58 protein-coding genes (1 of these 58 running past the window's edge) are annotated in these 54,748 nt (G+C 63.3%); 28 read left to right on the top strand and 30 right to left on the bottom strand.

The window, feature by feature from the left end; genetic code table 11:
* Window positions 1-10 precede the first annotated feature (10 nt).
* From M2267_RS08800 to M2267_RS08815, 4 genes are all read right to left on the bottom strand, one after another.
* Complete coding sequence (locus tag M2267_RS08800; RefSeq protein WP_082006202.1) at window positions 11-247, bottom strand: DUF982 domain-containing protein; 237 nt, start codon at window positions 245-247, stop codon at window positions 11-13.
* A gap of 196 nt (window positions 248-443) precedes the next feature.
* The gene (locus tag M2267_RS08805; RefSeq protein ID WP_246765000.1) at window positions 444-680 is read right to left on the bottom strand and encodes a hypothetical protein; all 237 of its coding nucleotides are present in this window, start codon (window positions 678-680) and stop codon (window positions 444-446) included.
* A 104-nt stretch (window positions 681-784) separates the two neighbouring features.
* Entirely contained in the window at window positions 785-1,177 is a 393-nt protein-coding gene (locus tag M2267_RS08810; protein WP_429114039.1) for a hypothetical protein, read from the bottom strand.
* Window positions 1,178-1,363: 186 nt separating this feature from the next.
* On the bottom strand, window positions 1,364-1,486 hold the full coding sequence (locus M2267_RS08815; RefSeq protein WP_402317887.1) for a hypothetical protein: 123 nt from the start codon (window positions 1,484-1,486) through the stop codon (window positions 1,364-1,366).
* On the opposite strand from M2267_RS08815, the gene M2267_RS08820 reads away from it, so the two are divergent.
* Window positions 1,485-1,721 carry a hypothetical protein gene (locus M2267_RS08820; protein WP_429114041.1) on the top strand — a complete coding sequence of 79 codons (237 nt, stop codon included), beginning with the start codon at window positions 1,485-1,487 and terminating at the stop codon, window positions 1,719-1,721. The genes M2267_RS08815 and M2267_RS08820 overlap by 2 nt on opposite strands.
* Before the next feature lie 162 nt (window positions 1,722-1,883).
* The gene (locus M2267_RS08825; RefSeq protein ID WP_429114043.1) at window positions 1,884-2,678 is read left to right on the top strand and encodes a glycosyltransferase family 25 protein; all 795 of its coding nucleotides are present in this window, start codon (window positions 1,884-1,886) and stop codon (window positions 2,676-2,678) included.
* 114 nt (window positions 2,679-2,792) lie between these two features.
* Here M2267_RS08825 and M2267_RS08830 read toward each other — a convergent pair whose 3' ends face one another.
* The gene (locus M2267_RS08830) at window positions 2,793-3,548 is read right to left on the bottom strand and encodes a hypothetical protein (RefSeq protein ID WP_429114045.1); all 756 of its coding nucleotides are present in this window, start codon (window positions 3,546-3,548) and stop codon (window positions 2,793-2,795) included.
* A gap of 383 nt (window positions 3,549-3,931) precedes the next feature.
* On the opposite strand from M2267_RS08830, the gene dusA reads away from it, so the two are divergent.
* Window positions 3,932-5,029: a tRNA dihydrouridine(20/20a) synthase DusA gene (gene dusA / locus M2267_RS08835; RefSeq protein WP_429114047.1), complete on the top strand. Its 1,098-nt coding sequence runs from the start codon at window positions 3,932-3,934 to the stop codon at window positions 5,027-5,029.
* A gap of 408 nt (window positions 5,030-5,437) precedes the next feature.
* Here the strand turns inward: dusA and M2267_RS08840 are convergent, their stop codons facing one another.
* A complete protein-coding gene (locus M2267_RS08840; protein ID WP_034788487.1) occupies window positions 5,438-5,650 on the bottom strand; it encodes a cold-shock protein in 213 nt (70 codons plus the stop codon).
* 622 nt (window positions 5,651-6,272) lie between these two features.
* Here M2267_RS08840 and M2267_RS08845 point away from each other — a divergent pair.
* Window positions 6,273-6,860: a J domain-containing protein gene (locus M2267_RS08845; RefSeq protein WP_043625202.1), complete on the top strand. Its 588-nt coding sequence runs from the start codon at window positions 6,273-6,275 to the stop codon at window positions 6,858-6,860.
* Window positions 6,861-7,078: 218 nt separating this feature from the next.
* Window positions 7,079-7,813 (top strand): LssY C-terminal domain-containing protein, encoded by a 735-nt coding sequence (locus M2267_RS08850; RefSeq protein WP_429114049.1) that lies wholly within the window; start codon window positions 7,079-7,081, stop codon window positions 7,811-7,813.
* A gap of 137 nt (window positions 7,814-7,950) precedes the next feature.
* On the opposite strand, the gene M2267_RS08855 is transcribed toward M2267_RS08850, so the two are convergent.
* Entirely contained in the window at window positions 7,951-8,832 is an 882-nt protein-coding gene (locus tag M2267_RS08855) for an NAD(P)-dependent oxidoreductase (RefSeq protein WP_429114050.1), read from the bottom strand.
* 162 nt (window positions 8,833-8,994) lie between these two features.
* Between M2267_RS08855 and M2267_RS08860 the strand changes: the two genes are divergently transcribed.
* Window positions 8,995-9,345 (top strand): winged helix-turn-helix transcriptional regulator, encoded by a 351-nt coding sequence (locus M2267_RS08860; RefSeq protein WP_429114051.1) that lies wholly within the window; start codon window positions 8,995-8,997, stop codon window positions 9,343-9,345.
* A 717-nt stretch (window positions 9,346-10,062) separates the two neighbouring features.
* Here M2267_RS08860 and tyrS read toward each other — a convergent pair.
* From tyrS to uvrB, 3 genes are all read right to left on the bottom strand, one after another.
* Window positions 10,063-11,325 (bottom strand): tyrosine--tRNA ligase, encoded by a 1,263-nt coding sequence (tyrS, locus tag M2267_RS08865; protein WP_429114052.1) that lies wholly within the window; start codon window positions 11,323-11,325, stop codon window positions 10,063-10,065.
* A 274-nt stretch (window positions 11,326-11,599) separates the two neighbouring features.
* Window positions 11,600-13,357, bottom strand: a complete 1,758-nt coding sequence (locus M2267_RS08870) for a hypothetical protein (protein WP_429114053.1) — start codon at window positions 13,355-13,357, stop codon at window positions 11,600-11,602.
* Between the two features lie 21 nt (window positions 13,358-13,378).
* Window positions 13,379-16,381, bottom strand: coding sequence for an excinuclease ABC subunit UvrB (gene uvrB, locus M2267_RS08875; protein ID WP_429114055.1), 3,003 nt, complete (start codon window positions 16,379-16,381; stop codon window positions 13,379-13,381).
* 251 nt (window positions 16,382-16,632) lie between these two features.
* Here uvrB and M2267_RS08880 point away from each other — a divergent pair, with 251 nt between their 5' ends.
* The gene (locus M2267_RS08880) at window positions 16,633-17,646 is read left to right on the top strand and encodes a FecR domain-containing protein (protein ID WP_429114057.1); all 1,014 of its coding nucleotides are present in this window, start codon (window positions 16,633-16,635) and stop codon (window positions 17,644-17,646) included.
* A 44-nt stretch (window positions 17,647-17,690) separates the two neighbouring features.
* On the opposite strand, the gene M2267_RS08885 is transcribed toward M2267_RS08880, so the two are convergent.
* The 3 genes from M2267_RS08885 to M2267_RS08895 all read right to left on the bottom strand — a co-directional run bounded on the left by M2267_RS08885 (window position 17,691) and on the right by M2267_RS08895 (window position 21,834).
* A complete protein-coding gene (locus M2267_RS08885; RefSeq protein WP_429114059.1) occupies window positions 17,691-17,828 on the bottom strand; it encodes a hypothetical protein in 138 nt (45 codons plus the stop codon).
* 73 nt (window positions 17,829-17,901) lie between these two features.
* Window positions 17,902-20,073: a CHASE2 domain-containing protein gene (locus M2267_RS08890; RefSeq protein ID WP_429114061.1), complete on the bottom strand. Its 2,172-nt coding sequence runs from the start codon at window positions 20,071-20,073 to the stop codon at window positions 17,902-17,904.
* A 6-nt stretch (window positions 20,074-20,079) separates the two neighbouring features.
* Window positions 20,080-21,834 carry an adenylate/guanylate cyclase domain-containing protein gene (locus tag M2267_RS08895; RefSeq protein ID WP_429114063.1) on the bottom strand — a complete coding sequence of 585 codons (1,755 nt, stop codon included), beginning with the start codon at window positions 21,832-21,834 and terminating at the stop codon, window positions 20,080-20,082.
* A gap of 254 nt (window positions 21,835-22,088) precedes the next feature.
* Between M2267_RS08895 and M2267_RS08900 the strand changes: the two genes are divergently transcribed.
* A complete protein-coding gene (locus M2267_RS08900; protein ID WP_429114065.1) occupies window positions 22,089-22,586 on the top strand; it encodes an N-acetyltransferase family protein in 498 nt (165 codons plus the stop codon).
* A 72-nt stretch (window positions 22,587-22,658) separates the two neighbouring features.
* Entirely contained in the window at window positions 22,659-23,174 is a 516-nt protein-coding gene (locus tag M2267_RS08905; protein ID WP_429114067.1) for a GNAT family N-acetyltransferase, read from the top strand.
* Window positions 23,175-23,240: 66 nt separating this feature from the next.
* Here the strand turns inward: M2267_RS08905 and M2267_RS08910 are convergent, their stop codons facing one another.
* Window positions 23,241-23,684, bottom strand: a complete 444-nt coding sequence (locus tag M2267_RS08910; protein WP_429114068.1) for a TIGR02594 family protein — start codon at window positions 23,682-23,684, stop codon at window positions 23,241-23,243.
* A 484-nt stretch (window positions 23,685-24,168) separates the two neighbouring features.
* On the opposite strand from M2267_RS08910, the gene M2267_RS08915 reads away from it, so the two are divergent.
* The gene (locus M2267_RS08915) at window positions 24,169-24,522 is read left to right on the top strand and encodes a DMT family protein (RefSeq protein WP_043626004.1); all 354 of its coding nucleotides are present in this window, start codon (window positions 24,169-24,171) and stop codon (window positions 24,520-24,522) included.
* A gap of 102 nt (window positions 24,523-24,624) precedes the next feature.
* On the opposite strand, the gene M2267_RS08920 is transcribed toward M2267_RS08915, so the two are convergent.
* The 3 genes from M2267_RS08920 to M2267_RS08930 form a co-directional block, all read right to left on the bottom strand.
* The gene (locus M2267_RS08920; protein ID WP_429114070.1) at window positions 24,625-25,260 is read right to left on the bottom strand and encodes a TerC family protein; all 636 of its coding nucleotides are present in this window, start codon (window positions 25,258-25,260) and stop codon (window positions 24,625-24,627) included.
* Between the two features lie 120 nt (window positions 25,261-25,380).
* On the bottom strand, window positions 25,381-25,971 hold the full coding sequence (locus tag M2267_RS08925) for a hypothetical protein (RefSeq protein ID WP_192446308.1): 591 nt from the start codon (window positions 25,969-25,971) through the stop codon (window positions 25,381-25,383).
* Window positions 25,972-25,982: 11 nt separating this feature from the next.
* The gene (locus tag M2267_RS08930; protein WP_043626011.1) at window positions 25,983-26,372 is read right to left on the bottom strand and encodes an acyl-CoA thioesterase; all 390 of its coding nucleotides are present in this window, start codon (window positions 26,370-26,372) and stop codon (window positions 25,983-25,985) included.
* Window positions 26,373-26,644: 272 nt separating this feature from the next.
* Here M2267_RS08930 and M2267_RS08935 point away from each other — a divergent pair, with 272 nt between their 5' ends.
* The 8 genes from M2267_RS08935 (at window position 26,645) to M2267_RS08970 (ending at window position 34,435) form a co-directional block, all read left to right on the top strand.
* Window positions 26,645-28,459, top strand: a complete 1,815-nt coding sequence (locus M2267_RS08935; protein WP_429114073.1) for a methyl-accepting chemotaxis protein — start codon at window positions 26,645-26,647, stop codon at window positions 28,457-28,459.
* Window positions 28,460-28,696: 237 nt separating this feature from the next.
* Entirely contained in the window at window positions 28,697-29,248 is a 552-nt protein-coding gene (locus tag M2267_RS08940; protein ID WP_429114076.1) for a Kazal-type serine protease inhibitor family protein, read from the top strand.
* Window positions 29,249-29,570: 322 nt separating this feature from the next.
* A complete protein-coding gene (locus M2267_RS08945; protein ID WP_429114521.1) occupies window positions 29,571-30,809 on the top strand; it encodes an extensin family protein in 1,239 nt (412 codons plus the stop codon).
* A 616-nt stretch (window positions 30,810-31,425) separates the two neighbouring features.
* A complete protein-coding gene (locus tag M2267_RS08950) occupies window positions 31,426-31,758 on the top strand; it encodes an ArsR/SmtB family transcription factor (RefSeq protein ID WP_043626019.1) in 333 nt (110 codons plus the stop codon).
* On the top strand, window positions 31,755-32,162 hold the full coding sequence (locus M2267_RS08955; protein ID WP_043626022.1) for a YeeE/YedE family protein: 408 nt from the start codon (window positions 31,755-31,757) through the stop codon (window positions 32,160-32,162). Before M2267_RS08950 ends, M2267_RS08955 begins: the two co-directional genes overlap by 4 nt.
* Window positions 32,159-32,644, top strand: coding sequence for a DUF6691 family protein (locus tag M2267_RS08960; protein WP_429114078.1), 486 nt, complete (start codon window positions 32,159-32,161; stop codon window positions 32,642-32,644). Before M2267_RS08955 ends, M2267_RS08960 begins: the two co-directional genes overlap by 4 nt.
* Window positions 32,645-32,750: 106 nt before the next feature.
* Window positions 32,751-33,677, top strand: a complete 927-nt coding sequence (locus M2267_RS08965; protein ID WP_429114080.1) for an ABC transporter ATP-binding protein — start codon at window positions 32,751-32,753, stop codon at window positions 33,675-33,677.
* Window positions 33,674-34,435 carry an ABC transporter permease gene (locus tag M2267_RS08970; protein ID WP_429114082.1) on the top strand — a complete coding sequence of 254 codons (762 nt, stop codon included), beginning with the start codon at window positions 33,674-33,676 and terminating at the stop codon, window positions 34,433-34,435. Before M2267_RS08965 ends, M2267_RS08970 begins: the two co-directional genes overlap by 4 nt.
* Window positions 34,436-34,441: 6 nt before the next feature.
* Here M2267_RS08970 and M2267_RS08975 read toward each other — a convergent pair whose 3' ends face one another.
* From M2267_RS08975 to M2267_RS08990, 4 genes are read right to left on the bottom strand one after another with little or no spacing between them, the layout of a single operon-like run.
* Window positions 34,442-35,131, bottom strand: coding sequence for a permease (locus tag M2267_RS08975; RefSeq protein ID WP_429114084.1), 690 nt, complete (start codon window positions 35,129-35,131; stop codon window positions 34,442-34,444).
* 57 nt (window positions 35,132-35,188) lie between these two features.
* Complete coding sequence (locus M2267_RS08980; protein WP_402317809.1) at window positions 35,189-35,890, bottom strand: TIGR02281 family clan AA aspartic protease; 702 nt, start codon at window positions 35,888-35,890, stop codon at window positions 35,189-35,191.
* Entirely contained in the window at window positions 35,887-36,108 is a 222-nt protein-coding gene (locus tag M2267_RS08985) for a DUF1289 domain-containing protein (protein ID WP_043626030.1), read from the bottom strand. The genes M2267_RS08980 and M2267_RS08985 overlap by 4 nt, the downstream gene beginning before the upstream one ends.
* 35 nt (window positions 36,109-36,143) lie before the next feature.
* Window positions 36,144-36,932 (bottom strand): adenosylcobinamide-GDP ribazoletransferase, encoded by a 789-nt coding sequence (locus tag M2267_RS08990; RefSeq protein ID WP_429114086.1) that lies wholly within the window; start codon window positions 36,930-36,932, stop codon window positions 36,144-36,146.
* 246 nt (window positions 36,933-37,178) lie between these two features.
* Here M2267_RS08990 and cobT point away from each other — a divergent pair, with 246 nt between their 5' ends.
* Window positions 37,179-38,195, top strand: a complete 1,017-nt coding sequence (gene cobT, locus M2267_RS08995) for a nicotinate-nucleotide--dimethylbenzimidazole phosphoribosyltransferase (RefSeq protein ID WP_043625456.1) — start codon at window positions 37,179-37,181, stop codon at window positions 38,193-38,195.
* 229 nt (window positions 38,196-38,424) lie between these two features.
* Window positions 38,425-38,838 (top strand): diacylglycerol kinase, encoded by a 414-nt coding sequence (locus M2267_RS09000; protein WP_043625459.1) that lies wholly within the window; start codon window positions 38,425-38,427, stop codon window positions 38,836-38,838.
* Here the strand turns inward: M2267_RS09000 and M2267_RS09005 are convergent.
* Together M2267_RS09005 and M2267_RS09010 are read right to left on the bottom strand one after the other, a co-directional pair.
* Window positions 38,828-39,385: a GNAT family N-acetyltransferase gene (locus M2267_RS09005; RefSeq protein ID WP_429114089.1), complete on the bottom strand. Its 558-nt coding sequence runs from the start codon at window positions 39,383-39,385 to the stop codon at window positions 38,828-38,830. The genes M2267_RS09000 and M2267_RS09005 overlap by 11 nt on opposite strands.
* Window positions 39,386-39,388: 3 nt before the next feature.
* The gene (locus M2267_RS09010; protein ID WP_429114091.1) at window positions 39,389-40,924 is read right to left on the bottom strand and encodes a sensor histidine kinase; all 1,536 of its coding nucleotides are present in this window, start codon (window positions 40,922-40,924) and stop codon (window positions 39,389-39,391) included.
* A gap of 306 nt (window positions 40,925-41,230) precedes the next feature.
* On the opposite strand from M2267_RS09010, the gene M2267_RS09015 reads away from it, so the two are divergent.
* The 3 genes from M2267_RS09015 (at window position 41,231) to M2267_RS09025 (ending at window position 43,003) form a co-directional block, all read left to right on the top strand.
* Window positions 41,231-41,818, top strand: a complete 588-nt coding sequence (locus M2267_RS09015; RefSeq protein WP_429114092.1) for a thermonuclease family protein — start codon at window positions 41,231-41,233, stop codon at window positions 41,816-41,818.
* A complete protein-coding gene (locus M2267_RS09020; RefSeq protein ID WP_429114093.1) occupies window positions 41,811-42,449 on the top strand; it encodes a uracil-DNA glycosylase family protein in 639 nt (212 codons plus the stop codon). The genes M2267_RS09015 and M2267_RS09020 overlap by 8 nt, the downstream gene beginning before the upstream one ends.
* Window positions 42,450-42,514: 65 nt before the next feature.
* Window positions 42,515-43,003, top strand: a complete 489-nt coding sequence (locus M2267_RS09025) for an Lrp/AsnC family transcriptional regulator (RefSeq protein ID WP_034795162.1) — start codon at window positions 42,515-42,517, stop codon at window positions 43,001-43,003.
* Window positions 43,004-43,018: 15 nt separating this feature from the next.
* Here M2267_RS09025 and M2267_RS09030 read toward each other — a convergent pair whose 3' ends face one another.
* The 3 genes from M2267_RS09030 to M2267_RS09040 all read right to left on the bottom strand — a co-directional run bounded on the left by M2267_RS09030 (window position 43,019) and on the right by M2267_RS09040 (window position 45,520).
* A complete protein-coding gene (locus M2267_RS09030) occupies window positions 43,019-43,714 on the bottom strand; it encodes a DNA alkylation repair protein (RefSeq protein ID WP_429114095.1) in 696 nt (231 codons plus the stop codon).
* Window positions 43,711-44,580 carry an NAD(P)-dependent oxidoreductase gene (locus tag M2267_RS09035; protein ID WP_429114098.1) on the bottom strand — a complete coding sequence of 290 codons (870 nt, stop codon included), beginning with the start codon at window positions 44,578-44,580 and terminating at the stop codon, window positions 43,711-43,713. Before M2267_RS09035 ends, M2267_RS09030 begins: the two co-directional genes overlap by 4 nt.
* Window positions 44,581-44,692: 112 nt before the next feature.
* A complete protein-coding gene (locus tag M2267_RS09040; protein ID WP_043625471.1) occupies window positions 44,693-45,520 on the bottom strand; it encodes a class I SAM-dependent DNA methyltransferase in 828 nt (275 codons plus the stop codon).
* A gap of 204 nt (window positions 45,521-45,724) precedes the next feature.
* On the opposite strand from M2267_RS09040, the gene M2267_RS09045 reads away from it, so the two are divergent.
* Entirely contained in the window at window positions 45,725-46,450 is a 726-nt protein-coding gene (locus tag M2267_RS09045; protein ID WP_043625474.1) for a DUF2270 domain-containing protein, read from the top strand.
* Window positions 46,451-46,510: 60 nt separating this feature from the next.
* On the opposite strand, the gene M2267_RS09050 is transcribed toward M2267_RS09045, so the two are convergent.
* The 4 genes from M2267_RS09050 to M2267_RS09065 form a co-directional block, all read right to left on the bottom strand.
* On the bottom strand, window positions 46,511-46,777 hold the full coding sequence (locus tag M2267_RS09050; protein WP_043625476.1) for an usg protein: 267 nt from the start codon (window positions 46,775-46,777) through the stop codon (window positions 46,511-46,513).
* A gap of 165 nt (window positions 46,778-46,942) precedes the next feature.
* Complete coding sequence (locus M2267_RS09055; protein ID WP_043624134.1) at window positions 46,943-47,773, bottom strand: ABC transporter permease; 831 nt, start codon at window positions 47,771-47,773, stop codon at window positions 46,943-46,945.
* Window positions 47,770-48,573, bottom strand: a complete 804-nt coding sequence (locus M2267_RS09060) for an ABC transporter permease (RefSeq protein WP_043624130.1) — start codon at window positions 48,571-48,573, stop codon at window positions 47,770-47,772. The genes M2267_RS09055 and M2267_RS09060 overlap by 4 nt, the downstream gene beginning before the upstream one ends.
* 169 nt (window positions 48,574-48,742) lie before the next feature.
* Window positions 48,743-49,525 carry an ABC transporter substrate-binding protein gene (locus M2267_RS09065; protein WP_034795139.1) on the bottom strand — a complete coding sequence of 261 codons (783 nt, stop codon included), beginning with the start codon at window positions 49,523-49,525 and terminating at the stop codon, window positions 48,743-48,745.
* Between the two features lie 418 nt (window positions 49,526-49,943).
* Here M2267_RS09065 and M2267_RS09070 point away from each other — a divergent pair, with 418 nt between their 5' ends.
* From M2267_RS09070 to M2267_RS09085, 4 genes are all read left to right on the top strand, one after another.
* Window positions 49,944-52,280, top strand: coding sequence for an OmpA family protein (locus M2267_RS09070; RefSeq protein WP_429114103.1), 2,337 nt, complete (start codon window positions 49,944-49,946; stop codon window positions 52,278-52,280).
* A gap of 114 nt (window positions 52,281-52,394) precedes the next feature.
* Window positions 52,395-53,138, top strand: coding sequence for a polysaccharide deacetylase family protein (locus M2267_RS09075; RefSeq protein ID WP_043616458.1), 744 nt, complete (start codon window positions 52,395-52,397; stop codon window positions 53,136-53,138).
* 161 nt (window positions 53,139-53,299) lie between these two features.
* Window positions 53,300-54,436 (top strand): tetratricopeptide repeat protein, encoded by a 1,137-nt coding sequence (locus M2267_RS09080; protein ID WP_429114105.1) that lies wholly within the window; start codon window positions 53,300-53,302, stop codon window positions 54,434-54,436.
* Between the two features lie 145 nt (window positions 54,437-54,581).
* Window positions 54,582-54,748 carry the 5' end (the start) of a tetratricopeptide repeat protein gene (locus tag M2267_RS09085; RefSeq protein WP_429114107.1) on the top strand. The gene runs 1,435 nt beyond the window's last position, so 167 of the gene's 1,602 nt are visible here — the first part of the coding sequence; it begins with the start codon at window positions 54,582-54,584; the stop codon falls past the right edge of the window.

Here is a 54,748-nt window from a genome sequence, read left to right on the forward strand (position 1 = left end):
GGCTGGCGCGTCAGTGCGTATGCAGCTCGGCTTCTTCGGCGGCCGAGATGAACAGCGATCGGGCTTCCTCGGCGGTGCGACGGCCGTCGATGGCGGCACGGCAGGCACTGCGGGCGGCGACATAGAATGGTCCGCGGCGAGGCCAGTGGTCTGCAAGGCAGGCGAGGGCGTCTGAGGGGCCTTTGACGGTGCGGCAGTCGCCGCTAACGAAGTCGAGTTCGATCGGCTGTTTCCAGACTAATTGCATGCGTCTCCTCCTCGAGATCATCTCAATGAACATCGGCATTTGCGACCGCCGGCGTCTGGCTCCTCTCGAGAGCGCCGACAGTCGATCTTGCTAATGTAGCGCAGGAGTTTGTTTTTGTAAGCAGCTTTTCGGCTATGGCAGGGCCGGCTGCCAGCGGCGGTGGCGAAGCCATGTCGTGCGAACGTCGCTGGTGGCGTTATCGGGGCATATCGCGCTGCAATCTTTCGGCAAATGCGCGACCGGCAATGAGCAGTCGCCCCTCGCTCGTATTGCCCGCGAGATAGTCGTCGATCAGCATCCTGGCATGGCGCCGCGCCGGCTCCCCGTCGCGTGCCCAGCCCTGCTCGATGCAAAGCGCGTCGAAGACACGCTGCAGCCTCGCCATGTCGACCTTCGACAGCGCCAGGCATTGTGTCGCTCGCAATGGGGCCACCCGTCCCTCCCACAAGGTCGCATTCCCGCGCGCACTATGGCAGAAGGCCGGAGAATTGAACCCCTCGGGAATGAGGGGTTACACAGGCGCCCGTTGTCCTCGAGTCAGGCTGCCGGGACGACGCGGTCGACCTTGGTGCGGCGGCCGCCTTCCTCGATCCGGTAATAATCGGAACCGATCTGCGCATACTGGTCGCAGCGACGGCCGCCATCCTCGAAAGTGATGCAGACCTCGTCGCCTGATATCGTGTAGCTGCCGCCGTCGCGCACCTCGTAGTCGCGATAGCCGTAGCGGCCGTCGGGGAAGAAGGTCGAGTTGACGCCGTTGAGATTGTAGCGGAGCGTCTTGCCGACGAGAAAGGCCTGGAGCGCGTCGCCCGACAGCGTCGGGACGGAAGGGGCGGCCGGTCGGGGCTTTGCGATTTCGGGCGCCTCCAACTCCATCGATTGGCATCCGGCCAAGAGAAGCGTGAGAAGTGCCGCGATCGCGCGTTTCATGCCGTCCGTCCTTATTCCTGTGACCGGTAACGATACAGGAACGCTGCCCTAGTCCTGTCCGCGGGCGCCGTCAAGCCCGTGGGGGTGGAACGGAGAGGGCGAGGCGAGCCGATCTCTGCCTTCCTTCCGTTGGCAATCACGCGCCCGTCCTCTGTCGTTCAAAGCCGCAAAAAAAGTGCCTGTCGCTCAGAAAAGGTTCGTGCCAACCGATGCTGCCACCGTGGCCGCCAGTGCCAGCAGCAGAAATGCGGCGCCGATGACGGTCGCTATTGTCCGCCGGCGCCGTGCGCCGCTCCAATCGTAGCTCATGTTTCGCTCCGATGACGATCCAGTCGATGCGGCACAATCGGTGATTTTGCTTAACAAAATGGAAACCATGCCCCTATGGGCGCGCGCCGGCGCGGCGCTCCCCCTTTGGGGGCACTTTGACGGAACCCAGCTGGTAATCCCGTCAGCCCCGTATTGCGAGGAGCTCGCAAACGTCGTTGTCGCGCAGCAGCTTGTCGCCGCAGGGCTGATCGTTGTGACGCTGCGCGATCCGTGATAGCTCGTCGCGCAGTTGTACGAATCCCGATGATGCGTTCGGTCACCCTGCCGTTGATTTCGGAGCGTTTTTTCGGAGTTCCGGTGTTCGAGCGCGTGCGGCACGCCATGCGGCATGCGCCTTCGACCCACACACGCCAAGATGGAAGGAAGCAGGGTATCCATGCGCTGCCTGGTGATCAATCTCGACCGTTCCCCTGAGCGCCTGGTCCACATCGGTAGCCAGTTTTCCACCCTCGGCCTGAATTTCGAGCGCGTCGCTGCCGTTGATGGGCGAAAGCTCGATGACGCCGTTCTGGCGATGCAGCCGGCGTCGAAGCAGTGGAAGAGGATGAACAAGGCCGAGATCGCCTGCTTCATGAGCCATCGGACGTGCTGGGCCATCATTGCGGAAGGGAACGATGCCTATGGCGCGGTGATCGAGGACGATGTCTTCTTTTCGCCGAGCGCCACCCATGTGCTGTCGTCATCGGATTGGATACCGGCCGAGGTGGGGCTGCTGAAGATCGAGACCTTCCGGCAGAAGGTGTTTCTCAGCCGCGCCCGTGTCCTCGCCGATGCCGGGCGCTCGATCCACGCGTTGCGGGGATGCCATGTCGGCACGGGCGGCTATGTCATCTCTCGGGACTATGCAAAGAGACTGCTCGAGCTCTCGGAGGCGTCGTTTCCATGCCCCGTCGATCATTTCATGTTCGACGACGAGGTGCCGCGGCCCGAGGACTGCCGCATCCATCAGCTCTATCCGGCCGTCTGCATCCAGGGCATGCTGCTCGACAGCGCCGACCCCGCGCACGGAAGCACGATCCGCAAGCCGGCCGCCGCGACGGTTCGCGTGAAGCTCGGGATACACCAGAAGCTCTGGCGCGAGTGCAAGCGCCTGTCCTTGCAGCTAGCGGCCCTGCCGCCGTTCCTTTTCCGCAGCATTCGCTACCGCTGGACGGCCGTGCCGTTCGGTTAAGCCTGACGCTGTCCACGTGGGCGGCATTATCACTCTTTTGCGCTGCGCGTTTTGCGGCCGAAAGGCGGGCAGGCGATCTTCATCGAGGCCCGCTCTTTCTGACGTCATCCAACGTCACGCATTCAGAATTTCATGCATCGGACTGCCGGCCGGAACGCCACTTGGCTTCAGGCGGGAGTTGCAGAGATGAAGAAAGGACGAGCGGTTGGTCGCCAGGTCGCGAACGGAAAGCCCAGGTTCGTACAGCAGGCCCGTGCATTCGAAATGCAGATTGTAGAAGGCATCTATGCTGGACGCGTGGTTCGTCAGGTTCATCTCACGCACGTGGTGCGTCAAGAGTTGCGGACCGATGACGCCCCAAGCCTGGTCTGCGACATGCACCGGAAAACCGAGCTTTTTCCGCAGCCCCATCTTGTTTCTCTTGCGGCGAGGCAGCCATGGCGGAATGAAATGAAGGTCCTCGGCTGCCTCCAGAAGCTCTTGTAGCAAGTGGCTTTGAGGCGGAATCTTCAGAACGGCGCTGCCGATCAACTTGGAGCTTTCCCATCCGAAAATGTAATCATCTTCGTCCAGGGGCTTCAGGCAATACACATCGCAGTCGGCATAGAGCCCCATACCCTCGCGTTGAATGCGATAGCGATAGATGTCCGACGCAAGAGCCAACATCTTGGCTTTTCGAAAAACGTCGACCTCCTGCAAAGCCATCAGCTTGCTTGCATCAAATAATCTTACGCCTAGAGGTGCATCTTCTGGCATTCCAAACGAATGCAGCACCACATCATAACCATTGCGTAAAAAGGATCGCAAACAAGCGGCATGAACAGGGCCGAGCTGCTTGCCGATCCAAACTGTGTTGACAATATTCGACATCAATCCCTCATTGCGACGGTCAGCTCTAACTAAACAAAAATTGTGGTTTGTAAACGAGTTAGAGACGTTCGAGCCTGCCGTCATTCTTGCGTCTGCGCCATCGTGCGCCCGACAAGACCGCTCGGCCTCAGATGTCGGTCGAGCACGCCGGTGAGAGCGGTCGGGGCCTTCAACTCTGTCCGGTCTGCCACGTCTTCTAACCTTGGACTGTTTGCCCTCTCGCATTCTGCGGATCCACGCGGTATATGACGCCGACCCATTGGGGCGCATTGGCCTGACGATGCTGCCCATGGATTTACGACAAGCCCCGGACCACTTGCTACAATTTAGCAATCGCCCAACGACGGCGGTCAGAGCAGGGCTCAAGCAAGAGCTGACAAGAGATGATGAAGACAGCGCAAACGGTTGAGAGCGTGGGTGGGTGCAGGTACTTCAGGGGACCTGTCTTTGCCGTTGCGCCCATGATCGACTGGACGGACAGGCATTATCGCTTTTTCGCGCGGCAACTGTCGCGTCATGCGCTGCTCTATACGGAGATGATCGTCGCTGAGGCGATCCTGCGGGGGGACCGGCAGAGGCTGCTCGGCTTTGACGGATCGGAGCATCCCGTCGCGCTGCAGCTCGGCGGCAATGATCCGGCGAAGATGGCGGAGGCCGCACGGATCGCCGAAGCCTTCGGCTATGACGAGATCAACATGAATGTCGGCTGCCCGTCGGACCGGGTGCAATCCGGCACGTTTGGCGCCTGCCTGATGCAGGAGCCGGAGACGGTGGCTGCCTGCGTTGCAGCGATGAAGGCGGCGGTAAAAATCCCGGTCACGGTCAAGTGCCGGATCGGCGTCGACGATCAGGATCCGGAAGTGGCGCTGCGCACGCTCGTCGCGCACGTGGTCGATGCCGGCACGGATGCTGTCTGGGTGCATGCCCGCAAGGCCTGGCTGCAGGGCCTGAGCCCCAGGGAGAACCGCGAGATCCCGCCACTCGATTATGGTCTCGTGCATCGGTTGAAGCAGGAAAACCCCAATATTTTCGTCGGCATCAACGGTGGTCTTCAGACCCTTGATCAGGCGCTTGAACAGCTTCAGCATCTGGACGGCGTCATGCTTGGCCGCGCCGCCTATCACGACAGTGCCATGCTGACCGCGGCGGATCGCCATTTCCCGCATCCGCTAACGGGGGTCGAGCCCATCGTCGAAGACGGCGCCACCTTCTCCGCGCGCGGCCATCGTCTCGATCTCGATTTCTGGGCCAGTGTCCGTGACGCCATGGCGGACTACGCCGCTGCGCATATCGCCAGCGGCGGGCGCCTGATCCATGTGACGCGGCATATGGTCGGCCTCTTCCAGGCCTGGCCGGGTGCGCGACGCTACCGCCAGATCCTGTCTTCCGATGCGACCCGCCAGGGCGCGGGTCCGGACGTGATCCACGCGGCCTTCGATGCGGTGTTCGAGGCGGCGGCGGCAAAGCAGGCGGCGGAGTAGGCGACGAGCACAAGCGTGGCTGGCGCGATGCGCGGCGACCCGTAGGGCCGTCGAGGGGGGCGCCGGGCTTTTCACCCGTCATCCTCGGGCTCGACCCGAGGATCCGCCGGGCGGTTCTGTCCCGGGTGGAAATTGCGCTACCAAGGGAAGATGGCGAGTATGGTTCTGGATCCTCTGGTTCGGCCCGGGCATCACGGGGCGCGGTCTGCGTGCGTTTCGACTTTTCCCAGAGGATCTTCAACAACTCCGAACAAGTGGGGCGTGCCCGGTTCTGGATGCTCGAGTCAAGCCCGAGCATGACGCTGGGCGTGAAGGCGTGGGGCGCTGCGCTCTAGCGATCCCCCAAACGAAAACGGCGCCCCTTGCGGAGCGCCGTTCCCAAATGAATGTCCGACTGGACGATCCGGCTTAGGCAGCCTGGATGTTGACGGCCTTCGGGCCCTTGCCCATGCGATCCGGCTCGGTGTCGAAGGTGACCTGCTGGCCATCCTTGAGGGTAGCGAGGCCAGCGGCCTGAACGGCGGAGATGTGTACGAACACGTCCTTTGCGCCGCCATCCGGCGTGATGAAGCCGAAGCCCTTGTCCTGGTTGAAGAATTTTACGATGCCCTTGGTGGCCATGGAAGAAGTCCTTTTCCTTCAGTCAATTTGCGTTGCCCGCGCCCCCTGGGGGATGTGGGCATCTCGTCTTCCGCTTGCAAGCGGAAAGGCGTCGAGTGGTCACGATATCGGGGAAAAGACGTCTACGGTGCCGCTGCCGGCGGTCCCGACACAAGGCCGGGCGCAGTTGAAAGTCCAGTCTCCGGGATAGAAATCGCCCGAACGGCGGAAGAAGTGACAGGATTTGCAGAAAAAGGCAAGCGCCTTGTGCGCCGCGGCAAGCCGTCCGGCCTCTGTCTTTGCAGGGCTTTGGCCGGTTCTCGATCGTCGCTTTCCGGGCCGGGAGAAAAATCGGGGACGGCCGGTTTGCGGACACAATTTCGTCCCGACCGCGACCGAACGTGCGCGCCGCCAACGGGTGTTCGCGTCTTGAGGTGGACTGCCGTTGGTGGGCTTGCGCCTCGCTATAAGACTTGCGCATCCCCAGGATAACGCGCAGGTTTTACCGAAGGTTGGTTCCGTCTTGGCCGGCAATGGCTTAGCGATGCCCTGCCGGCCGCGCAAAGCGGGACGGCGTGACGTGCCTGAAGAATGCGCCGACGGCTTTGGCCTGCGGCGGGAGTGACATACGGAGAGGGACAGCGTGATCGACCCTTACGAACTGCTTGGACTGGAACGCGACGCCGACAATCAGGCAATCCGCAACGCCTATCGCAAGGCGGCGAAATCCGCGCATCCGGATTCCGGCGGCGATCCCGAACAGTTTGCCCGGCTGCAGGTGGCCTATGAGCTGCTCAAGGATCCGGTCCGTCGCAAGGTCTATGACGACACCGGCTACGATCCGCAACTGGCCGACGCGCGTGATCTCAAGGGCCTGATGATGCTGGAAACGCTGGTCAACGAGTTCATCCTCGACGAGCGCGAGCCCGGCAGCTTCGATCCCGTCGCCGCCATGCGTCGCAAGCTTTCGGACGATATCGTCAAGAGCCGCTTCCATATTCTCGAGCTGGAGCGTCACCGCGCCCGCGTGCGCAAGCACCTCGACCGCCTCGGCCGCCGGCCGGAGACCGACGTGCTTGGCTCGATGCTGCGCGCCCGCTCGCGCTCGATCGCCGAGGCGATCAAGAACACCGACGAGCAGATCAAGACGATCGAGCAGGCCTATGAAATGCTGGAAGGTTACTCTTATGAACTTGAGGCGCTGGAGGTGAAGGCGCACGCGGCGGAGTAGGCGGCGCCGTCTCGACTTTGCCTGTGGTAAGTACGCCGGGACGACGACGACACCCGTGATCCGGAGACCTGGCTATCGGCCGGCGCGATCGCCGGTCTTGATGTCGCCAGCGTTCGCCTTTTTGGCACCGCTGTGCAGTCGCCTCTATCGGTGCCATAGTCTCCGCCGGTTCCCGATAGCCGGGACCTCTGCCATCGTCTGGAGTGAAGGAGAGTGGCATGAGCCGCCGCTCACACATGCGTGCAGCCGTTCTCCTTCTGGCGACCATGCTCGCCGCCTATCTCGCGGTCAGCTATTTTCTCGTTCCGGAACTCTGGGTCTTCCATGACTCCAGGCGCAGGGTTCCGCTCAATCCGATGGTCACGTCCACGGAGCAGGGCATTCCAGGCGACCCGATCAATGTCGGGCTGGTCGGCTCCAAGGAGCAGATTATCCGCGCCTTCGTCGCGGCCGGATGGGACGCTGCCGACAAGGTGACGCTCAGGTCCTCGGTCGATATCGGCCTCAGCGTCGTGCTCGACCGACCAGATCTCGACGCGCCCGTCAGCCCGCTGTTTTATGAGGGGCGCAAGCAGGACCTGGCCTTCGAGAAGCCGGTCGGCCACAGCGCCGACCAGCGCAACCATGTGCGCTTCTGGCAGACGACCAGGCCTGTGGAGGGCAACGGCCCACTTTGGCTCGGTTCGGCCAGCTTCGACCGCGGTGTCGGCCTCAGCCACGATACCGGCCAGATTACCCACCACATCGGCCCCGATCTCGATGCCGAACGCAATCTGGTCATCGGCGACCTCGACAAGGCCGGGCAGGTAGCGTCGACCTATGAGATCCCCGGTATCGGCGCCACCACATCGGGCCGCAACGGCGGCGGCGATCCTTACTTCACCGACGGCAAGACCTTGGTCGGAGTGCTCAAGCCGGCAGGCGAAGGGGGCGGTGCGGAGGCCGCGAAATGAGTGCCCACCGCCGCACGTGGCGCAAGGGGGCGGCGGGCGCGAAACGCGGCGATGGACCAACGGCTTAAAGCGCAAATCTGAAAGATTGTGGCGCGGGGCGGCACAGCTGACGGCGCGCGCGCCCCGTCACCTACGCCTTACGGACGCCCCATGAACAGCGACAGCGATGCAAAATCGTCGTGCAGGTGGCCGGCGTCGATGGCGCGGCGGAAGATCGCCTCGTAGCCGTCGCTGATGGTGCGGTCGATGCCGCGGGCGGCCATCAGCTCGACCAGATGGTGGAAGGCGCCATAGTGCGGCGAGACCGAGGAAAGCGTCTCGCCGTCGGCGGCATAGCGCCCGGCGGCGCTGCGCTTGATCAGGTCGGCGACGAGGCCATCGATGACAGGCGCGGTCGCCGACCATTGCTTGCCGAGCGTTTCGAGATCGATTGCCTCGGCGCGCGAAACCGCGATCGCCTGCAGTCCGCCGAACAGCGCGCCCCACATCAGCGCGAGCACGGCGCTGTCGAGTGCGTTGGCAAGGCCCGGATCGGCGCCGATATGCTGGACATTGCCGCCGAGCGCGCCGAGCACCGCCCGGCTTTCCTCAAACGCTGCGGCCGGGCCGGAGACGAGCAGGGTGCCCGCCTCGGTGCCGATGAAATCCGGCGTCGCCAGGATTGCGCCGTCGAGGTGGCGGATGCCATGTCGCCCGGCCCAATCCTGCACCTCGCGGGCGCCGTCGGGCGTGCCGGAGGTCAGCTCGATGATCAGCTTGCCCTTGAGGGTGCCAGTGACGTCAGGGGCGCGCAGCAGGCTTTGCGTCGCCTGGTAGTCGCTGACATTGACGATGACGATGTCGGACGCGGCAGCGGCGTTGCGCACACTGGCCGCCACCTCGGCTCCGGCAGCGGCAAGCGGCGCCGCCTTTGCCGGCGTGCGGTTCCATACCGTCGTCGGGTATCCCGCCTTCAGCAGCGCATGCGCCAGTGCCGATCCCATTCGCCCCATTCCCAAAACACTGATTGCAGGTTGCATGTCCAGTCTCCATATCCATGGCGCGGGTCGGCGCTGCTGCGCATCCCGCTTCGATTGTTCGACGCGACGGGATTGTCGTCGCGGCTGAGACGTAAGGTGGGGCAACCGGGTCGCAATACGCACCCGCGGGTAAGTGCTTACCCCGGCGTAAGGGAGGAAGACGTGACGGACGCGATGGAGAACTGCGGTTTCATGACCGCGCTGCGGGCGATCGAGGGCAAGTGGAAGGTTGATATACTCTGCGAACTCGGCAAGGCGGCGCGCCGCTTCGGGCGCCTGCGCCAGGCGATGCCCGCCATCAGCGAGAAGATGCTGGCGCAGCAGCTGCGCGAACTGGAGGCCGATGGCCTCGTCAGCCGCACCATCTATGCCGAAACGCCGCCAAAAGTGGTCTATTCGCTGACCAAGCGCGGCGCCGCGCTGAACGTGGCGGCGGATGCGCTCTGCAAGTGGGGCGAAGAGTTTGGCGACGATGCAGGGCAGGTCGAGGCGAGGGCGGTTGCGGCGGGCTGACCGCCGCGACGTCAGCCTGGCCATGGAGCGCATCACACTCTCTCTCGGCGTTGAAGCCACGATGCAGGCCGCTGCAGCCTTTTAGTCAGCATTTCGCACCATTGCAGCCACGATCTTGGCAGCCGCAGCCCGTCGCTACTCATCCCTGCTTCCAGCGGCGCATTCGCGTGGCGGATAAATGCGCGACTGCGCTCGTGCGCCTGCGCTTGAGTGCAGATCTCCTTTGCGCCGCAGACGCGGCGCGGCTGGATTCCTGTGACAAGCACAGGAATGAGGGTGGTGGTGTCGTTGTGGTGTTTGCGGAGACCATTGTACGCGCCGACCCAGGGGACGTTGTCCGACCTCTCGCAGCTGCAATCTCGCCGCCGCTCTGTCTCAGGTCCCAGCCCCGCGGATGAGGGTGGTGGTGTCGTTGTGGAGAGCATTGGACGCGGCGACCCAGGGACGTTATTCGACGTTCTCGGAGTTGCCATCTCGCCGCCGCTCCGTCTCAAGTTCCAGCCCCGCGGATGAGGGAGCCCGGTTCTGGCCGGATACAGCCCCTCTGCAGCCTCATCCCTGTGCTTGTCACAGGGATCCAGCAGCCGTGCGTCCGCACGGCGGAAAACGGCACCAGCAAGGCTGGCCGCAACCGCCTTCGCGCCGAAGGCGCGGCTGAAATCCTGTGACGGGCCCCTGAACGGGGCGGCGGCGGCGCGGCCGCCGCCGCCGGCTAGCCTACTTCACCACCACATGGCGCTTCCTGCCGAGCGAGAGCCGGAGCGGCTGTCCGCCGATGGTCACCAGCCCGTCCGCATCCTCGACCACCTCACCGTCGATGCGCACGCCGCGGCCGGCGATCGCGCGCCGCGCCTCGCTCTTCGATGCCGCCAGGCCGGCCCGGACGAGCAGATCGACGAGCGCCACACCGGCGGCGCGCTCGGCGCCGTTGAGTTCGACCGTCGGCAAGCCCGCGGCGGCTTCGCCTTGCCCGAAAGCCTCTCGCGCCGTCTGCTGCGCCCGTTCGGCCGCGTGCGACCCATGCACCAGCGCCGTCGCCTCGTTGGCGAGGCGTTCCTTCACCGCGTTGAGGTCGGCGCCTTCGGCGCGGCCGAGCCTTTCGATCTCGTCGAGCGGCAGGTCGGTGAAGAGTTTGAGGAAGCGCACCACGTCGGCATCCTCGACGTTGCGCCAGAACTGCCAGTAGTCGTAGGGCGACAGGCGATCCGCGTTGACCCAGACGGCGCCGGCCGCCGTCTTGCCCATCTTGACGCCCGAGGCGGTGGTCAGAAGCGGCGTCGTCATGCCGAAGACCTCCGCGCCCTCGATCCGGCGCAACAGATCGACGCCGCCGACGATGTTGCCCCACTGGTCGCCGCCGCCAAGCTGCAGCCGGCAACCGGTGCGGCGAAACAGCTCGAGGAAATCGACCGCCTGCAGGATCATGTAGTTGAATTCGAGGAAACTCAGGTTCTCCTGCTGCTCCAGCCGCGATTTCACGCTGTCGAAGGAGAGCATGCGGTTGACGGAAAAATGTTTGCCGACGTCCCGGAGCATGTCGATCCAGGCCATCCTGTCCAGCCAGTCGGCATTGTTGACCATGACCGCATCGCTCGCCCCGTCGCCGAAGGTCAGCAGCCGCTCGAAGACCGTGCGGATGCCGGAGACATTGGCCGCAATCTCGTCCTCCGACAGCATCGGCCGTGCCGCCGAGCGAAAACTCGGATCGCCGATCCGCGTTGTGCCGCCGCCGATCAGCACGATCGGCTTGTGGCCCGCCTGCTGCAGCCGTCGCAGGGCCATGATCGGCATGAGATGCCCGACATGCAGACTGTCCGCCGTTGCATCGAAGCCGGCATAGACCGGCACGATCCCGGTCGCAAAGGCGTGATCGACGCCCTCAAGATCGGTCACCTGGTTGACATAACCGCGCTCGACCAGCGTCCGGGCGATCGCCGAGCGCGGCTCAAAGGCATCGGTGGAATTGTCGGTATGGGTCATCGGTACTCTCCATGGCACTGCCGCCAGGGAGCACTGAACAAAACAAAGCCGCCTGACGGCGGCTTGTTTCAAGACATGATCGAAACGCGCCGCTCCCTATGGGGACGTCGCATAATAGGTGGCAGCGATGAGCGCGGTGTTGATCATGCGGTGGTTGTAGCGGGGAATGGGGGAGGCGGCAAGGGTGTGGGGCCTGCTGGCGAATGTGTCGTCAGGCATAATATGCGGCAGCCGCAACAGATACTTCGCCACGGCGACAGTACAGGCCTGTAGTTCACCGCTCAGCGAGTACTCTTATGGTCCGCCAAATGGAATACCCATACCTGTCTATCAGTTGCTCGGCCTGACGTAGATATGACAACGTTCTATCAACGCCAACCAACTGAAAACTCTCTTCTATCTTACTACTCGTCGGGTGAGCATCCCCCGTACGAAGATCGTATACTCCGACCAAGATGCCGCAGATTTCGCGAGCCTTTTCTGAACCGACTTTACTCGCGAGTATTCGCTCAATCAGCTTTATCGATCCGAGTTTTTCCGCCTTTGATACTCCTGCTATCTCTCTTAGTACATCAATATTGAGCCTATCGGAAAAAGCTCTCGTCATTTCTTTCGCGAGCCTTAACAGCGATCTCTCGTCCTCACCATGAAATCGCGAGATTGTTTTTTGAAATAGAGTTGTATCCAAAGGTACAATTACAACAGATACGCCGAACTCATCAGAGAAAAACTGTGAGAAAGCTTCAATTATATGCTCCAGCTTTGTTTCTGCCGCATAGGTCTTAGCTGGCATCGTATGCACTTGGGCGGCGGCAAGCTCTTTGGATATGCCGCCTTGAGGCGTCACATTGTAGGAACTCCATAGTCGTTGTTCCCAAATATCTTGGCGGGCAATATCGTGGGCATATACAGTTACTAGATCATCTTTGTTAATGCCAAAGTGTACGGAAAGGCCGGCAGCGGTCCTCACAGAGCCAGTTTCTGCCGTGTGCCATTTGAGACTGGCCCCTCTCTTCTCGATTATATCTTTCAGAATGCGGGGCCTAAACCAAAGCCACAGGCCTACATCTTCGTCATTAAGCTTCTCAGAGCTAACTCTGCTTCCATCCGGCTTTGTGATGAATTCTGGATAGCTTACTGGGTTGTCCCTGCGCACACGTTCGCTGACGCCCTGATGTTCAATCCACTCTTCACCCCAAAACTCAGCTTCGATCCGTATTCCACTAAATTGCTCCCCCTCCACGACCCGCGATTCATGGGCAGTGTTACTGTCTGACAACTCGTCCAAGATTGGAGCATCAACGTCGTTGTCGAATTCCGTTCGCCAAACTCTGAAAAGATGCGTTTTCCCTCCAAAAACTGCGTCAATACTATTTATGCGCAGGCTAAATCGCCCCCCGTCGCGCTGAAGATCACTACACTCGAAATCGTCAAACGGGGTTTCTGACAGGGCCGAAAAATTCATGGCGCGTTGTCGGTAGTGTGAAATGCGTAGATCCAAGTCTCGCGCAGCGAGATAGTCGATCAAGAACTCTCTCTTTATTTCGATAGAGACCGGTGAATTGTTTTCATCCAACTCGACACGAATTACGTCGCAGAAGTCCTCCGATGGCCTGATCCATTTGTTGCCTTCTTGGACCAAGTCCAGCGCCATTATTAAATCTGGATTGATAATCCAATCGGTCCTGTGGATGCCTGTCGGCGAATGCGAAAAGATCAAATTGACGCCAACGGGTTCCTTGTCGTTGTATTGATATTCATCGCACCGCTTATATCCTCCATCAGAATAAGCGTAGGGTGTTCCTTGGTTGCCGATGCCGATGTCTGACCAACCTAGGGATTCAGCAAACTTTCTATTTCCGCGCGGAAACGCTACCGAACCACAGAAAAACTCATCGTTCGAATAACCGATATCTGTAATCGCTCGTGTCGTTACCATTGACCGGGCGGCTCGAAGCGGAATCCACGTGGCGTCTGAAAGCTTTCTTTTGGTCTCTTTGGTGAGCAACAGCCAATCTTTGTCGGTCGTCATGCAAGTACCCTATGCAAAAATTTACCGCCCCGGCCGCCCCGTCTTCCCCTTGGTCCGTCCCTTCTGTCGCTTCTGGTCCGCCGGGTCCTCATAGGACCCCACACCCGGTTTCGCTCGCGTCAGGATCGGTTTCTCCGGAACGTGACCGATGACCGGCTTTTCCGTTCGGCCGACGGTCATTTCGTCCAGGGTGTTGCGGCGGAACAGGGATTTGTCCGCGCCGGCGGGGGTGGCGACGTCGCGGCCCATTTCGTCGAGGTCGGGCTTGCGGAACAGCGGGGTTTCCGTGTCGGTGCCCGGGCCCATGTCGTCGAGGGACGGTTTTTGGAAGAGGGACTTGTCGCTCGTGGGTTTGGATCCTCGGGTTGAACCCGAGGACGAGGATGACGGAGAGGATGGGGACGCCGGGGAGGAGGCACCCTTGCGGCTCTCCAGTGATTTCGCCTCTTCCCGTGCCATCGGGTCGTCCATCGCTGCCAGTTCGGCGGCCTTGAGGCGTTTGATTTCGTCGCGGAGGCGCGCGGCCTTTTCGAAGTCGAGGTCGGCGGCGGCGTCGCGCATCTGTTTTTCGAGCGCGTTGAGGTGCGCCTGCAGGTTGTTGCCGACGAGGTGGCCGCCGTCTGCAAAACCTTTGCCGGCGACGCCGGAGATGTCGGCGCGGACGTGGTCCTTCTCGTAGACGCTGTCGAGAATGTCGGAGATTTTTGCCTTCACCGATTCCGGGGTGATGCCGTTGGCCTCGTTGTAGGCCATCTGCTTCTCGCGGCGGCGGCTGGTTTCGTCCATGGCGCGCTGCATCGAGCCGGTGATCTGGTCGGCATAGAGGATGACCTTGCCGTCGACGTTACGCGCCGCGCGGCCGATGGTCTGGACCAGCGAGGTTTCGGAGCGCAGAAACCCTTCCTTGTCGGCGTCGAGAATGGCGACGAAGCCGCATTCCGGAATGTCGAGACCTTCACGCAAGAGGTTGATGCCGACGAGCACGTCGAAGGCGCCGAGACGCAGGTCGCGGATGATCTCGATGCGCTCCAGCGTGTCGATGTCGGAGTGCATGTAGCGCACGCGAATGCCCTGTTCGTGCAGGTATTCGGTCAAATCTTCGGCCATGCGCTTGGTGAGCACGGTGACGAGCGTGCGATAGCCGGCCGCCGCCGTCTCGCGGATTTCGCCGAGCACGTCGTCGACCTGGGTTTTTGCCGAGCGCACTTCGACCGGCGGGTCGATGAGGCCGGTCGGGCGGATGACCTGTTCGGCAAAGACGCCGCCGGACTGTTCCAGTTCCCATGAGCCGGGCGTCGCCGAAACGGCGATGGTATCCGGGCGCATGGCGTCCCATTCCTCGAAGCGCAGCGGGCGGTTGTCCATGCAGGAGGGCAGGCGGAAACCGTATTCGGCCAGCGTCGCCTTGCGGCGGAAGTCGCCGCGATACATGCCGCCGATCTGGCTGACGGAGACGTGGCTCTCGTCGATGAACAGCAGCGCGTTGTCGGGAATGTATTCGAACAGCGTCGGCGGCGGCTCGCCCGGATTGCGGCCGGTGAGGTAGCGCGAATAGTTCTCGATGCCGGCGCAGGAGCCGGTCGCCTCCAGCATCTCGATGTCGTAGCGGGTGCGCTGCTCCAGCCGCTGGGCTTCGAGCAGGCGGCCGCCTTTTTCCAGCTCGGCGAGCCGGTGCACCAGCTCTTCCTTGATCGCCTTGATGGCGCCGTTCAGCGTCGGGCGCGGGGTCACATAGTGAGAATTGGCGTAGATCTTGACCGACTTCAGGTCGCCGGTCTTCTGCCCGGTGAGCGGATCGAACTCGGTGATGGCGTCGATCTCGTCGCCGAACATGGAGATGCGCCAGGCCGCGTCTTCCAAGTGAGCCGGGAAGATCTCGATGGTATCCCCGCGTACGCGGAACGAGCCGCGCTGGAAATCCATGTCGCGGCGCTTGTACTGCTGCGCCACCAGGTCGGCGAGCAATTGCCGCTGGTCGAGTCGGTCGCCGACGCTCATCTGGAAGGTCATGGCGGTATAGGTCTCGACCGAGCCGATACCGTAGATGCAGGAGACCGAGGCGACGATGATGCAGTCGTCGCGCTCCAGCAGCGAGCGGGTCGCCGAGTGACGCATGCGGTCGATCTGCTCGTTGATCGAGCTTTCCTTCTCGATGAAGGTGTCCGAGCGCGGCACATAGGCTTCCGGCTGGTAATAGTCGTAGTAGGAGACGAAGTACTCGACCGCGTTATCCGGGAAGAAATTCTTGAACTCGGAATAGAGCTGCGCGGCCAGCGTCTTGTTCGGCGCGAGGATGACGGCCGGGCGCTGCGTCGCCTCGATCACCTTGGCCATGGTGAAGGTCTTGCCCGAGCCGGTGACGCCGAGCAGCACCTGGCTGCGCTCGCCCGAATTCAGGCCCTCGACCAGATCGGCGATCGCTGTCGGCTGGTCGCCGGCCGGCTGGTACTCCGACGCCATGCGGATCTCGACGCCGCCTTCCGATTTCGGCGGCCGGGCCGGCCGGTGCGGGGTCCAGAGCTTGCCGTCCTTGAACAGCGGATTGCCGCTCTCGATCAGCGCCGACAGCGCCTCGACGGTGGCGGTGACGCCCGACGTGGAGGTCAGCTTGGCGGCGTCTTCCAGAGACACGTCGAGACCGGCGACCGGATTGAGGCCGGCGGCGGCGCGGGTCTTCGGGTCGGTCGAGCCGCCCATCGAGGTGCCGCGGGCCGATTTGCTGCCGACGATCTCGACCTTGCCCTTCTTGCCGGCCTTCTTCGGCGCCGCGTCGTCATCGGCGCCCGCGGCCTTGCGCGCCGCCTTGGAGGCGGCGATCTCCACCGTCTTGCGGTGCTTGCCGGCCTTGGAGGCGATCTCGCGCTGGGTCTCGAATGCAGACGATTCCGCTTCCTCCTCGAGCTGCTTCACCCAGTCGGAGACATTGCCGGAAAGCGGCGTGCCTGACAAAGGCGCCTGGGGCGCTTCTTCGAAACCGGACGGGGAGGAGGGCTTCTGCGGGGCATTCTTCGGAGCTTTGGTCATGGCGGGGAATATGGAGAGAGTCCGGCGGAAAGTGAAGGGGCGAGGGAGTACAAAAAGGCAACATTTCAAGTCGCCGAGGGCTGTTTCCTCGGCGCCGTTCGCGGGGTGAATCTGGGCTCTTCAACCGAGGCGCGCCGAAAACCATGGCGCAGCCTAACCCTTGCGGTTGTGGCCTGACGCTGGGTTACCTCGATTGGGCGAGAAGACATCAAAGCCCGCCGCGTGATAATTATAGTTCTTTGGAGTGCGCCATGTTCTGCTTGCGTGGTGCCGCGCTCGCGCTTTGTGCCGTGGCCTTTGGTCCAGCATCGCTTTTTGCCGCAGAACCGGTCGGCAAGGCGGTGGAAATCCGGACGGCCGTCAACGGTGCGCGCGGTGCGATTGCGGTCAGGGACCCCGTCTACAAGGACGAACGGATATCGACATCGAAATCCGGGCTCGGACAGTTCGTCTTCGAGGACGGCACCAAGCTTGCCGTCGGCTGGGGCTCGTCCGTGGTCATCGACAAGTTCGTCTATGACGACAAGAAGTCGGTGAAGAAACTCACCATCATGGCGGCCAAGGGCACGTTCCGCTGGATCAGCGGCAAGTCCGGCCATTCGGCCTATGAGATCGTCACGCCGGCCGGGACCATCGGCGTGCGTGGCACTGCCTTTGATTTCTTCGTCGGCCCCGATGGCACCACCGCCGTCGTGCTGCTGAGCGGCGCTGCGGATTTCTGCGGCCCTGGCGGCTGCCGGCAGCTGACGCAGCGTTGCGACTGCGTCGTCGCCAAGCCCGGTCGTCGCGCCAGCGAGCCGACACGGGTCAGCCGCACGACGCTGAAGACGCTGGGCAATGCCCAGGCGCTGCCGTTCCTGTCCGGCGGACAACGCCTGTCCGGAGCGATCGGCTGGGTGGGCGGCGGTTGCGGCCTGCGCGCGGCCCAGTTCGAGGGCACCACCCGTACGGTGCCCGAGCGTCCGGCTCCCGTCGAAAGGAAACCCCGCGAGGAGAAGCCGCCACCGAAGGTCGAGGAAAAGCCCCGGGATCCGGGGCCGCAGCCAGAGAACCCCGGCGATCCCGGACCGCAGCCTCAGACCCCCGGTGATCCGGGTCCGCAGCCGCAAAACCCTGGTGATCCGGGCCCGCAGCCGGATAACCCCGGCGATCCCGGTCCACGCAACGACACCCCCGGCGACCCGGGACCGCAAAGCGGCGGTAGCGGCGATCAACCGAGCGGGGATCAGGGAACGCAACAGCATCAAGGCGAAAGCCACGATTGAAGCGGCGTAGGCTTGCCTCGGGAGATCCTGAGCGAGTAGCCAAATCACTGCGCCTCGCTGCCATCCTGAACGGGGCCGCGAGCTTCCCGATGCTCGGTATGCTCCAGGATATCAGTTTCGGGATGCGGTAAGCGCAAACCGCGCTGCGACTGGTGCATGATCGCTCCACGAAAGTATTTCATGGTCAGCGTCCTGCGGATATTTCCTCATGTATCCTGTGAGGTATATGCGAAGGCGCACCCTGCGCCGGAAAACTCATTCGGCCGGACGCTTGGTGTTCTCGTCGGTCGCCTGGGAAAAGTGGTCGGCGCGGCGGCCGATCCGGGCGTAGAAGCCGGCGAGTGCCGGTATCAGCGCCGCTGCCTTCAGCTTGGCGGCGTTGATAATGCTGCGGCTGGTCTGCGTGCGGGCGCCGAGCGCGGCGACCAGCCGATCGTGCAGGCCGCGCAGATCCGCAAAGGCGGGCGAGGCCGCGAGGTTTTCGTCGCCGGCGACGGCATAGACGCGCGTTCTCGTCGTCTTGCCCTTGAGCCCGAGGGCGCCGGCGTCGAGCATGGCGTGGTCCGGCAGCGCCTGGGCGGTCGCCTCGGATACGAGAATGTCGATGTTGACGTCCTTGCAGGCCGCTTCGATGCGCGCGGCGATGTTCACCGTGTCGCCGACGGCGGAATAGTTGAACCGCGTCTCGGCGCCCATATTGCCGACGCAGGCAAGCCCGGTGTGGATGCCGATGCCGATGCGCACTTCCTGATCGGCGCCGAAGCCGAAGGCATTGTCGGCGTTGAGCCGCGCCAGCGTCTCGCGCATGCCGAGCGCCGCGCGCACTGCCTTTTGCGGATGGTTGGCGACGTCGACCGGCGCATTCCAGAAGGCCATGATCGAATCGCCGATGAACTTGTCGAGCGTGCCCTCGTTGGCCAGCACGTGCCGGCTCAGCGCATCGAGCAGTGTGTTGAGAAAGGCGACGACCTCGGTCGGCGTCATGCGCTCGCTCATTTCGGTGAAGCTGCGCACATCGACGAACATCACGGTGAGCTCGCGATCGTCGCCGCCGAGGCTGAGCGCATTGCGCGTATGCTCGATGCGGTAAAGCAGCGAAGGCGAGAGATAGCGGCCGAAGGCCTGCCGCACCTCGCGGCGTTCGCGATCGGTCACCAGGAAGCGATAGGCTGTGGCCGCGAAATGGGTGATCGAGGCGGCGAGGATCGGCGCCAGCGGATCGAAGAGCCGTCCGCCATAATAGAAGGCGATCCAGGAAGCGACGAGCGCAAGCACCGTCACCGCCAGGCCGCAGACGAGCGCGACCACCGGGCTGACGAAGGTGGTGAGCAGCACCAGCAGCGTTCCGGCAAGCGCGATCGAGAGAATTTCGAGGCCGCTCGCCCAATCCGGGCGCGAAAGATAGCGGCCCGAGAGGATCTGCTCGACGATCTGCGCATGGATCGAAACACCAGGCACGTTCTGGCCGAGCGCGGTGGTGCGCACATCCTGCAGTCCGGCCGCCGAGGTGCCGATGAAGACGATGCTGCCTTCGATGCCGGCGCGGATATCCGGCGATGGCTCGCCGTCGGCCAGAATGCGGCGGGCGGAGATATAGCGCTCCGTCGTGTCCGGCGTCACATAGAGCCAGACCTCGCCGGTCGACATCAGCGGCACGACGAAGTCGCCGATCTTGACCGCCGTCAGCGTGTTGGCGACGTCGGGTGCGGCGGCCAGCACATAGGTCGAAGCGCCCTGGGCCACCCGCAGGGCCTCCATGGCGAGGCTCGGGTAGAACTGCTGGCCGTCGCTCAGGAACAGCGGGGCGGTGCGCACCACCGCCGAGGACGAGCCGGGATTGAGGCTGATATGGCCGAGGCCAGCGGCGTTGGCCTCGAGCTGGGGTCTCAGCGGTGTGGCGGCCCGCAGGCGCGGCGGCGCTTCGTTGGCGCTTTCGCCGGTCAGGGCAAAGCCGGCCTTGACCGGCGGCAGGTAGCTGCCTTCGTTGGTCAGCCCGAAGCCGAGCACCACGGGCTTGTCGCGGATCGCTTCGGCGAAGATCTCGTCATTGTCGGGCAGGGCGGCAAGGAAGGACGGATCGACGCCGCCGACATCGCGCACGACGGTGCGGGGCGACAGGCGGTCCGGCTCGGCAAAGAGCACGTCGAAGGCGATTGCGGCGGCCCCCATCTCGCTCAGGCGGTTGGTCAGCTTCGCCAGTCGGTCGCGCGGCCAGGGCCATTGGCCGAGCTCGCGCAGCGATGCCTCGTCGATATCGACGATCTTGACCGGCATGGGCTCGAATTGGCGCGGCGCTATGCGCTGGTATTCGTCGAAGGTGACGTCGCGCGCCTGGCGCAGCAGTTGCGGGTCCTGGGCCCGCAGGATGGTGAAGAACGCCACCACCGTCATGCCGATCAGAACCCCGAACAGTTGCGATCGTGTCATGGCGGCCTACGGAACCATGGGCAGGCCCGCCTTGACGAGCCCGTCGTTGAAATGCGCGTGGTCGGCGGGATCGACATAGGCGGTAAAGAAGCGCCAGTAGCGCGGCACGTCGCTCGGTGCGTTGGCGATCGCTTCCGGAAGGAGCTTGCGCGCCTCGTCGATGCGGTCGAGCTGACCGAGACAGGTAATCAGCATGACCAGGTTGAAATAGGTGCGGCGCAAGAGCAGCGCCCGTTCGGCACAGCGCAGGGCTTCGTCGTAATTGCCGAGATGGTAGTGGGCGAGCGCCATACGGTTGAGGAAGAGATAGGTGAGCGGATCGTGCGGGCTCAGCCTCAGCGCCTTGTGCAGCGGGTCCAGCGCCTCGGCGAAGCGGCCGATATAGATGCGCGCCCAGCCGAGCGCCATGTGGGCGAGCGCGAAGTTGGAGTTGATGTCGATCGCGTGCTGCGCCTCTTCGACCGCTGCATGCGGCCGCTGGGCCGCGAAGTTGGCGAGACACATGACATAGTGGCAATAGGGGTCGTGGTCGTCGATCACCACGGCGTGCGCGGCCTCCGCCTGCAGCTCGGCGCTGTCGCGGTCGATGTCCTTGCTGAAACCGAAGAAGCAGCGGGCAAAGAGCGAGCGGGCGAGCATCATGTGCGCGCGGCCGAATTCCGGGTCGAGAGCGATGGCGCGCCGCTGCCACTCGATCGCTTCGTCGAAATGGGCGGCGGAATCCTGCGCGTTGTGCAGCAGCGTGCCGCGCATGTGGCATTCATAGGCGCCGAGATTGTCGGTGCCCCGCAGCTGCGCGCGGCGGTTTTCACCGATCAGGATCTCCGGCTCGATCGCAGCGACCACATGCTGGGTGATTTCGTCCTGAATGGCGAAGAGGTCTGCGAATTCACGCTCGTAGCGCTGTGCCCAGAGGTGGTTGCCAGTCTCCGCCTCGATCAGCTGGCCGGTAACGCGCACCCGCGAGCCGGACCGGCGCACGCTGCCTTCGACGATGTAGCGCACGCCGAGATCCCGGCCGATCTGTTTGACGTCAACGGCGCGGCCCTTGTAGGCGAAGGAGGAATTGCGGGCGATGACGAAGAACCAGCGGTAGAGCGACAGCGCAGTGATGATGTCCTCGGTCAGGCCGTCGGCGAAGAAATCCTGCTCGGGATCGCCGGACATGTTGACGAAGGGCAGCACGGCGATCGACGGCTTGTCGGGTAGCGACAGCGGCATACCGGGAAGGTCTCCGCCCACCGGATCCTCGCGCCAGTCGACACGGTGGACCAGGACCGGGCGCGGAATGTTCTTGAGCGCACGCTCGCCGAGCCGCTGCATCGGAAACTCGAGCTTGCCTTCGATCTGGTCGTGCAGCGCGCCGGAAATGCAGATGTCGTTCGGCTGTGCAACCTGTTGCAGCCGGGCGGCGACGTTGACCCCGTCGCCGAGCAGATTGCCGCCGTCGACAACCACGTCGCCGAGATTGAGGCCGATGCGGAACTCCATGCGCCTTTCTGGCGGTAGGTCGGCATTGCGGCGCTGAAGGGTTCGCTGGATGGCGACCGCCGCCCGTACGGCCTGTACGGCGCTCTGGAACTCCGCGACCAGGCTGTCTCCGGCCGCGCCGAAGACGCGCCCCCCGTGCTCCGCAGCCAGGCCGGAAATCGTCTCGCAGTAGGTGGCCAGGGTCGCAAGCGTGCCTTCCTCGTCGATCGCGACGAGGCGACTGTAGCCAGCGACATCGGCAGCAAGGATCACGGCGAGCTTCCGTTCCAAGGCGGCGGGCCCCTCCTGCGGCATCTGGTCAGAAGGAAATTAAGCGTAACTTAAATTAGAAAGTCCGAGAAGCGTAAATCGCCCTGATCGGGCCTGAAGACGCTGCACAATGCGCAAAAATGCTCCGCGCTGCTTCTACGACAGATTGTACTCGCGGGTGCTTCCCCGGGGCGGCCGACTGTGCAAGGTTCGCAGCCTTCCCGCCGCCGCGCCTCGTTCGGCCGGCACCTCTTTCGCACATGGGACCAACAGTGATGGCGCCTTTTTCCGTTCGCCGGCTCAACTCCAGTGATGCCGAGGCCTATCGGGCCGTTCGGCTGGACGGGCTGCTGAAGCATCCGGAAGCCTTCGGTGCGTCCTATGAGGACGAGGCCGGCCGGCCGATCGCGGTCACAGCGGAACGCCTTGATAGCGGCTTTGTCCTCGGCGCCTTCGATGGCGATGAAAGGCTCATGGGTGTTGCTGGCCTCGCGATCCCGACGGCTGCAAAGGCAAGGCACAAGGGCACGCTCTGGGGCATGTATGTCTTGCCGGAGGCGCGGGGCACCGGGCTTTCGCAGCTGCTGGTCGACGGGATCGTCGCGGAGGCGCGAGGCGAGGTGGAGCGGCTGTTGCTGACGGTCGTCTCGTCGAACGCTGCTGCCCTCAACCTCTACCGGAAAGCGGGATTTGTCGAATACGGCCTGGAACAGCGCGCGCTGCTGGTCGACGATGCCTATTTCGACGAGATGTTGATGGTCTTGCCGCTTTAAGCGTCTGACGATCCGCCAGGGAACGCGAAGCGGGGTCGACCTCGCGCCGCGCGGCGGTAGGATGGCGCCATCATGCCCCTGATTCGACCGACACGCGAAAGCGACCTTTCCCTTCTGCCCGATATCGAGCGCTCCTCCGGTGAGGCGTTCCGCACGATCCCTGAGCTTGCCTGGATTGCCGACGACGACGTGCAATCGGCGGAAGCTCATGGCGCGTTCCTGCGCACCGGGCTGTCGGTGGTGATCGTCGATGCCTCCGATCGGCCGATCGGTTTTCTTTGCGCCACTATTGCCGACGACGCCATGCACATCTGGCAGCTTGCTGTCGAGGCGGAGCGTCAGGGGCAGGGGCTCGGGCGCATGCTGATGCTGGCGGCAATCGCGCATGCGCGCGTGACTTCGCTTGCCGCCGTCACGCTGACGACGTTCCGCGATCTTGCCTGGAACGAGCACTTCTATCGCAAGCTCGGCTTCGTGACGCTCGATGCGGGCGAACTCGATCCGCGTCTTGCCGAAATCCTTGCCAACGAGGCGGCGCACGGGCTGCCACCGGAGCGACGCTGCGCCATGCGGCTAAAGCTCGCCTGAAGGCGCGCGTTCGCATTCCGGAAAGCCGGCGCTGAAAGATGCTCGTTCGGGCGCGGTGTGGCCGCGCTACCGCCTGATGGCGACCACCTGGCCGCGTGCGAACTGCGAGACCCTGACGCCGCCGGACTGGTTGCCGCCGATCAGCTGGGCCGTCGACTTCGACAGCATGGACAGGATGCCGACGTGATAGCCGCGGCCCGTGCGCACGACGACGACGTCGCCGGGGCGGGCATAGGCGAGCTTCACGGGTGCGCCGAAACGCAGCCAGGAGCGGGCGATGCCGAAGCTTTGTGGCGGGCTGCGCCCGGCCTTGCGGGCGACCATGCCCATAAAATGGCCGCACCAGGGTGTGCGGGCCGGGTTGATGCCGAGCGCTGCACGAAGGGTCTTGTTGTTCTTGACCTCGTGCAGGCCCTTGTATTGCTGCGCCTGGGCAAGCATGCCCGCATTGGCGAATTCAGGTGTCAGTAGCGCGACATAGGCAGCCGCAAGAAACGCCAGGACCTTCATGGTCAGGTCTCCTTGACAAGGTGCTTGGTGCGAACGGTTGGGGCGGCCTGGCAATCGCCGGCATGGCACCCGGTTGCTCAACGGTTTCCAATGTTGGGCGGGGAGATATCAGCGGGCGCACGCGTGCAGGCGTCGAGAAGACACCGCATCGGGCACGTCGGCGAACCGCGGTAAACGCGGAGCCAGCTTCACGGCAACTGCCGTATCGAAGTGTGGTATTCCCCTGTCTGCCCCGTCGGGCAGCAAAGCTTCATTCACCATGCGCCGGTGCAAAATTGTGGCAAAACCCGTAAAAAACTAGGGCAGGGATTGCAAACGCGCGGAATTGCTGCGCGATTCGCGCCGGCTCGCCACCGTAAGTACTAGAAAAATAGCGGGCGCGCGCGCTCCGGTAGCGGTGCGGGCGTCGAGAAACAGTCGGCACTTGCGCCCATGGGGAGCGCCGGCGCATCGTCTGAAGGTGATTCGCGCGCCGAGGTTCTTCATGTCGTTCACCCTCACTCCGGCCTATCTCTGGCCGATCCTTTTGCTCCTTGTCTCCAACGTGTTCATGACCTTCGCCTGGTACGGTCACCTGAAGTACACGTCATCGCCGCTCTACATGGCGATCGTCGCCAGCTGGGGCATCGCGTTCTTCGAGTATTGCCTGGCGGTGCCTGCCAACCGCATCGGCCATCAGGTCTATTCGGCGGCGCAATTGAAGACGATGCAGGAAGTCATCACGCTTCTGGTGTTTGCCGCGTTCTCGGTCTTCTGGCTGAAGGAATCGATCGGATGGAACCACCTCGTCGGGTTCTCCCTGATTGCCATCGGCGCCTCCTTCATCTTCAAGGGGTGAAGGACGTCCGGCAATTGACGCTAGACATCGCTGCAAACGCAAAAGGCAGGGCGAAAGCCCTGCCTTTTGCGTTGCTTGCGATTTGCGGTCGCCGACCCGGCGTCAGACCACGGCTGCCACGGCCGGCGCGACATGTGGCCAGACCTCGACCCAGCCGCGATAGATCATGTCAAGCGCGACATAGAGGATGATTGCGAGACCGATATAGGCGATCCAGTGATAGCGGTTGAGCAGCCGAGCGATAAAGCCGGCGGCGATGCCCATCATGGCGATCGAAAGCGCAAGGCCGATCACCAGGATCGTCGGATGTTCGCGGGCGGCACCCGCAACGGCCAGCACGTTGTCGAGCGACATCGAGACGTCGGCGACGACGATCTGGATGGCCGCCTGCATGAAGGTTTTCCTGGGCGCCTCGGAGCCTTGTCCGCTTTCGCCTGCAGCATTTGCTGCCTGCTGCTCGCGAATTTCACGCCACATCTTCCAGCAGACCCAGAGCAGCAGAATGCCGCCGGCGAGCAGCAGGCCGATGATTTCGAGCAGTTGCACCGTGACGCTGGCGAGCGCGATGCGCAGTACGGTGGCGGCGATGATGCCGACGAGAATGACCTTCTTGCGTTGGTCCGTCGGCAGGCCGGCGGCAGCGAGACCGATCACGACGGCGTTGTCGCCGGCGAGAACGAGGTCAATGACGATGACTTGAAGGAGCGCCGCCAAGCCGGCAGCGGTAAAGATTTCCATGATGCAACAGTCCCCCGACCTGCATATGCGAGATATAGATATGACTAACGGATAAAGCACTGCCGTGCCGCTGGATCAAGACCGCCGGGCGGAAATCCTCAACGACGGCCTTGCCGGGCCTCAATCGAGAAGATCGAAAGCGCGGTACATCCACACGAGCTGGTAGGCGACGGCCGCGACGACGAAGACCGCGTGAAAGCGCCGGTTCGGGGTCCAGGCGGCGGCAATGCAGAGCAGGATGTAGACGGCGTTGCGTGCCGGATACTCAAGGCCGTAGGAGGCGAAATAGGCCTTTCCCTTCAGCGCGGTGTCGACGAGATCGACGGCAAAGGCAAGCGCCAGGGCGCCGAAGAACCAGGCCCGGCGCGACATGAAATAGTGTTCGTAGTCGCTGTAGTCGTCGAGCGTCGTTGGAAACAGCATGACGCAGAGAAAGAAGAAGACGCAGCAATAGAGAACGACGAAGAGGTAGACGCTGACATCGATCACCGCCAGCGAATGCAGGTGGAACTCCCACCACCAGAAGTGCACGAGGAAGACGAACATGAACAAGACCCAGCCGAGGTGGATCCAGTAGACGCGCGTCTTGCCGGGATGCTGGACGAAGAGTGCAATGCCGCTCAACAGCCGGGCGAGGCTGAGGCTGACGATCATGCCCATGACGACGCGGATATGCGAGAAGATCTCCGGGTCTGTGTGGGCAGGCTCCATGCGCCGCGCTCCTATTCTTCGGCCGGCACCGGCTTCGGTTTGCCGTTCTCGTCGAGCGCGACCATGACGAAGATCGCGTCCGTCACCTTTTCCATCAGATGCGAGAGATAACGCTGCGCCCAGGCCTCGACCTTGAGCGTCATCGAGGTACGGCCGACCTTGACCACGTCCGTATAGATGCAGAGCGTGTCGCCGATCTTGACCGGCAGCGCGAAGGCCATTTCCTTGACCGCCGCCGTGACGACGCGGCCGCGCGCCCGTTCCGCGGCGCGAATGCCGCAGGACAGGTCCATCTGCGCCATTACCCAGCCGCCGAAGATATCGCCCGCCGCATTGGCATCGCCCGGCATGGCGAGCGTGCGCAAGGTGAGTTCGCCGGTCGGTCTCGTCTGTTCGGTCATGCAGCCTGTCTCCCTGTTGGAGACAAGATGTAACCCGAGCGCGCTTCGAGAGGGAAGACCCGGCGCCGCACAAATGCCGGCGAAGTCCTTGAACTGCCGGCTCGTTAGACTTTCGCATAAGCTGATTGAGAATTGTCAAATTTAGGGGGTGCTCGTTAGGAGCTTTGCAAAGACCTGACCCTAACCTGCAGGCTCTGGGAGTGCCTGCCGGCTATGCCGCGGCGGCCAGATTTGGGGCGGCGCGGGGAGCGCCGAGGGGCAGGGGATTGGCAATGAAGAAATTCAGGATTTCGGCGCGTCTCTACGCGCTGGTGGCATTCGCGCTTTTGACCATGGCGGCGGCGCTGACCTTCGGTCTGTTCCAGGCGCAGGAAAAGCTCGTCGGCGAACGCAAGGCGATGCTGGCCGCGATGGACGAGAACGCGATCGCCGTGTTCGACGCCTATCACAAGCTGGAAGTGGCCGGCACGCTTTCGCGCGAGGAAGCGCAAAAGCGCGCGCTCGAAGCGATCAAGGCGATGCGCTACCAGGGCAGCGGCTATTTCTGGGTCAACGACATGCATCCGACCATGGTGATGCATCCGATCAAGCCGGAGCTCGACGGCAAGGACCTGACCGAAAACAAGGATCCCAACGGCAAGCAGCTCTTCGTCGAGTTCGTCAAGACCGTCGAAAAGAGCGGCCAGGGTTTCGTCGACTACTATTGGCCGAAGCCCGGTGCCGACGCGCCGGTGCTGAAGTATTCGCACGTCGCCGGCTTCAAGCCCTGGGGCTGGGTGGTCGGGACCGGCGTTTATGCGGACGATCTGGCGGCGATGTTCCGGGAGCGCGCCTGGCAGGTTGCCGGCATTCTTGCCGCTGCCGCGCTCGCCATCCTGATGGCGGCGCTGGCGATCGTGCGCAGCGTCGTCAAGCCGGTCGAGAAGCTGAAGGCCTCGATGCGGGCGATCGCCGACGAGGATCTTTCCTCTGAGGTGCCGGAAACCGACCGTGGCGACGAGATCGGCCAGATGGCCAAGGTCCTCGTGGTGCTGCGCGACTCGGTGCGCGAACGGCTGGAGCTGCGCTCGCGCGAGGCAGAGCAGCAGGAGCGACTGAGTTCCGAGCGGCGCGGCAACGAACAGCGCCAGCGGGCGACGGCCGAGGCGCAGGCCGAGACGATGGAAACCGTCGGCGCGGCGCTCGAACTCCTGGCGAGCGGCGACCTCACCGCCGAGATCGGCCACATCGCGCCGGAATACGGCAAGCTGCGGGACGACTTCAACACCGCCGTCGCGGCGCTTCGCGATGTCATCGGCTCGATCTCGCATTCGACCGAGATCGTCACCGCCAGCGCCGGCGACATTTCCGAGGCCGCCAACAATCTGTCCCGCCGCACCGAGCAGCAGGCAGCCGCCCTTGAGGAGACGGCCGCGGCGCTCGACGAAATCACCTCGACGGTTCGCCACGCCTCCGAGCGGGCAAACGAGGCGCGTGCGATGGTCGACCAGACCAAGACCAGCGCCGCAAAGTCCGGCGGCATCGTTCGCAATGCCATCGACGCCATGGGGCGGATCGAGAGCTCCTCCGGCCGTATCGGCCAGATCATCGGTGTCATCGACGAGATCGCCTTCCAGACCAACCTGCTGGCGCTCAATGCCGGTGTCGAGGCGGCGCGTGCCGGCGAGGCGGGCCGCGGCTTTGCCGTCGTCGCCCAGGAAGTGCGCGAGTTGGCGCAGCGTTCGGCCGGTGCCGCCAAGGAGATCAAGGAACTGATCAGCGCCTCGGTGCGCGAGGTTGGCGCCGGCGTCGACCTGGTCCGTTCCACCGGCGAGGCGCTCTCGGAGATCGAGGCGCAGGTCAACCGAGTCAACGAGCAGGTGGCCTCGATCGCGACGGCCGCCCGCGAGCAGGCGACCGGGCTGCAAGAGGTCAATGTCGCCGTCAACAGCATGGACCAGATGACCCAGCAGAACGCCGCGATGGTGGAGGAGACCACGGCAGCGAGCCAGACGTTGGCGTCCGAAAGCCGCGAGCTGAAGTCGCTGCTGACGAAGTTCCGGCTGCAACCTTCAGGCTCGCACGCAGGTTACGGCCGCGCCGCCTGATCCATAGGTTTGTCGATTGCGACCCGCGCGGCACGCCGCGCGGGTTTTTCATGCGGGTCTGACCGCAATGCTGTCGCAAGGATCGCTGTTTAGGTGCCGCCGTCGTCACGCCGGTTGTCGTGTACGGAGACATTCTCCGTCTTGACCTCAGCACCGCCGGGGATAGATACGCGAGAAGCGGGAGGTGTTCGACGGGGCGTCGCTCCGGTTGCCGGCCGCTGCACCAGAGGGGACACCATGGCACTTCTCAAACTACTTCTGACCCGGCCGATCGCCTTGCTGATGCTGGCGCTCGGTTTTCTTTCCGCCTGTACCGTGGTCGTCGATGAGCCGCGGCCGGGGCCGAGGCCCACGCGCCCGCAGGCCTGCACGATGGAATATGCGCCGGTTTGCGGCGAGCGCGGCAATCGCACGCGCAGTTTCCCGAATTCCTGCCAGGCGCGCGCCGATGGCTTCAACGTCATCCACCGCGGCGAGTGCCGTCCGGACTATCGCCCGCCGGATCGCGAGCCGCAGGCCTGCACGATGGAGTACAATCCTGTGTGCGGCCAGCGCGGCCGCCGCACGCAGACCTTCTCGAACGCCTGCCAGGCGCGCTCCGAGGGCTTCCAGGTGATCGGTCGCGGCGAATGCCGCAGGGAGGACGACCGTCCGTCCGAGGGTCAGTTCTGCACCCGCGAATACGCCCCGGTCTGCGGCCAGCGTGGCGGCCGCATCGAAACCTTCTCCAACGCCTGCGAAGCGGGTGGTGCCGGTTTCCAGGTCATCCATCGCGGCGAGTGCCGCTAACCCCTGCGTGAGCCAGTCTTGAGCATGCGAGCCCGCGTCCGATGAGGACGCGGGCTCTTTTTTCATCATATCGCGGCCGGCTCTCGCCCGGCGCACCCGATTTCCTGCAGGTGATGCGCAAGCCTTCGTTTACCGTATTTGAATAAAATCCCAGACAAATCAGCCTTTTTGACCGCTGTGCCCGGTTTGCGACACAGGCAAAAGGCAGCAATTGCAGGTGCTGCGGCAACCATTGCGTGCCAATCGAGCGCAAGGCGGCTGCAGGGGCAGCGGGGCGATGACGGTGGTCTTTCTGGCCATCTGGAGGAAGGCGCAGTTCGGTATGGCCTATGTTACTCGTCTCCATCGCCCGCTGACGGTGCTCGTTCTCTCGTTTTCGCTCGTCACCTGCTCGACCGATGACGCGTTGTCGCCGCCCGGCCGCATCGATGGCGGGGCGCGGGTCGGGTCGATCGGGCCGGTTCCTGTCGATGCCGTGCCGGCAGAGGAGGTGGCCGCTTATCCCGCCGCCACGCAACCCTCGACCCTCCAGGCCAATCCGCAGCATGCAGCGCCCCAGCAGACGCGCCGCGCGCTTCCGATGCTCGATAGCGACGAGGCGGTGGCGACGGGCGCGCAACCGGCAGGCGCCGGCTCGAGCCCCATTCCACAAGAGGGCGTCAACATGGATGCGATGCTCGGCGTCGAGCAGCCCGTGGTGGGGCTCGCGGAAGAGCAGAGCAACGACATCGCCGAGGGTAATGCCAGCCAGCCGGTGGTCGGCGGCATTGGTGACGAGAATGTGCGTCAGCTCGGCGGCGCAAACAACGCAGCACCGGCCGAGGCGAACCTTGGCTACGATCCGGATCTGCCGCCGCTGTCGCCGGACAAGATGGCCGCCGAAGAGGCGCAGCGCGCCCGCGCCATGGAACGGCAGCGCGCCCTTCAGCGCACGCAGGAGCCACAGCAGGTCGCCTTTCTGCCGCGCGCCAACAATCCGATGTCGACGCCCGACGATACCGGCGCGATGCCCGGTTCCGAAATCGCCTGCCGCCAGCGCCTGAAAAAGCTCGGCGTCACCTTTCGCGACATTCCACGCATCAGCAACGGTCCGTCCTGCGGCATCGACTATCCGATCGAACTCAGTGGCCTCTCCGGCGGCATCGGCGTGAAGCCGGCGGTGAAGCTCAATTGCGAGGTGACCGAGGCTTTTGCGAAGTGGGTGAAGTACGAACTCGCGCCGTCGTCGCGCTACCGCTACTGGTCCGGCATCAAGACGATCAAGCCGCTCGGCGGCTATTCCTGCCGCACCATGAACTCGCGTCGCGGAAATCCGATGTCTGAACATGCGCGCGGTAACGCCATCGATGTCGGCAAGTTCGTGCTGAAGAACGGCAAGGAAATCGACGTGCGCAAGCCGGGATTTTTCGCCTTCCGCGAGAAGGCGCTGCTGAAGGCCGTGCGTTCCGACAGCTGCAAGTACTTCAACACCGTGCTCGGCCCGGGCAGCGATCCGTTCCACAAGGACCACTTCCACTTCGACCTGAGAACCCGCAAGACCGGCTATCGGCACTGCGATTAGTGGTTCGGTCGGTCAGCAGCTGTGCTTTCGAGCCGCCGGCTACCGAAGCTCGGAAGCCGGCGAAAAAAAGAGGCCGGCGGGGAGGCCGGCCCAACGACCGGAGCAAAAGGGGGAGGCTCCGGCGTGCAAATCACGAGCGCAAATCAAAGGGCGATGTCGCGGCCCGCGCGTTGCAAACTGATCGAAGAGCGTCACGGTTTCGTGACAGCCGGACGCAATTGCTGCGGTCGGCTGGGGAAATCTTGCGCCGGCTTTCGTTTGAATGCTTCGCTGGCCGGCTGTCGGCGAAGGTCTGCGGACCGCGCCGATTCTCTAAATAAGTAGTATTATACTTTAGGTTTTAGTCCAACTGGATCGTGTTCCGAACGGTTGCCCCAAATATGGCGATTCGCGACTTTTTCGAATCTTATTATAACTGTCTGAATTTTCTACCTATTTTTCTGCGCGCAACAAAACCCCGGAATGCCGGGGCCGTGCTGATCTTTCCCTTTCGTCTGGTTTTGTAATAAGTAATACGATATTATATTAGTTCATATAACAATCTTGGATAGTGTCTGGTTGGCCGCTACAAGCATTGGGGGCCCTACTCACTCCTTGACGCCACAGGAGGGACGAAATGGGAACGGTCATGCAATTTCCGGGAATGCGCAGCGATATGGCTGTGCACGCCGCCGAAGTCTCAAAAATCCTCAGGACACTTGCCAACCGCAACAGGTTGCTGATCGTGAGCGCCTTGCTCGAAGGCGAGCATTCAGTCGCAGCGCTCGAGGAAATGCTGGGCATTCGCCAGCCCACGCTTTCGCAGCAATTGACGGTGTTGCGGGATGCCGGCATTGTCTCGACCCGTCGGCAGGCCAAGCAGGTTTTCTATCGGCTTAGTCACGACAAGGTGGCGCGTCTCGTTGGCGCGCTCTATCAGATCTTCTGTCGGGATGGTTCTAAAGCATGAATGAATACGGGAATGCGCTGGCGGGCGGGCTGTTGATTGGCCTGTCGGCGGCGATCCTGATGGTGGCCAACGGCCGGGTGGCCGGCATCAGTGGCATCGCAGGGCGCCTGCTGCAGGGCGTACAGGCTTCGTCGGGCGCATTGTTCGTACTGGGGCTGATTGCCGGACCGGTGCTGTACCGTCTCATTTTCGATGCCTGGCCGTCGGTAACCGTGACGGCCTCCTGGCCGCTTCTCGTGGCTGGCGGCCTGCTGGTGGGCTTCGGCTCGCGCATGGGCTCGGGCTGCACCAGCGGTCATGGCGTCGTCGGGCTTGCAAGGCTGTCGCGTCGCTCGATGGCAGCGGTTGCCACTTTCATGGCAGCGGCGATCGTCACCGTCTTCGTTGCGGGTTTCTTCGCATGAACAGCGCCTTGCTCCGCCTTGCCGCGGCGCTCGTCTCCGGCGTCGTATTCGGGTTCGGTCTTTCGCTGTCCGGCATGCTCGATCCGGCCCGCGTGCGCGCATTCCTAGATATCACCGGCAACTGGAACCCCAGCCTTGCCTTCGTGCTCGGCGGGGCCGTCTTCGTTTCGGCGCTCGGCGTTCTCGTGACGCGCCGGCTGAAACATCCTCTGTTTGACGAAAGCTTTCATCTGCCCAACAACCAGGTCATAGACCGCCGACTGATCGTCGGCTCGGCGATCTTCGGCGTCGGCTGGGGGCTGGTCGGGCTTTGCCCGGGTCCGGCGCTCGCCTCGCTGTCGCTTGGCTTGCCGGCAACGGTGCTCTTCGTGGTGGCAATGCTGGCCGGGATGCTGGTCCATGACCGGCTGGTCGACCGCAAGCTCCCGAGGCAGACTACGGCCGGAGCGGGCACCGATACGCGACTGTCTCAGCCGCGTTGACGCACAGTCATCTTGTTTTTTCATTCCAGCCGGCTGCAAATCGGAATGAATTGTCCCATATAGGGCGGGACCTCAAGACTCTGCCCCTGCTTCCGGATCAGTTTTCATGGCGCCAATCGTTTCCGTTTCCAATCTGTCGAAGACCTATGCCTCCGGCTTCAAGGCGCTGAAGGGCGTCAGCCTCGATATCGAGGAAGGCGAGATCCTGGCGCTGCTCGGGCCGAACGGCGCCGGCAAGACGACACTGATCTCGATCATCTGCGGCATCGTCAATCCGAGCGGCGGAACGGTGATGGTCGGGGGGCATGACGTGGTGCGCGATTTCCGCGAGACCCGCGCGATGATCGGGCTCGTGCCGCAGGAGTTAACCACCGATGCTTTCGAAACCGTCTGGAACACGGTCTCCTTCTCCCGCGGGCTGCACGGCAAGAAGCCGAACTCCGCCCATATCGAGAAGGTGCTGAAGGATCTGTCGCTCTGGGACAAGAAGGACAACATGCTGCGCGAGCTTTCGGGCGGCATGAAGCGGCGCGTGCTGATCGCCAAGGCGCTGTCGCATGAGCCGCGGATACTCTTCCTCGACGAGCCGACGGCCGGCGTCGACGTCAACCTGCGCAAGAGCATGTGGGACGTGGTCGAGCGGCTGCGCGCCTCGGGCGTGACGATCATCCTGACGACGCACTACATCGAAGAGGCGGAAGAAATCGCCGACCGCATCGGCGTCATCAACGGCGGCGAGATCCTGCTGGTCGAAGACAAGGCTGCGCTGATGTCGAAGCTCGGTCGCAAGCAGTTGCGCGTCGATCTCGCCCATCCGCTGGAGGGCGTGCCCGAGGTACTTTCGGGCTACAACCTGACGCTCGAAGGCGATGGCCATTGTCTGATCTACGATTACGACACCAGCGCGGAGCGGACCGGAATCACCACGCTCCTTGCCGCCCTGGCCGAGGCCGGCATCAGGCTCAAGGACATTTCCACGCGGCAGAGCTCGCTGGAAGACATTTTCGTCGAAATCGTGGGGGCAGGGCGATGAACATCGAAGCGATCAAGTCGATCTATTTCTTCGAGATGGCCCGCACCCGCCGCACGCTGCTGCAGAGCGTCGTGTCGCCGGTCATTTCCACCTCTCTCTATTTCATCGTCTTCGGGGCGGCGATCGGCGGGCGCATACAGGAGATCGACGGCGTCTCCTATGGCGCCTTCATCACGCCCGGCCTGATGATGCTGACGCTGCTGACGCAGTGCATCGGCAACGGCTCCTTCGGCATCTACTTCCCGAAATTCACCGGCACGATCTACGAGGTTTTGTCGTCGCCGGTCTCGATGGTCGAGATCGTGCTCGGTTATGTCGGCGCGGCGGCGACCAAGGGGCTGATGATCGGCACGATCATCCTGCTGACGGCGTCTCTCTTCGTCGACCTGACCATCGCTCATCCCTTCGTGATGGTCTTCTTCTTCGTGCTGACGGCCATATCCTTCAGTCTTTTCGGCTTCATCATCGGCATCTGGGCCAAGGATTTCGAGCAGCTGAACCTGATCCCGATGCTGGTGATTCCGCCGCTCGTTTTCCTCGGCGGCAGCTTTTACTCGATCAAGATGCTGCCACCCTTCTGGCAGGCGGTCAGCCATTTCAACCCGGTGCTGTATCTCATCAGCGGTTTCCGCTGGAGCTTCTTCGAGGTCTCCGACGTCAGCCCGATCTTCAGCGCCGTGATCATCGTCGCCTTCCTGACGGTCTGCATGTCGGTGCTCGCCTGGATCTTCCGCACCGGCTACCGCCTGCGAAACTGACGGCCGTCAAAACGCCGCCGCCGGCACGGCGCCGCTGGCATAGGCGATGATGGCGCTGGCGACGCCCATGGCAAGCAGCGCCTGCAGGATCGTGACGATGACGTGGAGAAGCGACCGCACGGCGGAAAGCCCGAGGTCGGCCATGAACCAGCGCGTTTCGGCGACGATGTACCAGACGATCGAGGCGACGACGAAGACGACGCCGACGGAGGTGAAGGCGTTGTGCCCGGCAAGCAGCAATTGGCCGCCGAGGCTGATCGCAAAAGCGAAGGGTGCGGTGACATAGCACTGGCTGAAGAAGGGCGGGCGCAGCGTCTCGCGTGTCAGCTTTGCGCCCTTGCTGCGCAGGAGCTTCACCGCCATCAGCAAGGGTAGAATGCTGAAGGCGACGGCGCGAAACATCAGCAGGTTGGAATCCGAGGCAAGCAGCGACGTCGCGGTCCACGGAACAGCCTGCCTGACGAGGCCAAGCTCCAGCGCGTGTGCCAGAAGCAGCGTGATCAGCAGAAAGAGCGGTGGGCTCAGCGCATCCGAATACTGGTCCTGAAGCTCGTCGCCAAGCTCGACGTCGGCATAGCGCATCATCGCCTGCGGGTGGCGCAGCGTGCGCCACAGGGTCAGCGGATAGAACAGCAGCCAGCAGACGAGCTCGTAGAGCAGCTCTTCGATCGACTTCAGCAGTCGCATGAAATCCATGAGCGGCTCCTCTGCCAGGATTGATCGGGCCGGAGCGGTGACCGGCCGGATGTGCGGTCAGTCGCGCAGGCGCAGCTCGTCGGTGCGCATCTGCAGCATTTCCAGCGTCGACAGGAAGCTCATGCCAAGCAGGCTCTGGTCGAGCTTGCCTTCGGCCGCAACCGTCGCACCGATGTTGCGGCGCGTGATCGGGCCGATCGAAATCTCCTGAAGCATCACCGGGGCTGCCTGGGCCCGGCCATTGGCAGTCATGACGGTGACGATGTAATTGAGGTTGGCCGGGTCGAGGCCGATCTTTTCCGCATCTTCATAGGTGAGGGCGATGCTGCTGGCGCCGGTATCGACCAGCATGCTGATGTCCTTGCCGTCGACCGTCGCGGTGGTCTCGAAATGACCATTCAGCATCTTCTGCAGCACCACTTCCTGCTGGCCCTCGCTGTCGGTGATGATGGTGGCGCGGCCGGGGATGAGTCCGGCGAGCAGGCGGTTGCCGAAGCCCTGCAGCTCGAAGCGGTAGACATAGGCCGAGACCAGCGCCAGAACGACGAAGAGCCAGATGGCGATCTGGCGCAACCCTTCGCCGAAGCGGTGGCGGCTTTGCAGGATACCGGCGCCGATGAGCGTGGCGATGGCGCCGAGCGAAACCAGTTGTCCGAACTGGTCGTTGGCAAGCCCCATGGTGCGGCCAGTGTCGTGGTTGACGATCAGCAGGACGAGACCGATGGCCAGGATCGAGAGCAGGATGGCAAGACGGGTCATGCTTCGCCGCGTTCCCTCGCCATGCGCGTGCGCCGGGTTTCACGCCGCGGCTTGCGTTCGACGGTCTCGAGGCGCTGAGGCAACGCGCTCATGATCGCCCGGCGTTCGGCATCGGTATAGAGCGTCCAGCGTCCGACTTCGTCGCGGGTGCGGCCGCAGCCGAAACAGTAGCCGGTCTTGTCATCGATCGAACAGACGAGAATGCAGGGAGATTCCATGGGCGTGCTCAGTTTTCCCTTGATATATCGATGTTTCAAACCGTCAGCGCAAGGGCACCGAGTACGGCGATTTCGGTCAGTTGCTGCGTGGCTCCGATCGTGTCGCCCGTTTGTCCGCCGATCTTGCGCATTGCCAGCCGAGCAAAACCCTTGACGGTGGCAAGGAATGCGACGAGCGCTGCGATGAGGCCGAGCGCCGGAACCTGCGCAAGATAGAAGAGCAGCATCGCGACAAGAACGCCCGAAGCGAGCGCGAAGCGCGTGGCCGCCGGCTCGGGCGCGCCGGCTGCTGCCGCGACACCGCCGCTGCGTGCCGGTGGCAGCGACGACCAGTGCCAGACCATGGCGGCGCGGCTGAGGCAGGCGGTACCAAGGATGGCCATGGCGGCGCCGAGCGGCGAAAAGAGCGGCAGGATCGAGGCGAGCGCCGAGACGCGCAGACCGAAGGAGAGGATGAGGGCGACGGCCGCATAGGTGCCGATGCGGCTGTCCTTCATGATCGCAAGCGCCGCGTCGCGGTCGCGGCCGCCGCCAAAGCCATCGGCCGTGTCGCCAAGCCCGTCTTCGTGCAACGCGCCGGTGACTAGTGCCTGGATGGCGACGACGACAAAGGCGGCAAAGAGCGAACTCACCTGCAGCGCCATGAGGCCCATGGCGAAGGCGGCCGACGGCAAGGCAATCAGCAGGCCGGCAAGCGGGAAGGCGCGCACGGCGCGGCTCAGGCGCCCGTCATAGCCTTCGAAGTGGCGCGCGGGCATGGGGATGCGGCTGAGAAAGCCGATCGACCGCGCCACATCGTCACAGAAATCGCCACCGAAGCCCATGGCTCCTCCAAGGTTGCGGCCATTGAGCCGGCCTCTGCCAAACTACCGACTGCGGCGAGTCTCGCAAGCCGGACGGGCTCGCCGGTGCGTACCGGCCACACTTTTCCAAGACCTTTCAACGGCCGTCTCCGACCGCTGACGGATCGAGGCGGCGACGCCGATTGGCGCAAATGTCGTTGCCCGAATTTTCAGCGACCTCTATGAGGGGCGTAGATAGAGCTTCACGATGATGCAAGGATTCCTCCCATGAGTGCCAGCGGCCTGCCGTTTGATGATTTTCGCGAATTGCTGCGCAACCTGCCGGGCCCGGATGCGGCAGCACTTGTTGCCGCGCGGGAGCGGGACGCGCAGCTGACGAAGCCGCCGGGAGCGCTTGGGCGCCTCGAGGAGATTGCCTTCTGGCTTGCCGCCTGGACCGGCAAGGCGCCGGCCGTCAACCGGCCGCTGGTGGCAATCTTTGCCGGAAACCATGGCGTTACCCGTCAGGGCGTGACCCCGTTCCCGTCGTCCGTCACCGCGCAGATGGTCGAGAACTTCGCTGCCGGTGGTGCGGCGATCAACCAGATCTGCGTCAGCCACGACCTCGGGCTGAAGGTCTTCGACCTGGCGCTCGAATATCCGACCGGTGACATCACCGAGGAAGCGGCACTCTCAGAGCGCGATTGCGCGGCGACCATGGCCTTCGGCATGGAAGCAATTGCCGGCGGCACGGATCTGCTGTGCATCGGCGAAATGGGCATCGGCAACACCACGATCGCGGCCGCGATCAATCTCGGCCTTTATGGTGGCACGGCCGAGGAATGGGTCGGCCCGGGCACCGGTTCGGAAGGCGAGGTGCTGAAGCGCAAGATCGCTGCCGTCGAAAAGGCCGTGGCGCTGCATCGCGACCACCTGTCCGATCCGCTCGAATTGATGCGCCGCCTCGGCGGCCGCGAGATTGCGGCCATGGCCGGCGCCATCCTGGCGGCGCGCGTGCAGAAGGTGCCCGTGATCATCGACGGCTATGTGGCGACCGCCGCGGCCTCGATCCTGAGGGCGGCCAATCCGTCCGCGCTCGACCACTGCCTGATCGGCCATGTTTCGGGCGAGCCGGGGCATCTGCGCGCAATCGAGAAGCTCGGCAAGACGCCGCTCTTGGCGCTCGGCATGCGGCTCGGCGAAGGCACGGGTGCGGCGCTCGCCGCCGGCATCGTCAAGGCGGCGGCCGCCTGCCACAGCGGCATGGCGACCTTTGCCCAGGCCGGCGTCAGCAACAAGGAATAGTGAAGTTTCGGCCGGTCTTTGCAGGAAGACCGGCCGGTTTCTGTCCAAGGCCTGTCACGGGCGCGACGCCGTCGCGTGCCGGGCCTTGATGGATGCGTCCTTCTCGCCTATCCAAAGCGCAAATGCGCGCCCTAGCTATAGTCTTTGGGTGCCTGCAACCGAAACCGCCATGCATTCGCCTCAATCACGATGTCGAAGCAAGCACGGTTTCAAGCCCTGTCGAGACGAAATGGACGCCAAGAACACCACGCACCGCATTGGACAGACGGGTCCTGTCGAAAAGCAAACCGGCATTCGGCATCTCTTTGCCGCTGCGAGCTATTCGCTCGGCGGCGCCAAGCGGCTGATCGGCGAAGCGGCCTTTCGCCACGAACTGATCGCCTTTGCTGCCGCGATGGTCGCTTTCATCGTCGTCGGCGCAACCTTCTTCCAATATGTGGCGATGGCGATCCTCTTCCTGCTGATGATGGCCTTCGAGGCGATCAACACGGCCATCGAGGAAATCGTCGATCGCGTTTCTCCCGAAATCTCGGAAATGGGCAAGAACGCCAAGGATCTTGGATCCTTCGCCTGCCTCTGCCTGATCGTCGCCAACGGCGTCTATGCCGCCTATGTCGTGATCTTCGACGGCTTCATGAACTGATCGGCCAGCCGGCCGGCGCCTTCACCCGATAGAGCACGTGCGGACGCAGCGGGTTGCCCACGGGCACCGTGACGTCGTCGAAGTCCTCGGCCGGATCCGTGCGCATGCCCAATCGTTCCATCAGTGCCCGCGACGGCTGGTTGATGCGCGAGGTATAACCGATGACCTCGGCAAGGCCGAGTGTGCGCCACGCATGGTCCAGGCAGGCGCTCGCCGCCTCCAGCGCATAACCCTGCCGCCAGTGGGCGGGGGCGAGGATCCAGCCGATTTCGACATGCGGGCCGCCGGGGATTTCGTCTCCAGCCTCCGAAAGGCCGAGACCGCCGATCAGCGCCCCATCGGACTTGCGTTCAACGGCGACGAAACCGAAGCCGCGGTCGGCGAGGTGACGGGTGCAGTCGTCAATCATCGCTGCCGTTTCATTGTGCGTCAGAATGGCCGGATAGTAGTAGCGCCGGACTTCGGGATCTGCGTTGGCAAGCGCAAAGGGCGCGATGTCGCGTTCTTCCCAGGGCCGAAGCCTGAGGCGCTGTGTCTCGACGTGCATGGATCAGGCGAAGCTCTTGCGGCGGCGAACCGGGGCTGCGACATCCTCGATCGCCGGCAGGCTTTCGAGCACGCGGCGGGCCGGCAGGATGGCGATGGCTTCAGTGCCTTCCCGCAGCTTCGAGCGCAGGATGAATTCGCCATTGTGCTTGGCAAGGATCGCCTGGACGATCGGCAGGCCGAGACCGGTGCCCTGTTCAGCGCTCTTGATGGCGATCGAGCCCTGGCCGAAGGCTGAGAGCACGATCGGGATTTCTTCCTCGGGAATGCCGGGGCCGTTGTCCTTGATCGAGAGATACTGGCCGCCGCCGGCCGTCCAGCCGACCTTGAAGGTGACTTCGCCGCCGGTATTGGTGAACTTCACGGCATTCGACAGCAGATTGAGAATGACCTGGCGCATCGACTTTTCGTCGACCCAGACCGAGGGCATGCCGTGTTCGAACTGCTGGTGGATGGTGATGTTCTTGGCGCGGGCCTTCAATTGCACCATGCCGATGCAATCCTCGGCGATATCGACGAGGCTGACTGAATCCTCGTTGAGATCGTAGCGCCCAGCCTCGATGCGCGACAGGTCGAGGATCTCGTTGATGAGGTTCAAGAGATGCTCGCCCGAGCGGTGGATGTCGTTGGTGTATTCCTTGTAGGTCGGGTTGCTGAGCGGGCCCAGAACCTCGGTCGACATCACTTCGGAGAAGCCGAGAATGGCGTTGAGCGGCGTGCGCAGTTCGTGCGACATGGAGGCGAGGAAGCGCGACTTGGCGAGGTTGGCTTCTTCAGCGCGCCGACGGGCTTCGTCGGACATCGACTTTGCCACTTCGAGTTCCGCGATCAGGTCGTCCTTCTCCGACTGAACGGAAAGGATGTGAACGCTTGCGCGGTTCATCCGGTCGGTCATCAGCACCAGAAAGAGCAGCGACAGCGAGATGATGCCGGTGAGGCCGACATAGATGGGGTCGCCGGTCGTGAGCGATGCGAAGGCGAGGGCGGCGACGACCGGTGCGAAGGTGTAGAGGAGCGCGTTGCGCAGCAGGAACGTGCCCATGGCGGTCGCAGCAAGCGCGACCAGCAGCACAGTCCCCTCGAAGAAGCCGAAGCGCACATTGCCGCAGCTCGCGCAATCCTGCGCCACGAAGGTCGCCCAGCAGAGGCCCATCAGCACCTGGCCGAGCAGGAAGCGGCGACGCCAGACCGGAACCTTCTCGGCGCTTATGTCTTCCCGGCGTGCCTTGCGCGCAAAGAAGAGCGTGACGGCATGGGCCGAAAGCGTCATGACCGCCCAGAGGACGAAGCCGAGATTGCCGGAGAGGTAGATGCCGACCGCTGTTATCAGCGCGACGAGCACCGGGATGGCGATCGCGCCATGCAGTGCACTGTCGATGTAGAGATTGAGCATCTCGCGCTCGAAGCCCGAAGGCACCGACGAGCCCGTCTGCAGCCGTTCGCGCGTCGCGCGGACCGTCCTCGAAACAGCCTTGTTTCGATGGCTACGCGATTTGTCGACGATAATCTTATCGGTCGATGTGCTGGCAGCGATACTCATGCTCATATGCGACGGTTGCGATTGCGTTGCAGTCTAGTGAGCAATCCTTAAGAAGTTGCTGCGGTGCGTGAAGGATTCGACAACCATTGTGGCGCAGCCGTGTTCAAGGTCGCAAAAGATCGTGCTGCATGTGAGATTCCTTCTCTAATCTTTTGGAATCGACCATGTTTATGACGCGCTGGTCTGTCAGGCACCGTGCGGGCAAACGAGGTTAGGGCAGGCGTGAAATTCGGACGGACGACATATCGGTTTCCCAAGGGCCGCGGCAGGTCCCGCGGTCAGGCGCCGTCCGGCGAACGTCGCGGCATGGCCGGCGGCTGGATCATTCTTCTGCTGCTGGCGATTGGCGCCTTTTTCGCCGATCGGCTGCCGGTCGGAGACCGATCTTCGACCGGTTCAGCACGGGGTGCGGCGATTGCGAGCGACGGCGACAGCCTGCGGATCGACGGGAAGCGCGTCCGCATCGAGGGCATCGATGCTCCGGAACTCGCCCAGACCTGCCAGCGCGACGGCGTTGCCTGGGATTGCGGCCGCGAGGCGCGCGACCGCTTGCGGGCGCTGATATCGGCGGGGGATGTTCGCTGTCGTTTTCACGGCCGCGACAAATACGGCCGCGAGCTCGGTGTCTGCGATGCGGCCGGCCGCGATGTCGGGCGCGAAATGGTGCTTTCGGGTTATGCGGTGAGCTACGGACGCTATGAGGCCGAGGAGGCACGGGCAGAACGCGAGCAGCGCGGGCTCTGGGTCGGCGAGTTCGTGAATCCGCAGGAGTGGCGCCGGACAAACGGTCATCCCGACGAGGGGCCGCACCTGATTGATGGCTGGCTTGCCGCGATCCGCGGTTGGCTGCTCGAGCGCCTGACCGCACTCTTTTCCGGTATCGCCGATGCCTGACGACCGCATTGCTCAACTCGAACGGTTGCGGGCAGACATTGCCGCCTGCCGCATCTGTCGCGACAATCCGCTGCGTGGCGAGGCCGACCGGCTGCCGCACGAGCCGCGGCCGGTGGCAGTGATCTCCACTGCCGCGCGCATCCTGATTGCCGGGCAGGCGCCAGGGCTGCGTGTGCATGACAGCGGCCTGCCGTTCAACGATGCGTCCGGCGACCGGTTGCGGCAGTGGCTGGCCGTCGATCGCGAGGCTTTCTACGATCCGGATAAATTCGCGATCGTGCCGATGGGTTTCTGTTTTCCGGGCTATGACGCCCATGGCAGCGACCTGCCGCCGCGGCGCGAATGCGCGCCGCTCTGGCGCCACCGGGTGATGGAGCAGATGCCACAGGTGGAGCTGGTGCTGGCGATCGGCCACTATGCGCAACGCTGGCACATCGGCCCGGACTGTCCGAAGTCCATGACCGAGACGGTGAAGGACTGGCGGCGCTACGCCATGCGCAACGCCGTGCCGGCGATCCTGCCGCTGCCGCATCCAAGCTGGCGCAACACCGGCTGGCTGAAGCGCAATCCCTGGTTTGAGGCGGACGTGCTGCCTTTCCTGCGCGAACGTGTTTCCGTTCTCGCGAACTGAAACAATTTTCTTTATCTTCACCAATTTCGCGCTATAGAGGGAAAAATAATTCGAGAGGGACTCTCATGGATCGCCTAGACCGCAAAATCCTGCGCCTGCTGCAGGAGGACTCCACGCTGGCCGTTGCCGACCTTGCCAAGAAGGTCGGGCTTTCGACCACGCCGTGCTGGCGGCGCATCCAGAAGATGGAAGAGGACGGCGTGATCCGCCGCCGCGTCGCGCTGCTCGATCCGGTGAAGATCAACACCAAGGTCACGGTCTTCGTCTCGATCCGCACGAATTCCCACTCGATGGAGTGGCTGCGCCGCTTCTCCGAGGTCGTGTCCGAATTTCCGGAAGTGGTCGAGTTCTACCGCATGAGCGGCGACGTCGACTATCTGCTGCGCGTCGTCGTGCCTGACATCGCGGCCTATGACGCCTTCTACAAGCGTATGATCGCCAAGATCGAGATCCGCGACGTCTCCTCCGTCTTCGCCATGGAGCAGATCAAGTATACGACCGAGCTGCCGCTCGACTACATGATGATCGACCAGGCGAAGTCCAGCGAGGACTGATCTCCGCTATCAGGCTCAGGCGAGGCCAAGCCTGGCCCGGATCTTGTCGTCTGATAGTTCGCGGACCGCGTCCTTGCCCGCCCAGCGGGCGGCGCGGTTTTCGCTTTCCGCCAGTTTCTTAGCCAGCGCAAGCGCCGGGCCGTGGCAGGCGGCATTGCGCTTGCCGATCTGCCGGAGCGCCCAGTTGACCGCCTTCTTGACGAAGTTGCGATTGTCGCCGGAATGCTGCTCGATCAACGGCAGCCAGGCGAGCAGGGCCGCATCCGGTTCATTCTTCAGGTGGACCGCAGCGGTCGCAATCATCGCAAAAGCGATGCGCCGTACGAATTCACGTTCGTCGCCAGCAAATTCCGGGATCAGTTCGCGCTCGAAGCGCGCGGCGACGAAGAGGTCGGCAACGGTGTCGACGATTTCCCAGGAATTGCAATCGTCCGCCCAGCGGCGCACCTCTTCCAGCGTCAGCGCTTTCGGATCGGCCGTGAAGGCAGCGAGGATGCGCGCCTCGCGGATGCCGGACTGCCAGAGTTCCAGCGCGCGGCGGTGATCGGTCTTCACCAGCCGGGTGATCTTGTGCAGCTCGACATTGGAAAGCCCGATGGCGGCGTCGGTAACGATGCCGAAACGCGCCATGCCGGCAAGATTGTCCTCGGAGCCAAGCGACCGCAGGTGAGCGATGATCTCGCCCGCGGTCGAGGAGGGGCCAAGGCTCACTTTTCGAGGCGGGCGAGCAGCGAGGACGTATCCCAGCGATTGCCGCCCATTTCCTGCACGTCGCCGTAGAACTGGTCGACCAGCGCGGTCACCGGCAGCTTGGCGCCGTTGCGGCGGGCTTCGGCGAGCACGATGTCGAGATCCTTGCGCATCCAGTCGACGGCAAAGCCGAAATCGTACTTGCCGGCGTTCATGGTCTTGTGGCGGTTTTCCATCTGCCAGGAGCCGGCCGCTCCCTTGGAGATGACGTCGACGACCTTCTCGATGTCGAGGCCGGCCTTTTTGCCGAAGTGGATGCCTTCGGCGAGCCCCTGGACGAGGCCGGCGATGCAGATCTGGTTGATCATCTTGGTGATCTGGCCGGCGCCGGCCGGGCCCATCAGGCCGACCATGCGGGCAAAGGCTTCGATGACCGGCTTGGCGCGATCGAAGGCGGCTTCGTCGCCGCCGCACATCACCGTCAGCACGCCGTTTTCGGCACCCGCCTGGCCGCCGGAAACCGGGGCGTCGATGAAGTGGGCGTTGCGGGCCTTGGCCGCCTCGTAAAGTTCGCGGGCGACCTCGGCGGAGGCCGTGGTGTTGTCGATGAAGACGGCATCGGCCTTCAACTTCTCGAAGGCGCCGTCCTTGCCTGTTGTGACCGAACGCAGGTCGTCGTCATTGCCGACGCAGCAGAAGACGAAATCGGCGCCATCGGCAGCTTCCGCCGGCGTGCGCGCCGCGCGACCGCCGAACTCGGCAGCCCATTTCTCGGCCTTGGCGAAGGTGCGGTTATAGACCGTCAGCTCGTGCCCGCCGCGGACCTTGAGGTGACCGGCCATGGGGTAGCCCATGACGCCGAGACCGATGAATGCAACCTTTGCCATTTTCCGAATACTCCCATTGCTTTCGCCTTGGTGTAGCCGATGGCGCGGGTGCGGAAAAGAGAGAAGGGAGCATCGTGCGACGCTCCCTAATCATGATGCCGTCATGGCCCAATCAGGGCTTGAAGCGTGCGACCACCAGATGTCCGGCAATCGGCTCGCCTTCTTCCAGGCGAACCGTGATGTCGCCGACTTCGACGATCTCGAAGCCGGTGGCGGCGAGACGGTCGCGCAGGTAGCTCTCGGCATGGGCGAAGCGCTGGTGCGGGCCGACCATGAAATCGCGGCCGGCGAAGGTTTCCGCAGGCAGCGTCTCGCTGGAGAAGATCAGCAGGCCACCCGGCACGAGGTTGTCGACGGCGCCGAAGAACAGCGCCTCGAGCGCGCCCATATAGGGAAGCACGTCGGTGGCGACGATCAGGTCGAAGGGCTCGTCGTCATTGTCGTCGAGAAAGTCGACTGCTTCGGCGACGTAGAGCGTCTCGTAGAGGTCTTTTTCATGGGCGATCTCGACCATGTTTTCGGAGAGATCGACGCCGGTGATGTCTTCGGCCATGTCGCGAAGCGCGCCGCCGGTCAGCCCCGTGCCGCAGCCGAGATCGAGCACGCGGTCGAACGGGCCGAGCTCAAGCGCCTGCAGGCGCTGGCGAACGAGCAAGGGCACGCAGTAGCCGAGCTGGTCGACGAGCACGTTGTCGAACACTTCGGCATGCTGGTCGAAGAGCGTGGCGACATAGGCGTCGGGCGCCTTCACAGGCGTTTCGCCGCGTCCCATCGAGGCCAGCCGCACGGCAGCGCCGCCGTGGTCTTCCGGATCGAGCGCCAGCACTTCGTGATAGGCGTCGGCGGCGGCATCGAACTTGCCGGACTTTTCCAGGGAGAGGGCGCGGTTGTAGGCTTCGGCCAGCGCTTCCTCGTCGATTTTCGTGCTTTTCTGGGTCATGGGCGCTTCTTACGTCCGCAGGCGGTCTTTGGCAATCGCCGTCGGCGAAAGCTTTGCGGCGGCAGATCGTGCGTGCCTGTGGCCAGTGGCAGGATTTCATTGATCTTTTGAACGAAAAACGTCGCCACGGGGCGTCATCGGGATTTATCGGCGGCAGGAAAGGAGTCATCATCGCAAGCATAAGAAAAGACGGGAGGAATGCCGATGTCCGCCGAGCTTGGGCCGCTGATCTTGAGCGCCGAAACGAAGGAGCCGAAAGGCCCGCCTTTGCCGCAGACGTCGCAGGAACAGATCAACGCCGTGGTGCATTATTATCGCGGCGAGATGGGGCGCATGGCCGGCTGGCGCGATCGCATCGACCGGACGTCCAACTGGGCAATCACTGTTGTTGCGGCGCTGCTTTCGGTATCGCTGTCGACGCCGTCGTCGCATCATGGCGTGCTGCTCTTCGCCATGCTGCTGATCACGCTCTTGCTACTGATCGAAGCCCGGCGCTATCGCTTCTTCGACGTCTACCGCGCGCGGGTGCGGCAACTGGAGCGCGGCTACTTCGCCCAGATCCTGGCGCCCGACGGCACGCCGAACCTCAATTGGGCGGCGTCGATCGCCAAGAGCCTGCGCAAGCCCGCCTTCTTGATGAGCTACCGGGAAGCGGTCTGCCGCCGGCTGCAGCGCAATTACTGCTGGATGTACCTGATCCTGCTGCTCGCCTGGGCGCTGAAGATTTCCTCGCCGAAGATCTCCACCAATGGCGAGCCTTTCGGCCATGTGCGTTCCTGGATGGACGTTGCCCAGAATGCAGCCCTCGGTCCGTTGCCCGGCTGGCCGGTGATCATCGGTGTCGTGCTGTTCTATGGGGTGGTGCTCTATGGCTCGCTGCACAAGGAGCCGCGCGAGGGCGAACTGGCGCACGGGGAAGTGCATGTTTGAGGACACCAGGCGTCACGCCTCGCCTGTCTCGACGGCTTAGAGCGAACGCCGGTGAAGCTCTCAGTGCAGAATGAACTCGCCCTTCAGTGCGCGCCATTCGGTGGCCGAGATTAGCTTGCGGTGCACGTAGCGCACCGAATGCAACGGCCCGTCCAGCTTCTCTTCCCAGAATTTCAGGAAGCTGCGCATCTCCGGGAATTCCGGTGCCAGGTCGTAGTGCTGCCAGATGTAGGTTTGGAGGAAGGCCGGATGGTCGGGCAGGTGGTAGAGGATCTGCGCCGTCGTCAGTCCGTAGCCCTTGAGCTGAAGTTCCATCTCGTTCGTCATGTGGACCTCACTTCTCGCAAAGGTTGGTCTCTATGATGAAACGCCTGATTTGTTAATCAAGGGCTAATATTTGTCCCGAAGTGAAACTTTCTCGTGAAATAACAAAAGCTTGGCAGCCTCTCTTTGGGAGTGCTGCCAAGCCTGTTCGAAATCGACGTAGAAAGCCTAGCGCTTCAGATGGCGCGTCAACCGCGCTTCCAGCAGGCTCCAGATGTTGCGCAGGATCTCGACCATGATGAGGTAGAGAATGGCTGCCCAGATATACATCTGGAAATCGAAGGTGCGGGAGAAGGCGTAGCGTGTTTCGCCCATGAGATCGAAGACGGTGACGATTGCGACGATCGCCGAGCCCTTGATCATCAGGATGATCTCGTTGCCGTAGGGGCGCAGCGCCACGATCATCGCCTGCGGCAGGATGATCTTCCAGAAGGCGACACGCTGGGGAAGGCCGAGCGCGTCAGCCCCCTCGCGCTGGCCGCGCGGCACGCTCTCGATCGCGCCACGCAGGATTTCCGCCTGGTAGGCTGCGGTGTTGAGCGTGAAGGCGAAGATCGCGCAGTTCCAGGCGTCACGGAAGAACCACCACAGGCCGACCGCTTCGAGCTGCGGGCGGAAGCTGCCGAGGCCGTAATAGATGAGGAACAACTGTGCCAGCAGCGGCGTGCCGCGGAAGAAGTAGACATAGCCGTAGGCGAGCCACGACAGGACCTTGTTCTTCGACATGCGGGCAAAGGCGATCGGCAGCGACAGGATGGCGCCCATGACGATCGAAAGGCCGACCAGCATCAGCGTGACGCCGAGGCCGTTGATGAAACGCGGGCCGTACTTGGCGAACTTGTCCGGATCCCATCCGCCGACGACCGTCAGGAAGATGCCGACGCCGAGCGCCAGCCAGATGCCGAGCGCAACGCTGCCGACGAAACGGGTGAGCGTATAGGGCTTCGGCGGAACCGGTGGCGGTGCCTGGGGCGGGATGATCGTTGCAATGACACTCATCGGCCCATCTCCGCACGCTTGGTTCGCCGTTCAATGTAGGAGAAGACGATCGAGGAGATCATCGCGAGGATCAGGAAGAGCACGCAGGCAACACCGTAGAATTCGAAGGCTTGCTTGGTCACGCGGGCGGCAATGCCGGTCTGGCGAAGGATGTCCGTCAGGCCGACGACGGAGACGAGGGCCGTGTCCTTGAGCAGCGCCATCCAGAGATTGCCGAGACCGGGCAGGGCGATGCGCACGAGCTGCGGCAGGATGATGAGGCGCATGGTGCGGCCGCGATGCAGGCCAAGGGCGTCACCGGCTTCGTATTGTCCATGCGGGATGGCCTTGAAAGCCGACAGCAGGACTTCCGAGCAATAGGCGGAGAAGACGACGCCGAGTGCGATCATGCCGGCGAAGAAGGCATTGATTTCGACCGGACCGTCGTAGCCGAGCGATGCCAGCAGCTGTTGAACGAGGATCTGCAGGCCGTAATAGACGATGAAGAGCGTCAAGAGTTCGGGCAGGCCGCGGAAGATGGTCGTATAGATGTTGGCGGCCAGCCGCACCGTGCGTTCTTCGGACTGTTTGCCGAGCGCGATGAAGAAGCCGATCAGCAGGCCGACGGGCAGCGTGGCGATGGCAAGGCTCGCGGTAATGACGAAGCCGTGGGCGATATCGTCGCCCCATCCGGTGTCGCCGCAGGCCAGAAGCGTGCCTGGTCCGAACCAGGTGAAGACCCCGACCGGGCCGCAGAATGGATCGACGATCGATCCGATCCAGGAGAGGATGGAATAGAAGCCGGCAAACAACCCGCTCATGTCAGAGATTTCCCCTTTTGCGCTGTTCTTATGCGTATCGATCGCGCTTTGTTTTAGGCTCTTGTCAAACAAAAACGGCGGAAGGGCAAGCCATCCGCCGTTGCAATTTTCGCATCAACCGACGTTTTTCCGGCATGATTCACTAGGAAATCGCACCGGAAACCGTCAATCAGCTGCCATAAACATCGAATGGGAAGTACTTTTCGTTGATTTCCTTGTACTTGCCGTTGGCGCGGATCGCCTCGATCGCCTTGTTGAACTTTTCGCGCAGCGCGTCGTCGCCCTTGCGGACCGCGATACCGGCGCCGTCGCCGTTGATAACCGGATCGATCGGCAGCGTGCCGAGCAGCTTGCAGCAGGCGCCGTCAGCGGTCTTCAGCCATTCCGAGAGCACGACCACGTCGTCGATGACCGCGTCGATACGGCCGTTGGCGATGTCGAGCTTGTACTCGTCAGCCGTCGGATAGAGCTTGATTTCGGCACCCTTCATATGCGCTTCGGCATAGTTGGAGTGGGTGGTCGAGCCTTGCGCGCCGAGCGCCTTGCCCTGCAGAGCGGCGGCGGTCGCCTCGGTGATCGGCGAATCCTTCGGTACGACGATAGCCGGCGGCGTGTTGTAGTACTTGTTGGTGAAGTCGACCTTTTCCTTGCGCTCGGCGGTGATCGACATGGACGCGATGATGGCGTCGAACTTCTTGGCGATCAGCGCCGGGATGATGCCGTCCCAGTCCTGCGTCACGAAGGTGCATTCAGCCTTCATTTCCACGCACAGCGCCTTGGCGATGTCGATGTCGAAGCCCGTCAGCGTGCCGTCCGCTTCGAGGTTGTTGAAGGGCGGGTAGGCGCCTTCCGTGCCGATCACGACCTTTTCGCCATCGGCCATGGCCGAGCCTGCCATGAGCACGAAAACGGCAGCCGATGCGGCGGCTGCCAGCCGCTTGGAAATACGCATGATAGTCCTCTCTGTTGGCCGACATCCGCTTTTCTTGTTTTTCGCGGATGCCAATTTCAGCCGGGGCGTCTGCCGCCGGTTGTGGCGATATTCGTACTCTTTTCCACTAAAAATCAACAGGAAAGCGAAGGCGCTCAACGGGAATCGGGATTCGACCGATGATTGTGCTTTTCAGCGCCGGAGAAACATGAACGAGGCGTTCAGCGGCGGTTAATCTTGCCTCCGCTAGCCCTTGTCAAGGAACCGGTTCGCGGTTTGGGCGTTGCATTGGACCGCGCGTCTCGCGGCCAACACAAAAAAGCCGAAACCTTGGGTCAAGGCCCCGTAAGTACTCGTGTTCGCATTCCCTTCGTCAGCGTGTCATGGGTTGACGAGAGGATGCGGGCCAGGACCTCCCAGGAAGAGGAAGGAAGACAAAATGTCGATTCGATCCAAGCTGTTTGCGACCGTCGCGCTGCCGGTGCTGTCGGTGTCCGTGGCGGTTCCGCCTGCCGTGGCCGACAGCCTGATGAAGCCATTCGAGGTTGCACAGGAGGGCGGTGGCCAATCCGACCAGGAGCTGCTGCTGCAGCAACAGCGCCAGGCGGAAGAAGAAGCCGCGCGCCAGGCTGCCGAACAGCAGCGCGCCGCTGAAGAAGAGGCCGCGCGCCAAGCCGCCGAGCAGCAGCAGCGTGCTGCCGAGGAAGAGGCTGCGCGCCAGGCGGCCGAACAGCAGCGTGCCGCTGAAGAAGAGGCTGCACGACAGGCCGCCGAACAGCAGAAGGCCGCTGAGGAAGAAGCTGCGCGCCAGGCTGCCGAACAGCAGAAGGCTGCCGAGGAAGAGGCTGCCCGTCAGGCCGCCGAACAGCAGAAGGCCGCTGAGGAAGAAGCCGCCCGTCAGGCTGCTGAGCAGCAGAAGGCTGCCGAGGAGGAGGCTGCGCGCCAGTCTGCCGAGCAGCAGAAGGCTGCCGAGCAGCAGAAGGCTGCTGAGGAACAGAAGGCTGCTGAAGAGCAGAAGGCTGCCGACGAGCAGAAGGCCGCCGAAGAGCAGAAGGCTGCCGAAGAGCAGAAGGCTGCCGAAGAGCAGAAGGCTGCCGAAGAGCAGAAGGCCGCCGAAGAGCAGAAGGCTGCCGACGAGCAGAAGGCCGCTGAAGAGCAGAAGGCCGCTGACGAACAGAAGGCTGCCGACGAGCAGAAGACTGCTGACGAGCAGAAGGCCGCTGACGAACAGAAGGCTGCGGACGAGCAGAAGGCTGCCGAAGAACAGAAGGCTGCCGAAGAGCAGAAGGCCGGTGGCGAAACCGCTCCTGCCGTCGAGCCGCAGCCGCAGACCGGCGAAGGGCAGCCTGTACCCGGCGCGGAGCAACCGCAGACCGGTGAAGGCCAGCCTGCACCCGGCACGGAACAACCGCAGACCGGTGAAGGCCAGCCCGTGCCCGGCACCGAGCAGCCGGTAACCGCCGAGCAGCCGCAGGTGCAGCAGCCAGCTCCGGAAGTGGTCGATACCCGTACCGAAGAAGAGAAGGTGAAGATCGCCGACGATCCGGCCGCGACCGACGAAACCGTCGTCCTGCCGGTCGAAAACGGTGCGGCCGTGCTCGACAGCGACAAGGACGCCGACAATGCCGGCGGCAACCAGGCGCGCGAAGAGCGTCAGAAGCTGCGCGAGGAACTGCGCGCCAAGGAAGAGGACGCACCGCCGCCAGCCGACGATGCCGCAGCGCAGGCTGCGATCGCTGCCGAGATCCAGGCCGACCTGCCGCAGAAGATCGAAGCGAACCTCAACGAAAAGGGTACGCGCGTCGACGAGGCTCCGGTCTTCGTGGTTCCGGAGACGACCAACATCGTCAACAACACCGTTATCAACAACACGGTGATCAACAACAACACGACGGTCAACAACATCACCAACAACATCACCGAGGTGAAGATCGTCGAACAGATCGACAACCGGGTGATCCTCGGGGTCGGCGACCAGATCTTCGTGCGTGGCGACGACCGTCCGCGGCTGCGTTACGATGCGGAAGAGACCTACTACGATCAGCTTCCGCGTGGCCGCACCCGCGAAACCATCGTGCGGCCGGGCGGCTACCGGATCGTCACCGTCTACAACCGTTACGGCGACATCCTGCAGCGCTCGCGTGTCGACCGCGACGGCAACGAATACCTGATGATCTATGCGCCCGAGCGTGACGAGGGTCCGCGTCCGGCAATCATCGACGTCGGCTACGAATTGCCGCCGATGCGCCTGCGCATTCCGGTCCGCGACTACATCGCCGACGTTTCCGACGATCCGGATCGCGACTACTACCAGTTCCTCGCCGAGCCGCCGGTCGAGCGTGTCGAACGCGTCTACACGATGGACGAAGTGCGCCACTCCGCCCGCCTGCGCGACAAGGTTCGCCGCGTCGACCTCGACACCATCACCTTCCCGACGGGCAGTGCCGAAGTGTCGATGTCGCAGGCCAAGACCATGCGCAAGGTCGCAGCCGCGATGGAGAAGATCCTCGCCAAGGATCCGGGTGAAACCTTCTTCATCGAAGGCCACACCGATGCCGTCGGCTCGGACCGCTCGAACCTGGTGCTCTCCGACAAGCGCGCCGAATCGGTCGCCTCGCTGCTCACCGAGGTCTACGGCATTCCGCCGGAAAACCTGGCGACCCAGGGCTATGGCGAGCGCTTCCTGAAGGTTCGCACCCAGGACGCCGAGCAACAGAACCGCCGCGTCACCATTCGCCGTGTGACGCCGCTGGTTCGCCCGGTCGCGCAGCGTTAAGCGCCGATCAAGCTTCGGGCAGGGCTGCCCACCTAAATCCCGGAAACCCGCCTCGCAAAAGGCGGGTTTCTGTCATTTGACATTCCTTCCCAGACTTTCTTCCTCCGGATTGCCATGAAAGCCCTTGTTCTCGCGCTTGTTGCCGCCACCACGTTCGCCCATTCGGCCACCGCTGCGCCTGGGCTCGTCGAGCCGGATCTGCGTCTGCCTTCCAATCCCGGCGGAAAGGGCGCAGCCCCGCGGGTTGCGCTGACGCTTGACGCCTGCAGCGGCGCCACCGACATGCGCATCCTCGGCACGCTGATCGAAAACCGTATCCCGGCGACGATCTTCGTCACCGCGCGCTGGCTGAAGCGCAACGGCCTCGTCGTCGAGGTGATGAAGGCACATCCTGATCTGTTCGAGATCGAGGACCACGGCGCGATGCACGTGCCGCCGATCGACGTGAAGATCTCCGTTTATGGCATCGCGGCAGCCGGCTCCGAGGCGGCGGTCGCGGCCGAAGTTGATGGCGGTGCTGTCGCAATCAAGGCGCATGGACTGCCGGCGCCTAAGTGGTTTCGCGGCGCGACGGCCAAATACACCCATTCGTCGATGAGCCAGATCCGCGCCATGGGTTACCGCATCGCCGGCTACTCGGTGAACGGCGACGGCGGCTCGCTGCTGGGGGCTGCAATGGCTGAAAAGCGCATTCGCGCCGCCAAGGACGGCGACGTCATCATCGCCCACATCAACCAGCCGACCCATTCGGCCGGCGCCGGCGTTGCCCGCGGCATCCTCGACCTCAAGGCCAAGGGCTACAGCTTCGTGCGCCTGAACGACATTCCGGACGAAACGGCCGTCGGCGCGACGAACTGACGGCCGATAGAGGCGCGTGCGGCAAACGCTCGCGTCTCCCCGGCGGTTCGCCAATGCGCAAAGCGGATCGACTGTTGCGTCTCTGTCGAAGGGAAACGCGATGGCGAATCAACTCTTCGTTGCTTAACGTTCCCCGAATGCGTTGCCATCGGGAGGAATGGATGAAACCGGCCGTTTTCGGCCTTGTTGCCGCACTTGCGCTCGGCACGTCATTTTTCCCGGCGCTCGCAGAAATGCCCCCTGTCCCGACAGAGCAGGACCGAGTGCTTGCGGAGAACGGGGACATCTACGCGCAGTTTCGCATCGCCTGGGCCTACTTCACCGGGAAAGGCACCAAGCAGGATGATGCCAAAGCGTTTCGCTGGTTCCAGAAGTCTGCTGAAGGCGGCAACGTGCCGGCGCAATATAATCTGGCAGCAATGCTGATGGAGGGCCGCGGCGTGGCCCGAAACGAGGTCGATGCCGTCAGGTGGTTCAGGCGGGCCGCCGAGAGCGGGCATGCCATTGCCCAGTACGAGCTGGCGCAGAAGTATTTCAAGGGCGAAGGCGTCGAGCCAAACATTGAAGAGGCGCTCCGCTGGTACCGCCTTTCGGCGGCGCAGAGGTTTCCACTGGCGCAATTCAAGCTAGGCTTACTCTACGTCACGGGGCAGGGCGTTTCGCGCGACGACGAAGTTGCGGCGCGCTGGTACCGGAATGCTTCCGAGGGCGGGTATGCGGCTGCGCAATTCAATCTCGCGATCATGTACCTGCAGGGGCAGGGTGTGGTGCAGGACCGGACCGCTGCTTTCGATCTGTTCAAACAGGCGGCGGAGGACGGGCACAAGACGGCGCAGCTAAACGTTGGCCTGATGTATGTGAGCGGGACAGGTGTCGCCGAGGATCAGGTGGCAGCAGCACGATGGTTCCGAACTGCTGCCGATACGGGTGACGCCGCCGGTCAATACAATCTGGCGCTAATGTATAGCGATGGCCGCGGCGTAGAGCGTGACGCGAAGGAGGCGGTGCGGCTCTATACCCTCTCGGCAGAGCAAGGCTACGCGCTGGCGCAACACAATCTCGGCGTCGCCTATGCGACCGGCACCGACGTGGACCGTGACCCGGCAGCGGCCTTCGGCTGGTTCATGAAGGCAGCTGAGCAGGGCCACGCCAAGGCGCAGTTCAACGTCGCGCAGGCCTATGTCGAGGCGACCGGGGTCGACAAGGATCTGAAAGCGGCGGCGCTCTGGTATGGCAAGGCAGCGGCCCAGGGGATGTCCGAGGCGCAACAGGCTCTCGATGCGCTGCCGAAAGACTGACAGCGACCATTTTCCTGCATGACCTTCAAATGAGGCGGTTAACGGCCGCTGCTCGACGCTTTGAAGCCGTCTGTCGAAATCGACTTTCGGTTGAAGGAACCTCGCCATAGGATTTTTCCGCGTAGCGGTAGCCTGGGAGGTGTGGATGAAGCGCGTCGTCTTCGGACTCGTTGTTGCCCTGACGTCTTCGGTGTTCTCGTCCTCCGTCCACGCGGATGGTGCGGCCCCGGGCCTGCCGCCGTTCGACAAGGTGGTGGAGCGGGCCGAAGACGGCGATGTCCAGGCGCAGGTCGATCTCGGTATGCGCTACCA

This window comes from Ensifer sp. KUDG1, assembly GCF_050434285.1.
Taxonomy (GTDB): Bacteria; Pseudomonadota; Alphaproteobacteria; order Rhizobiales; family Rhizobiaceae; genus Ensifer.

Excerpts from the sequence above, each read along its gene's own strand:
- M2267_RS08800 (WP_082006202.1), bottom strand. The coding sequence starts at position 247 with ATGCAATTAGTCTGGAAACAGCCGATCGAACTCGACTTCGTTAGCGGC.
- M2267_RS08810 (WP_429114039.1), bottom strand. The coding sequence starts at position 1,177 with ATGAAACGCGCGATCGCGGCACTTCTCACGCTTCTCTTGGCCGGATGC.
- M2267_RS08820 (WP_429114041.1), top strand. The coding sequence starts at position 1,485 with ATGTTTCGCTCCGATGACGATCCAGTCGATGCGGCACAATCGGTGATT.
- M2267_RS08815 (WP_402317887.1), bottom strand. The coding sequence starts at position 1,486 with ATGAGCTACGATTGGAGCGGCGCACGGCGCCGGCGGACAATAGCGACC.
- M2267_RS08825 (WP_429114043.1), top strand. The coding sequence starts at position 1,884 with ATGCGCTGCCTGGTGATCAATCTCGACCGTTCCCCTGAGCGCCTGGTC.
- M2267_RS08830 (WP_429114045.1), bottom strand. The coding sequence starts at position 3,548 with ATGTCGAATATTGTCAACACAGTTTGGATCGGCAAGCAGCTCGGCCCT.
- dusA (WP_429114047.1), top strand. The coding sequence starts at position 3,932 with ATGATGAAGACAGCGCAAACGGTTGAGAGCGTGGGTGGGTGCAGGTAC.
- M2267_RS08840 (WP_034788487.1), bottom strand. The coding sequence starts at position 5,650 with ATGGCCACCAAGGGCATCGTAAAATTCTTCAACCAGGACAAGGGCTTC.
- M2267_RS08850 (WP_429114049.1), top strand. The coding sequence starts at position 7,079 with ATGAGCCGCCGCTCACACATGCGTGCAGCCGTTCTCCTTCTGGCGACC.
- M2267_RS08855 (WP_429114050.1), bottom strand. The coding sequence starts at position 8,832 with ATGCAACCTGCAATCAGTGTTTTGGGAATGGGGCGAATGGGATCGGCA.
- tyrS (WP_429114052.1), bottom strand. The coding sequence starts at position 11,325 with ATGACCCATACCGACAATTCCACCGATGCCTTTGAGCCGCGCTCGGCG.
- M2267_RS08870 (WP_429114053.1), bottom strand. The coding sequence starts at position 13,357 with ATGACGACCGACAAAGATTGGCTGTTGCTCACCAAAGAGACCAAAAGA.
- uvrB (WP_429114055.1), bottom strand. The coding sequence starts at position 16,381 with ATGACCAAAGCTCCGAAGAATGCCCCGCAGAAGCCCTCCTCCCCGTCC.
- M2267_RS08880 (WP_429114057.1), top strand. The coding sequence starts at position 16,633 with ATGTTCTGCTTGCGTGGTGCCGCGCTCGCGCTTTGTGCCGTGGCCTTT.
- M2267_RS08885 (WP_429114059.1), bottom strand. The coding sequence starts at position 17,828 with ATGAAATACTTTCGTGGAGCGATCATGCACCAGTCGCAGCGCGGTTTG.
- M2267_RS08890 (WP_429114061.1), bottom strand. The coding sequence starts at position 20,073 with ATGACACGATCGCAACTGTTCGGGGTTCTGATCGGCATGACGGTGGTG.
- M2267_RS08900 (WP_429114065.1), top strand. The coding sequence starts at position 22,089 with ATGGCGCCTTTTTCCGTTCGCCGGCTCAACTCCAGTGATGCCGAGGCC.
- M2267_RS08905 (WP_429114067.1), top strand. The coding sequence starts at position 22,659 with ATGCCCCTGATTCGACCGACACGCGAAAGCGACCTTTCCCTTCTGCCC.
- M2267_RS08910 (WP_429114068.1), bottom strand. The coding sequence starts at position 23,684 with ATGAAGGTCCTGGCGTTTCTTGCGGCTGCCTATGTCGCGCTACTGACA.
- M2267_RS08915 (WP_043626004.1), top strand. The coding sequence starts at position 24,169 with ATGTCGTTCACCCTCACTCCGGCCTATCTCTGGCCGATCCTTTTGCTC.
- M2267_RS08920 (WP_429114070.1), bottom strand. The coding sequence starts at position 25,260 with ATGGAAATCTTTACCGCTGCCGGCTTGGCGGCGCTCCTTCAAGTCATC.
- M2267_RS08925 (WP_192446308.1), bottom strand. The coding sequence starts at position 25,971 with ATGGAGCCTGCCCACACAGACCCGGAGATCTTCTCGCATATCCGCGTC.
- M2267_RS08930 (WP_043626011.1), bottom strand. The coding sequence starts at position 26,372 with ATGACCGAACAGACGAGACCGACCGGCGAACTCACCTTGCGCACGCTC.
- M2267_RS08935 (WP_429114073.1), top strand. The coding sequence starts at position 26,645 with ATGAAGAAATTCAGGATTTCGGCGCGTCTCTACGCGCTGGTGGCATTC.
- M2267_RS08940 (WP_429114076.1), top strand. The coding sequence starts at position 28,697 with ATGGCACTTCTCAAACTACTTCTGACCCGGCCGATCGCCTTGCTGATG.
- M2267_RS08945 (WP_429114521.1), top strand. The coding sequence starts at position 29,571 with ATGGCCTATGTTACTCGTCTCCATCGCCCGCTGACGGTGCTCGTTCTC.
- M2267_RS08950 (WP_043626019.1), top strand. The coding sequence starts at position 31,426 with ATGGGAACGGTCATGCAATTTCCGGGAATGCGCAGCGATATGGCTGTG.
- M2267_RS08955 (WP_043626022.1), top strand. The coding sequence starts at position 31,755 with ATGAATGAATACGGGAATGCGCTGGCGGGCGGGCTGTTGATTGGCCTG.
- M2267_RS08960 (WP_429114078.1), top strand. The coding sequence starts at position 32,159 with ATGAACAGCGCCTTGCTCCGCCTTGCCGCGGCGCTCGTCTCCGGCGTC.
- M2267_RS08965 (WP_429114080.1), top strand. The coding sequence starts at position 32,751 with ATGGCGCCAATCGTTTCCGTTTCCAATCTGTCGAAGACCTATGCCTCC.
- M2267_RS08970 (WP_429114082.1), top strand. The coding sequence starts at position 33,674 with ATGAACATCGAAGCGATCAAGTCGATCTATTTCTTCGAGATGGCCCGC.
- M2267_RS08975 (WP_429114084.1), bottom strand. The coding sequence starts at position 35,131 with ATGGATTTCATGCGACTGCTGAAGTCGATCGAAGAGCTGCTCTACGAG.
- M2267_RS08980 (WP_402317809.1), bottom strand. The coding sequence starts at position 35,890 with ATGACCCGTCTTGCCATCCTGCTCTCGATCCTGGCCATCGGTCTCGTC.
- M2267_RS08985 (WP_043626030.1), bottom strand. The coding sequence starts at position 36,108 with ATGGAATCTCCCTGCATTCTCGTCTGTTCGATCGATGACAAGACCGGC.
- M2267_RS08990 (WP_429114086.1), bottom strand. The coding sequence starts at position 36,932 with ATGGGCTTCGGTGGCGATTTCTGTGACGATGTGGCGCGGTCGATCGGC.
- cobT (WP_043625456.1), top strand. The coding sequence starts at position 37,179 with ATGAGTGCCAGCGGCCTGCCGTTTGATGATTTTCGCGAATTGCTGCGC.
- M2267_RS09000 (WP_043625459.1), top strand. The coding sequence starts at position 38,425 with ATGGACGCCAAGAACACCACGCACCGCATTGGACAGACGGGTCCTGTC.
- M2267_RS09005 (WP_429114089.1), bottom strand. The coding sequence starts at position 39,385 with ATGCACGTCGAGACACAGCGCCTCAGGCTTCGGCCCTGGGAAGAACGC.
- M2267_RS09010 (WP_429114091.1), bottom strand. The coding sequence starts at position 40,924 with ATGAGTATCGCTGCCAGCACATCGACCGATAAGATTATCGTCGACAAA.
- M2267_RS09015 (WP_429114092.1), top strand. The coding sequence starts at position 41,231 with ATGGCCGGCGGCTGGATCATTCTTCTGCTGCTGGCGATTGGCGCCTTT.
- M2267_RS09020 (WP_429114093.1), top strand. The coding sequence starts at position 41,811 with ATGCCTGACGACCGCATTGCTCAACTCGAACGGTTGCGGGCAGACATT.
- M2267_RS09025 (WP_034795162.1), top strand. The coding sequence starts at position 42,515 with ATGGATCGCCTAGACCGCAAAATCCTGCGCCTGCTGCAGGAGGACTCC.
- M2267_RS09035 (WP_429114098.1), bottom strand. The coding sequence starts at position 44,580 with ATGGCAAAGGTTGCATTCATCGGTCTCGGCGTCATGGGCTACCCCATG.
- M2267_RS09040 (WP_043625471.1), bottom strand. The coding sequence starts at position 45,520 with ATGACCCAGAAAAGCACGAAAATCGACGAGGAAGCGCTGGCCGAAGCC.
- M2267_RS09045 (WP_043625474.1), top strand. The coding sequence starts at position 45,725 with ATGTCCGCCGAGCTTGGGCCGCTGATCTTGAGCGCCGAAACGAAGGAG.
- M2267_RS09050 (WP_043625476.1), bottom strand. The coding sequence starts at position 46,777 with ATGACGAACGAGATGGAACTTCAGCTCAAGGGCTACGGACTGACGACG.
- M2267_RS09055 (WP_043624134.1), bottom strand. The coding sequence starts at position 47,773 with ATGAGTGTCATTGCAACGATCATCCCGCCCCAGGCACCGCCACCGGTT.
- M2267_RS09060 (WP_043624130.1), bottom strand. The coding sequence starts at position 48,573 with ATGAGCGGGTTGTTTGCCGGCTTCTATTCCATCCTCTCCTGGATCGGA.
- M2267_RS09065 (WP_034795139.1), bottom strand. The coding sequence starts at position 49,525 with ATGCGTATTTCCAAGCGGCTGGCAGCCGCCGCATCGGCTGCCGTTTTC.
- M2267_RS09070 (WP_429114103.1), top strand. The coding sequence starts at position 49,944 with ATGTCGATTCGATCCAAGCTGTTTGCGACCGTCGCGCTGCCGGTGCTG.
- M2267_RS09075 (WP_043616458.1), top strand. The coding sequence starts at position 52,395 with ATGAAAGCCCTTGTTCTCGCGCTTGTTGCCGCCACCACGTTCGCCCAT.
- M2267_RS09080 (WP_429114105.1), top strand. The coding sequence starts at position 53,300 with ATGAAACCGGCCGTTTTCGGCCTTGTTGCCGCACTTGCGCTCGGCACG.